Source organism: Streptomyces sp. NPDC007971, assembly GCF_042958635.1.
GTDB lineage: Bacteria > Actinomycetota > Actinomycetes > Streptomycetales > Streptomycetaceae > Streptomyces.
The window spans coordinates 408,204-465,066 of the sequence record NZ_JBIBJK010000003.1 but is presented as its reverse complement, the minus strand read 5'-3'; the positions used below and the strand labels follow the sequence as shown (position 1 = coordinate 465,066).

Genomic DNA, 56,863 nt, shown 5'->3' with positions numbered 1-56,863 from the left:
AGCAGCTTGAGGGCGACGATGCGGTCCAGGCGCAGATCGCGGGCGCGGTAGACGACGGCCATGCCGCCGCGGCCGATCTCGCTCTCGACCCGGTAGTTGGCCACCTGGCATCCGATCAGTTCCGCGGGACTGGTCAGGGACAGGCCGCCCGGGCGCACCATCAGGGCTCACCCTGGGAGGCGACGTACCGGGTGGGGGTGTGCCCGGCGTCCTCGCCGGACGCCGTCCGGTCGGTGGCATAGGTGTCCAGGTGCCGCCCGTCTCCGTACAGCCAGCGGCCCTCGTCCGGGTCGTACAGCCACATGCACTCGCCGTCGACCACGATCCCGATGCGCAGTGCGCGGGTACGGTCCTGGAACGTCTGGCCGTCCAGGCCGCCCTTCGCCAGATCCTCCACCGCCGACCGGTAGCCGGCCAGGGCCTTGGCGGCGGCCAGCAGGGGCCGCGGGTCGGCGGTCGCGGTGGTCGCGCCTCGGTGGCGGGTGGGTCCTGGGGTACGGCGACCAGGTGCCGGCCGTCGACCCAGGCGGCCCAGCCGTTGGCGCAGCGGATGTGCCCTCAGTCACCGCTGCGTTCCACCAGTTCCACGGGCAGCAGCGGGTCGAGCGGAACCGTGGGCCGCTCGGGGTCCGGGGCCTCCCAGACGGGCAGGCCGTGGGGCGGGACGACGTGCGTGGGCCGGAACGCGTCGGTCTCCGGGTTCGTCGGGTTCGACATCGCAGCGCCTACTTCCGCATCACGGCGGGCTCCTGCCGGCGCAGCAGCCGGGCGACCAGCAGGCCGTAGACGGCGGACAGCACCGGCAGCATGGCCAGGCTGAGCAGCCAGACGCCGGCCGAGTGCCGGAACAGGGGGTCGGAGGTCAGGTCGCCCGGCACGATCCGGGGCAGCCCGACCGTGGCCGCCATGGCGCCGAGCGCCCAGCGGGAGGGCACCAGCCAGGAGACCTCTTCGAGGACGGGCACGCCGTGCAGCGGGAGCAGCGCGCCGCAGAAGACGACCTGGACGACAGCGAGCAGCACGAGCAGCGGCATCGTCACCTCCTCCTTGCGCACCAGGGCCGACACCAGCAGGCCGAGCATCATGGCCGTGAACGCCAGCAGGGCGACGGCGAGGGTGATCTCGGCCAGGGCGGGCAGCACGACGCCGCTGCCGCCGGGCGCGGCGAGGTCGACGCCGGCCAGCGCGACCAGGGTGAGCACGACGGCCTGGGCGACCGTGACCGTGCCGAGCACCACGACCTTGGACATCAGGTAGGCCGCTCTGGACAGGCCGACGGCGCGTTCGCGCCGGTAGACGGCGCGTTCCTTGACGAGTTCGCGCACCGCGTTGGCCGCGCCGGTGAGGACGCCGCCGACACAGAGGATGAGCAGTGCGTTCATGGCGCTGGCCTGGGTCAGTTTGCTGCCCGCCAGGGCCCGGGCCATGGCGCCCATCACGAACGGCAGGGCGACCATGACGACGAGGAAGGTGCGGTCGGCGGCGAGGACGGCCGTGTAGCGGCGGATCAGGGTGCCGAGCTGGGCTCCCGGGCTGCGGGGGCGGGGCAGGGGCGCCGGGGCGGGGGCGGCCGGGGCGGAGTCCGGGCGTCGGGGCTGGGTGGTGGCCTCGGTGACGTAGTACCGGTGGAACGGCGAGTCGCGGTACTCCCCCGCCCAGTCCCGGTCCTGGTCCTGGTCGAAGGCCTCGAAGGCCTCCGGCCACTGCTCGAAGCCGAAGAAGGCGAGGGCGTCGTCGGGCCGGCCGTAGAAGGCGATCCGGCCGCCGGGGGCGAGGACGAGAAGGCGGTCGCAGACGCCGAGGCTGAGGACATTGTGCGTGACCACGATGACGGTGCGTCCGTCGTCGGCGAGGTCGCGCAGCATGTGCATCACGGAGCGTTCCATGCCGGGGTCGAGGCCGGAGGTCGGCTCGTCGAGGAAGAGCAGTGACGGCTTGGTGAGAAGTTCCATGGCGACGCTGACCCGTTTGCGCTGGCCTCCGGAGAGCACGTGCACGGGCTGTCCGGCCCGTTGTCCGAGACCCAGTTCCCGGATCACCTCCTCCACCCGGGCCTGCCGTTCGGTCTTCTCCGTGTCCTCGGGGAAGCGCAGTTCGGCGGCGTAGGAGAGGGCGGCGCGCACGGTGAGCTGGGGGTGCAGGATGTCGTCCTGCGGGACCAGGCCGATGCGCCGACGCAGTTCGGCGTAGTCGCGGTACAGGTCGCGGCCGTCGTACAGGACGCTGCCTTGGTCGGCGGGCCGCTGTCCGGTCAGGGCGTTCAGCAGCGTGGACTTGCCGGCTCCGCTCGGTCCGACGACGGCGAGCAGGCACTTCTCCCCCACCGGGAAGGAGACGTGGTCGAGCAGGATCTTCTCGCCGCGCTCGACGGCGACCGTGAGGTCCTGGACGTCGAGGGAGATCTCGCCGGTGTCCACGTACTCCTGGAGTTCGTCGCCGACCAGGCAGTACGTGACGTGGCCGATGCCGATCACGTCTCCGGGGCCCACCGGGGCGCGGGTGACGGGTCGGCCGTTGAGGTAGGTGCCGTTGTGGCTGCCGAGGTCGATGATCTCGTGGCCGCCGTCCGCGTCGGCGTGCAGTTCGGCATGGTGGCGGGAGACGGTCAGGTCGTCGACGACGAGGTCGCTCTCGGCGGCCCGGCCGATGCGGACGGTGCGCATGGGCAGCGGCCGTACCCGGGTCGGTCGGCGGTAGGTGCCGGTCAGCTCGGGATGCGAGACGGTCGAGGGGAGGCCGGGGGCGGGGGCGGCAAGCCCGGTGAGGACGGCGCGGGGTCCGTCGGCGGGGTTGCCGAAGCGGATGACGCTGCCCGGACCCACGTCCCACGCCTCGACGCGACGGCCGTCGGCGTAGGTGCCGTTGGTGCTCTGTGCGTCTTCGAGGGTCCAGCGGTCGTGGTCGCAGCGCAGCACCGCGTGGTGCCACGAGACCCGGGCGTCGTCGAGGACGATGTCGCTCAGCGGGTCACGCCCGACGTGGTAGTCGTGGCCCGGGCTCATCACCGTGGAGCCCGTGTCGGTCTCCAGGACGAGTTCGGGCGCCGCCGGGGCGACCGGTCGCTCCGCCATGGCCAGAATTCTACCAATTCGCTCACCCATGCGCCCGCTTGAGCGGAACGGCCGGGAGCACACGAGGTGCCCGTTCCGGCGCGTGTCAGGCGACGGGTACGACCAGCGCCGGGAGGGTGCGCTGCATGCGCAGCGCGTCGACGGACTCGGCGAGCAGTTCGTACTCGGTGGTGTCGTCGCTGGCGGCGACCCGTACCAGCCGCCCGCCGGCCAGTTCCTCCGCGACCAGTTCCTGCCCGCCGTCGTCGGCGCACCAGGCGCGCAGCAGTGCGGGGACGTCGGCCACCGAGTCCGCGACCGGGACGAGCGCGCCCGCCGGAAAGGCGGCGTCCTGCGGGCTCGGGTCGAGCCGCTCGGCGATCCAGGACGCCCGGTCCCGCAACCACCACAGGGCGAGCGCCAGGGTCGGCGCGCGATAGGTGCCGAGCGGTACGCCGATACGCTGCCCGCCGCATGTGCCGTACGCGGTGACATGGCACAGGAATTCGTCGTGCACGATCACTCCCCCGAACGCATCGCTGACGTGCCGGCCGGGCCCTCGCTCTCCGTGCGGGTCCTGTGCGGTGAAGTGCCCCTGGCGTTCGAGTATCGCCACTCCCGAAACACTGTCACCATGTCTTTCCGGCCAGTCTCTTGGCATATTCAGCACCCGTTCTGGCCAAAAATGCGCGGGAGCGCGGGGCCCTGGCATTACCCGGGAGGTAATCGACCCGCTTCGCCTTCGACGGGCATGGTGGTCACACCGGAACGGCGAACACCCGGATCCGGTTCCCGACCAGCAGATACGACCTCGATGGAGGCTGATTCGCCATGACCGTGAACACCGAAGGTTACGAGAGCTCCGTCGCCCGCTACTTCGAGGCCTGGAACGCCACCGAGCCGGAGGCCCTGGCGAAGGCGGTGGCCGCGGCCTGGACCGCGGACGGCAGCTACACCGACCCGCTCGCCGACGTCCGCGGGCACGAGCAGATCGCGGCCGTGATCGCCGCGGCCCACGAGCAGTTCCCGGGGTTCGCGTTCCGCCTCTCGGGCGCGGTGGACGGGCACCACGACATCGCGCGGTTCTCCTGGGAGCTGGTGAACGAGGCGGACCACTCGGCTCCGGTCGCCGGGTCCGACGTGATCACGCTGGACGGCGAGGGCCGCATCCGGCAGGTGCTGGGCTTCCTGGACCGCCTGCCGGGGGCCTGAGGCCGGATGGCGATGACTCTTCCCGCTCGCGGCGCTCAGGCGGGGGAAAGGCCCGGGACACGGATCCACGGGCGGCCCGCAGAAGGATCACCGCGAGCGGAGACCGTCATGAAAGCCGCAGGCACGGGCCGTAATCCGAAGCCGAATCCGAATCCGAAGACGAACATGAACACGAACACCGGGAAAGCGGGACGGGCACCGCGCGGAAAGCGGACGAGGAATTCGCCGCAGCCCTGCACAAATACCCGGGGAAAGGCGGCTGGACGCAGGGGATCCGGCCGCGGTTCGCGGAATTCTTCGGCGGCCGCGGACCGGTGAAGATCCGGGGCACCGTCGAGGGCCGTTCTTTCCGCAGGTCGTTCATGGCGCCGGCCGACGGCGCGCACGAGCTGCCCGTGAAGGCCGAGGTGCGCACGGCCAGCGGCAGGGGCGAGGGCGACACGGTGACGGTGCGCCTCGAGGAGCGGCTCAGCTCGTGACCGTCTCCCGGTAGCGGCGGGGCCCGACGCCGACGGTGCGTTTGAAGGCGTTGCTGAAGGCGCTCTCGGAGGTGTAGCCGACCGAGCGGGCCAGGGCCGCCACCGGGGTGGAGTCCTGCCTGAGCGCGCGGGCGGCCAGGCTCATGCGCCAGTGGTGCAGGTAGGTGAGGGGCGGCACCCCGGCGGCCTCCTTGAAGCGCACGGCGAACGTGGTCCGGGACATCGCGGCGGCCCGCGCGAGTTCCTCCAGCTGCCAGGGGTGTGCCGGGGCGGCGTGCATCAGGCGCAGGGCGGGGGCCAGCCGCTCGTCCGCCAGCGCCCGCAGCCAGCCGGCCGGCAATCCTCCGGCCTCGCCGAGGCAGGCCCGCAGCACCTGGACGAACATCAACTGGGCCAGATGGTCCGAGGAGAACGCGGAACCGGCCCGGCCGGCGGCCATCTCCCGCATCAGCTGCGAGGTGAGCCAGCGCAGCACGGGAGCCTCGGCCGCGGAGGACCGCACGTGCATCAGCCCGGGCAGGGCCCGGCGCAGCAGGTCACCGCTGTCCCGGCTGAGGTCGATGTGCCCGGAGACGCACACCACCTCCTCTCCCCGGCCGATCGCCCCCATCCGGGTGCGCGGGTCCACGGCGACCTGCGCCGGTTCGATCGGCTCCAGCCCGGTCTCGCTGCACAGGACGTAGGGCCGCTGCCCGTCGGAGACGACGATGTCCCCCTCGGACAGGGCGACGGGTTCGGCGCGGCCCTCGGCGACGAGCAGGCAGCCGCCCCGCGCCAGGACGTTCACCTTGAGCTTGTCGCGCCCCCGCAGACGGATCGCCCAGCGCCCGCCGGCCGTGAAACCGCCGGAGAAGACCCCGCGCGCGTCGGCGACGGCGAGGGCGTCGGAGAGAGGATCGGTGGACATGCTCGGACTATCGCGCAAGTAGTGCGCATCCTCAAGCATTCATCGTCCGGAACGGCGTCTCTACGGTGGTCTCATGGCTCAGAGCGAGGAGACACCCACCATGACCACCCCCCACCGGCCCCTGCACTCCGGCTTCGGCGCCGCGTCCACCGCCGAGGACGTGATCGAGGGCATCGACCTGACCGGCAGGGTCGCGATCGTCACCGGCGGCTACTCGGGCATCGGCCTGGAGACGAGCCGCGTCCTGCGGGCCGCGGGCGCCGAGGTCGTCGTACCGGCCAGGGACCCGGAGCGGGCCCGCGGTGCTCTGAAGAAGATCGACGGCGTCCGGGTCGAGCCGATGGACCTGATGGACCCGGCGTCCGTCGACGCCTTCGCGCAGAGGTTCCTGGCCTCCGGGCGGCCGCTGCACATCCTGGTGAACAGCGCCGGGATCATGGCGACGCCCCTGACCCGGGACGCCCGCGGTCATGAGGCGCAGTTCGCCACGAACCACCTCGGCCACTTCCGGCTCGTGGAGCGGCTGTGGCCCGCCCTGGTCGCGGCCCACGGTGCGCGCGTGGTCGCGTTGTCCTCGCGGGGCATCCGCTTCTCCCCCGTCGTCTTCGACGACCTGCACTTCGAGCGCCGGGCCTACGAGCCCTTCCTCGCCTACGGCCAGTCGAAGACCGCCAACGCGCTCTTCGCCGTCGAACTGGACCGGCGCGGCCGGGCGGAGGGGGTACGGGCCTTCGCCGTGCATCCCGGCCAGATCATCGACACCGGTCTCTCCAAGCACCTCTCCGAGGAAGCCCTGCGGGCGGCCGGTGCCCTCGACGAGCAGGGCCGCCCGCTGCGCGACCCCGCCCGGCAGCAGAAGACCGTCGGGCAGGGAGCGGCCACCGGCGTGTGGTGCGCCACCAGTCCACAGCTCGACGGGCTCGGCGGCGTCTACTGCGAGAACTGCGACATCAGCCCGGTGGTGGCCGCCGAGGACGAGGCCGGGTGGCGGGCGGACCCGGGGCTTGCGGGCGTGCTGCCGTATGCCGTCGACCCCAAGGCGGCGGCCCGCCTCTGGGAGGTCAGCGAACGACTCACGGCGTGACCGGGGTCCGCGCACGGCTCACGGCCCGACCGAGATCAGCGCACGGCACACGGCCTGACCGACGGCGAACGGCTCACTGCCTGACCCACGGCGCACCGCCCGGCACCCACCCCGGAGGGGACCGGCGCGCTCAGCCCTTCACGATCGCGTCGATCCGCGCCAGCTCCTCGTCCTCGAAGTCCAGGTTACGGATGGCGCCGACGCTGTCCTCGATCTGCCGCGGGCTGCTGGCGCCGACGAGGGCGGAGGTGACCCGGCCGCCGCGCAGCACCCAGGCCAGGGCCAGCTGGGCCAGGGTCTGGCCGCGGGACGTGGCGATCTCGTCCAGGGCGCGCAGCCGGCCGACCAGGTCCGCGGTGACCGCGTCCGAGTTCAGGAAGGGGCTGTCGCTCGCGGCCCGGGAGTCCTCCGGGATGCCGTCGAGGTAGCGGCCGGTGAGCAGGCCCTGCTCCAGCGGGGAGTACACGATCGAGCCGGCCTGCAGTTCGTCCAGGGCATCGAGCAGGCCCTCGTCCTCGGGGCGCCGGTCGAGCATCGAGTAGCGCGGCTGGTGGATGAGGAGCGGGGTGCCCAGCTCACCGAGAATGCGGGCGGCCTCACGGGTCTGCTGCGCCGAGTAGTTGGAGACGCCGACGTAGAGCGCCTTGCCCTGCTGGACCGCGGTGTGCAGGGCGCCCATCGTCTCCTCCAGCGGAGTGTCCGGGTCGGGGCGGTGCGAGTAGAAGATGTCGACGTGGTCCAGGCCCATCCGCTTCAGGCTCTGGTCGAGCGAGGACAGCAGGTACTTGCGCGAGCCCCATTCGCCGTACGGGCCGGGCCACATCAGGTAGCCGGCCTTCGTCGAGATGACCAGCTCGTCGCGGTACGGCGCGAGGTCGGCCCTCAGGGCCTCGCCGAGCGCGGACTCGGCGGCGCCGGGCGGCGGGCCGTAGTTGTTGGCCAGGTCGAAGTGGGTGATGCCGAGGTCGAAGGCGCGGCGCAGGATGGCGCGCTGGGTCTCGACGGGCCGGTCGGGCCCGAAGTTGTGCCAGAGGCCGAGCGACAGTGCGGGGAGCTTGAGGCCGCTGCGTCCGGTGCGCCGGTAGGGCATGTCGGCGTAGCGGTCGGGGTGTGCGGTGTACAACGCGACTCCAGAGGGGTTGGCACACGATCTACCGGTGCCACTCTCGCGCGCGCCGCACGCAGCGGTCCAACAGGAGAATCCGATGGAATTGTGCGGCTAGGCTTCTCAATCATGGAACTGCGTCACCTTCAGCACTTCGTCGCGGTCGCCGAGGACCAGCACTTCACCCGGGCGGCCGAGCGCCTGATGGTGTCCCAGTCCGGCCTGTCGGCGTCGATCCGGGCCCTGGAGCGGGAGCTGCGGGCGCCGCTCTTCGTGCGCACGACCCGTCGGGTGACGCTCACCGAGGCGGGGCGCGCGCTGCTGGTGGAGGCCGAGCGGATCCTCGCGCAGGTGCGCTCGGCGCACGAGGCGGTGGCCGCGGTGCAGGGCGTGCTGCGCGGCACGCTGGCGCTCGGCACCGAGCAGTGCATCGCCGGGGTGCACGTGGCCCGTCTGCTGGCCGCGTTCCGGCGGTGCCATCCGGACGTGGAGATCCGGCTGCGCCAGGCGGGTTCGGGCGCCCTGGCCGAGGAGGTCGCGGCCGGGCGGCTGGACCTGGCCTTCGCCTACCGCACCCGGGAGGACAGCGACCAGCTGCGCTCGGTCCCGCTGACCAGCGAGCCGATGACCGTCCTGTGCCACCCGGGCCACCGGCTGGCGTCGGCGGACGCGGTGCTCTCGCCGCCGGACCTGGCCGGGGAGATCTTCGTGGACTTCCACCCGGACTGGGGTCCGCGCCGCGCCACCGACGCCGCCTTCGCCGCCGTCGGCGTCCGGCGCACGGTCTCCCTGGAGGTCAACGACGTCCACAGCCTGCTCGACCTCGTCGACGAGAACCTCGGTGTCGCCGTCGTACCCCGGCACTTCCGGCACAAGCGGCCCTCGCTCACGACGCTCCCGCTGAAGGGCACGGGCGAGGCGGAGTACGAGACCGTGGCCCTGCTGCCGCCGGAGCGGGCCACCAGCCCCGCCGCCCGCGCGCTGGTGACACTCCTCGAAACAGGGGGGTTGGCACCACCCCAGGACGGGCCTCAGGCCTCCTGATTCCGGCCCTCGTCCGCCGCAGACTCATGACCGTCAGTCACCGCGACGGCGATCAGGAGTACGGACGATGGCAGAGCACACACGGCGGACGGTACTGCGGGGCGCGGCCGGGCTCGCCGCGGCGGGCGCGCTCGCCGGCACGGCGGGACAGCAGGCCTCGGCCCTGCCGGCAGGAGCCGGGGCGGAACGTCGCTTTCCCTTTCTGGAGGGGGCGTTCGCTCCGGTGACCGAGGAGCTGACGGCCTTCGACCTGCCGGTCACCGGCCGCATCCCGCGCGAGCTGAACGGACGCTTCCTGCGCAACGGCCCCAACGTCCTCGGCCTGGAGGACCCCCGAGCACACCACTGGATGCTCGGGGACGGCATGGTGCACGGGGTACGGCTGCGCGACGGGAGGGCGGAGTGGTACCGCAACCGGTGGGTGCGGTCCTCCCAGGTGGCGAAGAAGCTCGGCGAACCCCGCCCGGGGCCGGTGCCGCCGGACGACTTCGCCTGCAACACGCACGTGATCCCCTACCGGGGGCGGATCCTCGCCCTGCAGGAGAGCGGTCCGCTGCCGTACGAACTGGACGGCGAGCTGAACACGGTGGGCACCCACGACTTCCGGGGCACTCTGGAGGGGGCGTTCACCGCCCACACCAAGTACGACGCGCACGCCGGGGAGCTCCATGCGATCGCCTACTACCCGGCCTGGGACCACGTCCGGCACCTGGTCGTGGACCCCGCCGGACGCGTGTGCCGCACGACCCGGATCCCGGTGGCGGACGCGCCGATGATGCACGACTTCGCGCTCACCGAGAAGCACGTCGTCGTCTTCGACCTCCCGGTCACCTTCGACCCGGCGGCCGCCGGACGCGGCGCGCCGGTGCCGTACGTCTGGAACCGCGAACACCCCACCCGGGTGGGAGTCATGCGGCGGACCGGCGGACCGGTGCGCTGGTTCGGCATCGACCCGGTCTTCTACTCGCACACCCTCAACGCCTACGACGAGGGCTCGTCCGTGGTCGTCGACCTGACGACCTATCCGGCGCCGTTCCAGGTAGCCGGGCCCGGCTCCGACGGCCCCTACGACGCAGGCACGGCGAAGCTCGAACGCTGGACGGTCGACCTGCGCCACGGGCACGTACGGCAGCGGGTCCTGGACGACCGGCCGCAGGAGTTCCCGCGGGTCAACGAGGCGTTGGTCTCCCGCCGCCACCGGTACGGCTACTCGGCCGCGGCCGCCGACATGGTGCTCGCGTACCTGACCCCCGCCGGCGGCAACCCGCCGGACCGGGCCTTCTCCGACGCGCTCTTCAAGCACGACCTGCTCCGCGGCACGACCGAGGTGCACCGGCTGCCCCGTCACGCGGCGGCAGGCGAGGCGGTGTTCGTACCGCGCGATCCGCACGGCGGGAAGGTGGCCGAGGGCGGCGGGAAGGCGGCCGAGGACGACGGATACACGCTCGCCTACGTCCACGACCCCGACCGGGGCGCCGCCGACCTCGTGATCCTTGCCGCACAGGACTTCGGCGGCGAGCCGGTGGCGCGGGTTCACCTGCCGGGGCGGGTGCCGCTCGGCTTCCACGGGAGCTGGGTCGCGGACGCATGAGATCCGGACTGCGGACGCACGGGAGCCGGATTGCGGACGCATGACCGCACACGATGCGCGATGGTGGACGCATGCATGCAAAGGACATCCTCATCGACGGCTACGGCCGCATCCAGGAAGAAGTCCATGCCGCCCTCGACGGCCTCGGACCGGACGGGCTGTACTTCCGCGCGGACCCCGACGCCAACTCCATCGCCTGGCTGGTCTGGCACCTCACCCGGGTGCAGGACGACCACATCGCCGACGCCTTCGACCTCGACCAGGTGTGGCTGTCCCAGGGCTGGGAGAAGCGCTTCGGCCTCGACCTGCCCCGCCACGACACCGGCTACGGACACACTCCCGCGAAGGTCGCCAAGGTCCGGCCCGAGTCCGCCGAGCTGCTGACCGGGTACTACGACGCCGTGCACGAGCAGACCCTCGGCGCCCTGCGCTCCCTCGCCGCCAAGGATCTCGAACGGACCGTGGACGAGCGCTGGGATCCCCCGGTCACGCTCGGCGTCCGCCTGGTGAGCGTCCTGTCCGACGACCTTCAGCACGTCGGACAGGCCGCCTACCTCAGGGGGCTGCTTCAGAGCGCGGCCGCGTAACCCGGCAGGACCACGTCCTCGATGAGGGCCTTGCGCTCGTCGAACGGGATGAACGCGCTCTTGACGGCGTTCACCGTGACCGTGCGCAGGTCCTCGACGGTCCAGCCCGCCTCCTCGACCAGCAGGGACATCTCCCGGGTCATCGTCGTCCCGGAGACCAGACGGTTGTCGGTGTTGAGGGTGACCCGGAAGCCCATGTCCTTCAGGGCGGTGATGGGGTGCTCGGCGATGGAGGTGGCGCAGCCCGTCTGGAGGTTGGACGTCGGGCACATCTCCAGGGCGATGCGGCGGTCGCGCACCCAGCCGGCCAGGCGGCCGAGCTTGCCGTCGACGATGTCCTCGGTCAGGCGCACGCCGTGGCCGATGCGCTGGGCGCCGCACACCTGCAGGGCCTGGTGGATGCTGGGCAGGCCGTGCGCCTCGCCGGCGTGGATGGTGAAGGGCACGCTCTCGCGGCGCAGGTGCTCGAAGGCGTCGAGGTGGTCGGCGGGCGGGAAGCCGTCCTCGGCACCGGCGATGTCGAAGCCGACGACACCGGCGTCGCGGTAGGCGACCGCCAGGTCGGCGGCCTCGCGGACCCGGTCGAACATGCGCATCCCGCACAGCAGGGTGCCGACCCGGAGGGGGGTGCCCGCGGCGGCGGCCTTGGCCATGCCGGCGGCGAGGCCCTCCTGGACGGTCTCCACGACCTCGTTCAGCGTGAGCCCGCCCCGGGTGTTCAGCTCGGGGGCGTAGCGCACCTCGGCGTAGACGACGCCGTCGGCGGCGAGGTCCAGGACGTACTCCTCGGCGACGCGCAGCAGGCCCTCGCGGTTCTGCATGACGGCGAGGGTGTGCTCGAAGGTGGCTATGTAGCGGACCAGGTCGCCGGAGTTGGCGGCCTCGTAGTACCAGGCGGCCAGCTCGTCGGGGTCGGTGGTGGGCAGGGTGTGGCCGACCGCGGCCGCGAGCTCGACGACCGTGGCGGGACGCAGACCGCCGTCCAGGTGGTCGTGCAGGACGGCCTTGGGCAGGCGGCGGATCACTTCGGCGTCTACGCGCGTAGCAGTCATGGCGGGGTCTTTCCTTGAGCAGGTGGTTCGAAGCGGCGGGAGAAGCGTGGAGCGGGAGGAAGCTCAGCCGGCGGGCTGGAGCAGGTCCCAGCGGTTGCCGTAGAGGTCCTGGAAGACGGCCACTGTGCCGTACGGCTCGTGGCGCGGCTCCTCCAGGAAGGTCACGCCGGCGGCCGTCATACGGGCGTGGTCGCGGGCGAAGTCGTCGGTGTGCAGGAAGAACCCGACCCGCCCGCCGGTCTGGTCCCCGATCCGGGTGCGCTGGTCCTCGCCCTTGGCGCGGGCGAGCAGCAGGCCGGTGCCCCGGGCCTCGGCGTCCGGCTCCACGACGACCCAGCGGGAGCCGTCCGGCCGGGACTCGTCCTCGGCCAGCCGGAATCCGAGGGCCTCGGTGTAGAAGCGGATGGCCTCGTCGTAGTCGTCCACGACGAGGGTGACCAGGGCAACGCGTCGCATCGGGGCCTTCCGGTGGGGGTGGTTAGCGGGTGAGGTTATACGTAAAACTTCGCGGACGCCAGTCACTTGTGGCATGGACGGGTCCGGCCGTGCCGCAAGCCCCGTTGATCAGGGCTTTTCGTCGCCCTGGGCGACCTCGACCCGGTGGTGGAAGTCGGCCATCCCGGTCACGGAGGCGACGCAGGAGACGGCGGTGCAGGCGAGCAGGAGAGCGGCGACGCGCCTGCCGGTGCGGTGCGCGCACCGGGGCGCCGCCAGAAGGGCCTGGACGCGCTGCGGGACGGGGCCCGTCGTCGCGGCGGCGGCGAAGTCGGGACGCTCGGCTCGCACGGCCTGGCCGGCGAGGGCGGCCCTGGCTATGGCGCGGGCGGTCAGGCGACGGTCGCCGACGCTCGCGGCCGCGGCCTCGTCGGCGGCGCGCTCGGCGGCGAGGCGGATGGTCTCGCGGACCGGACGCAGGGCGGGGTGGCAGTGTGCCGCGAGTTCGGCCGCGGCGAGGAAGTAGTGGTGACCGCCCTCGTTGTGCGCCCGCTCGTGCGCGAACAGCGCCTCGCGCTCCGGGCCGTCGAGGCTGCGCAGCATCGCGGTGGTGACGACGATGCGGTGCGGGCGGCCCGGCAATGCGTACGCGTCGGGGCGCGGCGAGTCCACGACACACAGGTCGCCCGCTGCGGGTCCGCGCCCGGCTTCGGTGCGGGCGACCCGGAACGCGCGGGTCTGACGCAGGACCGAGCGGACGAGGGTCCAGCCGCACACGGCGAGGGCGCCGACGGAGGTCGCGGCGGCCGGGAGGACGACGAGGTCGGAGGCGGTGTGCAGGGGGTGGATCAGTTCACCGAGGGCGGCGAACACGGGCACCTTGAGCAGGCCGGTCAGGACGAACGAGCCGAGCGCGGCCAGGGAGCAGCCCGCGAGGACGACCGCACTGACGGTGATCGCCCACAGCGCTGCGGCCGGGACGAGCCGGTCCAGGGCGCGCCGGGCCAGTGCCGGGAGGGCGAACGGCAGCAGCAGCGGCAGCAGGAGCAGTGCGGTCATCACTCGTCGGATTCGAGGAGGTCTCGCAGGATGCGCTCGTCGTCCGGGCTGAGCTGGGCGACGAAGCGGGCGAGGACGGTTTCGCGGTCGCTGTCCCGGTCGAGTTCGCTGTGCATCCGGCGGGCGGTGAGGCCCTGGGCGTCCTGGAGCGGGAAGTAGGCGTAGCCGCGGCCCTGGCGCTGCCGCTCGACCATGCCCTTGTCGTGCAGGCGGGTGAGGATCGTCGTCACCGTGGTGCGTGCGAGGTCCGCGCCGAGGCTCTGCTGGACCTGGCCGGCCGTCCGGGGCGCCGCGGCGGCCCAGAGGGCGGCCATGACGCTCGCTTCGAGTTCACCGGCCGGCCGGCGTTCGTCCTTGGCCTCGGTCATGGGAAGGTTCCTCACCCCGTCTTCGTGGCAGTCCTGCAGACTGCCTACACGATTGTAGTCAGCCGGGCGCCGGGCGGGGCGCGGGCCCCGCCCCGCGAGCCGTCAGCCGGTCGTGGTGTGCAGCGCGTCCAGTCGGGACAGTTCCTCCCGGGTCAGCCGCAGGGCGCCGGCGGCGACGTTCTCGGCCAGGTGGTCCGGGTTGCCGGTGCCGGGGATGGAGAGGACGTGCGGGCCCTGGTGGAGGGTCCAGGCGATACGGATCTGTGCGGGGCTCACGCCGTGCGCGCGGGCGATGGCGAGCACCTCGTCGTCATGGGTGTCGGCCGCGGCCTGTGGCCCGGCCTCGCCGGCGACGGCGTAGAAGGGCGTGAACGCGATGCCGCGTTCACCGCAGATGCGCAGCATCTCGTCGTCGACGGCATCGGCGCGGTCGAGTGCGAACCGATTCTGCACACACACGACCGGGGCGATGTCCAGCGCCTCGGCGAGGTGGCGCGGCTGGACGCCGGAGACGCCGAGATGCCGGATCAGCCCCGCCTCCCGCAGCTCGGCGAGGGCCCCGAAGTGCTCGGCGATGGAGTCCTGGTTCTGCCGCCGGAAGTTGACGACGTCCAGGTGGTCCCGGCCGAGCTGGCGCAGATTCTCCTCGACGTGGCCCCGCAGCTGGTCGGGGCGGGCCGAGGAGCCCCACTCGCCGTAGTAGTCGCGGAAGGGGCCGACCTTGGTGACGATGACCAGGTCGTCGGCGTACGGCGCGAGGGCGGTGTTGATGAGTTCGTTGGCGGAACGCAGGGAGGAGAAGTAGAAGGCGGCCGTGTCGATGTGGTTCACACCGAGTTCCATGGCCCGGCGCAGGACGGCGATCGAGCGTGCACGGTCGCTGGCGGTGCCCAGATGGAAGGCGGCGCTGCCCGTCAGCCGCATGGCACCGAAGCCGATGCGGCGGACGGGCAGGTCGCCCAGCCTGAAGGTGCCGGAGGCGTGCGCGGTGATCGTTTCAGCGGTCATCGGCGGAGTCTCGCACGCCTGCCCCGGAACCGTCTCCTCAGCCGAGCGGCTTGGCCAGCACGGCCTTGCGGTGGCTGAACGTCTCGATCGAGTAGCGCCCGTGGTAGCTGCCCGTGCCGCTCTCCCCCACGCCGCCGAAGGGCAGGTCGGAGACGGTGAGGTGGGCGAGTGGGAGGCCGTGGCCGAGGCCGCCGGAGGAGGTCTCGGCGGCGAAGCGCCCGCGGATCTGCTCGGACTCGCTGAAGACGTACAGCGCAAGCGGCTTGTCGCGGTCGTTGATGAAGCCGATCGCCTCGTCCGCACCGGGCACGGTGACGATGGGCAGGACGGGGCCGAAGATCTCCTCCTGCATCACGGGCGAGGCCGGGTCGACGTCCGCGAGCACGGTCGGCGCGATGTACCTGGACCCGCGTTCGCTGCCGCCGCCGACCGCCACCCGGCCCGAGCCGAGCAGAGCAAGGAGCCGGTCGAAGTGACGCTCGTTGACGATCCGGCCGTACTCGGGCGAGGTCGCCGGGTCGGGGCCGAAGAGGGCTTCGACGGCGCGGACCAGCGCGGACTCCAGGGCGGCGGCGGTCTCCGGGTCGGTGAGGACGTAGTCGGGTGCGACACAGGTCTGGCCCGCGTTGAGGAACTTGCCGCGCGCCAGCCGGTCGGCGACCACGTCGAGGTCGGTGCCCCGGTCGACGAACACCGGGGACTTGCCGCCCAGTTCGAGGGCGACCGGGGTGAGGTGCTCGGCCGCGGCGCGCATCACGATGCGGCCGACGGTGCCGTTGCCGGTGTAGAAGATGTGGTCGAAGCGCTCGGCGAGCAGGGCCGTGGTCTCCGGGACGCCGCCCTCGACGACGGCGACCGCGTCGGTGTCCAGGTAGGCGGGGATGAGCCGGGCCAGGGCGGCCGAGGTGGCCGGGGCCAGTTCGCTCGGCTTGGCCACGACCGCGTTGCCCGAGGCCAGCGCGCCGACCATGGGAGCGAGCAGGAGCTGGGCGGGATAGTTCCAGGGGGCGATGACGAGGACGACGCCCAGGGGGTCGTACTGCGTCCAGGCCGTGGCGTCGCTGCCGAGGTGCGCCGGGACGGGCGCGGGCTCCGGGCGCAGCCACTCGTGCAGGTGGTCGAGGGTGTGGTCGATCTCCCGGACGGTGAAGTCGATCTCCGTGCGGTAGGCCTCGGTGCTGCTCTTGCCCAGGTCGGCGTGGAGGGCGGCGGCGAGGTCGGCGCCCTTCTCCGTGAGCATGGCGCGCAGGCGCCGCAGCTGGCCGGTGCGCCACTCGACCGGCTTGGTGCGGCCGGTGCGGAAGGTGGCGCGCAGCCGGGCGACGACGTCGGCGGGCTGCTCGGGGGTGGGGTGGGTCACGGGTGCCTCGCTGGTGGGGCACGGGCGGGTCGGCCCGGGCGTAGGTTCTCGAACAGTCAGATGTAAATGCCAACCTTCCACGTGCCCTCATGCATTCCGCCGGCGCGCGCCGGTGACGAGGGTCACGTCGCCCGGTGTTCGAGTTCCCGTCGGCGCCGGTCCAGCCAGGCCCGCTCGGCCGCGCTCTCGGCGTGTTCGGCGGCCTTGCCGTACTCCCCCGTCGCCTCCTCGAACCGGCCCAGGCGGCGCAGCAGGTCGGCGCGTACGGCGTGCAGGACGTGGTAGCGGGTCAGGTCGAGGGCGTCCACCAGGCCCAGTGCCTTCGCGGGACCTTCGACCTCCGCGACGGCGACCGCCCGGTTGAGCGCGACGACCGGCGTCGGGGCGAGAGCCATCAGCTGGTCGTACAGGCGCAGGATCTGCCCCCAGTCGGTGGCGGCAGCGGTCGGTGCGTCGCTGTGCACGGCGTTGATCGCGGCCTGGATCTGGTACGGCCCCGGCCGGCCGCGGCGCAGGAGGCGGCGGACCAGGTCCTGGCCCTCGGCGATCAGCTCGCGGTCCCACCGGGCGCGGTTCTGCTCGGGCAGCGGCACCAGGGTGCCCCCGACGTCCAGCCGGGCCGGCCGGCGGGCCTCGATCAGCAGCATCAGGGCGAGCAGGCCGACGGCCTCGGGTTCGTCCGGCATCAGCTCGGCCAGCAGCCGGCCGAGCCGTACCGCCTCCGTGCACAGGGCGGGATCGCCGGTGTAGCCCTCGTTGAAGATCAGGTAGATCACGGCGAGGACACCGCCGAGCCGGTCGGGCAGGTCCGCGTCGCGGGGTACGCGGTACGGGATGCCCGCGTCGCGGATCTTGGCCTTGGCCCGTACCAGGCGCTGGGCGAGGGTGGGCTCGGGGACCAGGAAGGCGCGGGCGATCCGGGCGGTGCTCAGACCGCCGAGCAGACGCAGGGTGAGGGCGACCCGGGACTGCGGGGCGAGCGCCGGGTGACAGCAGGTGAAGATCAGGCGGAGCCGGTCGTCGCGCACGGGGCCCTCCTCGGGCGGTGCGTCGGGCGCATGCAGCAGGGCGGCCTCGGCGTGTCGGGCGTCACGGGTGGACTCGCGGCGCAGCCGGTCGACGGCCCGGTTGCGCGCAGTGGTGATGATCCAGCCGGCCGGGCTCGGCGGCACGCCGGCCTCCGGCCAGGTGCGTACGGCGGTGGCGAAGGCGTCCTGCACCGCTTCCTCGGCGAGGTCGATGTCGCCGAGGAAGCGGGTGAGGACGGAGACCGCGCGCCCGTACTCGGCGCGGAAGACGGCCTCGGTGTCCGGGGCATCGGCCATCAGTGCTGGTCCACGAAGGGCCGAACCTCGATGGGCAGGGTGGTCGCCAGGGCCGCCTTGCGGCCCCACTCCAGGGCCTCGTCCAGGTCGGCGGCCCGGATCAGGCAGAGTCCGCCCAGGTACTCCTTGCCCTCGGCGAAGGGCCCGTCGGTGACGAGGACGTCGCCCTTGTCGGGGCGGAGCACGGTGGCGGTCTCCGGGCCGTGCAGTCCGCCGGCGAAGACCCAGGCGCCGGCCGCGCGCAGTTCGTCGTTGAAGGCCTCGACGTCGCGCATGATCGCGGCGAGCGCGTCGGGGGCGGGCGGCTGTCCGTCGGCCGGCTGGACCACGCTGAGCAGGTAGTGCTTCATGACGTTCTCCTCGGTGTCTGCCCGGTGTCCTGCCGGGCGTCTTCCCCGGGTCCGGGGTGCCTGTCACCTCCTACACGAACGGCGGGGGGCGGAATCGACACCGCGCGCCGCGCTTCCGGAAGAAATATCCGGCGGCGGACTTCGCAAGAATCGCCGGCATGACCGACACCGCACATCCGCTTGTCGCCCGTGCCCGGCGGCTCGCCGACGAACTGCTCCTCCCGCAGGCCGGTCGGGTGGACCAGGAGGGCGTCCCCGCGAGCCATGTCGAGGCGGTGAAGCGGTCCGGGCTGCTGGGCGTGGTCGCCCCCGTCGCGTACGGCGGCTCCGGTGCGCCGCCCGCCGTGCTGCGGGAGACCGCGGAGATCCTGGCAGGGGCCTGCTGCTCGACATGGTTCGTGCAGACGCAGCACCACACGCCGGTGCAGACGCTGGCCCAGAGTGAACTGCCCGTGCGGGAGCGGCTGCTGGGGCCGCTGTCGCGCGGGGAACTGCTGTCCGGGGTGGCGTACGCGCACCTGCGCTCGTACCCGCGCGTGCCGGTGCGGGTCCGGCGGGAGGGCGACGGATGGCGCTTCGACGGGACCGTCCCCTGGTACACCGGGTGGGGCCTGAACGACGTGATGCTGCTGGCCGGGGTGACCGACGCGGGCGAGGTGCTGTTCGCCTTCACCGAGGCACGGGACCAGCCGGGGCTGCGGGCCTCGCCGCCGATGCGCCTCACGGCGCTCACGGCCTCCCGTACGGTCTCGCTGGAGCTGGACGGCCTGCGGGTGCCCGAGGAGGCGGTGGCCCGGCGGCTGCCGTACGAGCAGTGGGCACCCGGCGACCGGGCCAGGACGCTGAACGTCGGCCCGGCGGTCTTCGGCATCGCTCAGGCGGCTCTGTCCCTGCTCGACGAGGAGTTCGCCGACCCGCTGCGTGCCCGCCTCCGCGACGTGCGCCGCCGGGCCTACGCACTGGCCGACACGCCGCAGTCGCCGGCGCGGACCGAGGAGCGGCTGGCCGTACGGGCGCAGGCGTACGAGGTGCTCGGTCAGGCGACCACCGCCGCGGTGGTGGCCGGCGGCGGCCGCGCGATGACCCTGACCGGCCGCGCCCAACGGCTCGCCCGCGAGGGACTCTTCCTGTTGGTCCAGGGACAGACGGCCCAGACGCGGCGGGCGCATCTGCGGGCGCTGGCCGGGCAGCCGGCACCCCGCACGTGAACGATGCCGGGGCTCGGCCGGCGAACGGAACCGGGCTCACTCGGCGAACGGAACCTGAGACTGGTGAACAGCACCCGGGCTCAGCCGGTGAACGGCACCTGCCATCACTCGGTGAGCGGCGTGGCTCAGTCAGTGAGCGGCGCCTGAGATCGGCCGGCGGACGGCACCTGGGCAGGGGGCGCGGCCGTTCGGCCGACCGGGTGCCACCACGGGCCCTGCGCGGCCGGCCGGGACAGTACGCCCTCACCGAACCGGTACGTCGCCTGCCCCAACCCCTCCTGGCCGAGGCCGTGCGCCCGGGCCCGGCTCGGGCGGACGACGCCGGCAGGGGGCACGGCCCACGGCAGCCTCGGTCGCCCTCGACGTGCGCGGCCGCTCGGCGCGGTCAGCCCTCTTCCGGGACCGGCACCACGACCAGGAAGGCGTCCGCCTTCAGGTCCATGACCACGGTCGCGGGTTCCCCCTCGGCGCGGCGCGCGGCCGCGTACTCCTCCGCGGGCCACGACCCGCGCGGCGCCCCGGCGGGGAACCGCTCCAACACCTTCGCGCTCATGACAGCAGACACCTCCTGCGTCGAGGGCCGAGCGGACCGCGGGCGGCCCGTACGTCCCGTCTGCCCCGGACTCGTGCACTCATGTCCAACCGGTTCGCCCAGGCCCGGAACGGCGGGGCGGGCGCGCCACAGGCCGCCCCGCCGTTCCGGGCAGGGCTCGCCTGCGGCCACGCGTGGAGCGGCCTCGTCGGCAGGGGTTCCGAAGCGGCCGGCACGGGCCGCCGGGGTACCGGAGCAGCCGGCACGGGCCCGGGTGCCGGGGCGATCGCCGTGGGTCGCCGCGGTGCCGGAGCGGCCGACATCGGCAGCCGGAGTGCCGGAGCGACCGCCGTGGGCCGCCGGGGTGCCGGAGCGGCCGGCATCGGCAGCCGGGGTGGTGGAGCGACCGCCGTGGGCCGCCGGGGTGCGGAGCGGCCGGCATCGGCAGCAGGGGTGGTGGAGCGACCGACGGTGGCTGCCGCATCCGGACGGGGCGTTCGTGTGGAAGAGATCCACAAGGGGAACACGGCACGTGCTCCCCTCCGGCGACACGAAGGAACCGATCCGATGCGCGACGACGACACCACGGGCGGCCCGCTCTGCCTGGTGACGGGCGGCACGGGGTACATCGGCGGCAGGCTCGTCCCCGAGCTTCTCGACGCGGGACACCGGGTGCGCTGCCTCGCCCGCTCCCCGGGCAAGCTGCGCGACCACCCCTGGGCGCGCCACGTGGAGGTGGTGCGCGGGGATGTCACCGACCCGGACTCGGTCGCCGAGGCCCTGCGCGACGTCGAGGTGGCCTATTACCTGGTGCACGCGCTGGGCACGGGCGACGACTTCGAGGAGACGGACCGCAGGGCGGCCCGGATCTTCGGCGCGCGGGCCCGCGCGGCCGGCGTACGCCGCATCGTCTACCTGGGCGGACTCACTCCCGACGGGGTGCCCGAGCGGGAACTGTCCCCGCATCTGCGGTCCCGCGCGGAGGTCGGCCGCATCCTGCGGGACTCGGGCGTGCCCACCACCGTGCTCCGGGCAGCGGTGATCATCGGATCCGGCTCGGCCTCCTTCGAGATGCTGCGCTATCTCACGGAGCGGCTGCCCGTGATGGTCACCCCGAGCTGGGTCCACACCCGCATCCAGCCCATCGCCGTACGGGACGTGCTGCGGATCCTGGTCGGCAGCGCGGACATGCCGGCGGACGTGAGCCGCGCCTTCGACATCGGGGGGCCTGACGTCCTGACGTACCGGGAGATGATGGTCCGGTACGCGGCGGTGGCGGGTCTGCCCCGCCGGTTGATCCTGTCCGTGCCGGTTCTCACCCCCGGACTGTCCAGCCACTGGGTGGGCCTGGTGACGCCCGTGCCCGCGTCCATCGCCCGGCCGCTGACGGAGTCGCTGCGCCACGAGGTGGTCTGCCACGAGCACGGCATCGAGGCGTATGTGCCGAGCACGCCCGGACACCCCCTGTCGTTCGACGAAGCGGTACGGCTCGCCCTCCAGCGCGTCCGGGAGGCCCAGGTCGCCACCCGCTGGTCGTCGGCTGCGGTGCCGGGCGCACCCAGCGACCCGCTGCCCACCGACCCGGACTGGGCGGGCGGCAGCCTGTACACGGACGTGCGGGAGACCGAGGTCGACGCCCCGCCCGAGACGCTGTGGCGGGTCATCGAGGGCATCGGAGGCGAGCGGGGCTGGTACTCCTTCCCGCTCGCCTGGGCGGTGCGTGGGCAGCTGGACCGGCTGGCGGGCGGGGTCGGGCTGCGCCGTGGCCGCCGGGACGCCGACCGGCTCCGGGTCGGCGACAGCCTGGACTTCTGGCGGGTGGAGGAGGTCGAGCCGGGCCGTCTGCTGCGGCTGCGGGCCGAGATGCGGCTTCCCGGGCTCGCCTGGCTGGAGATGTGTGCGGAGCGGGACGGTGCCGGGCGCAGCCGGTACCGGCAGCGTGCGCTGTTCCATCCGCGCGGACTGCTCGGACAGGCCTACTGGTGGGGCGTCTCCCCGTTCCATGCGGTGGTGTTCGGCGGGATGGCGCGCAACATCGCCGACGCGGCCGCGGGGGCCGCGCTCACCCAGGAGAGGGAACGCGCACCCTCACGCTGAAGTCCCGCATCCGCCACGCCCCGTGGGCCGGAAGCAGCACACCGTCCGCCCCACAGCACACAGTGCGCCCCGCAGCACACCGACCGACCCGCAGCACACCGTCCGCCCGCCTCGCAGCACACCGTCCCCGTCGTCTTGTCCCGGAGCCGCGCCATGAACGTCTCGGTCGTCCTGTTCACCGCCGACCTGCGTCTGCACGACCACCCGCCGCTGCGGGCGGCGCTGGACGGCGCGCGACAGGTGGTGCCGCTCTTCGTGCGCGACCGCGCGGTGGAGGCGGCCGGGTTCGCGGCGCCCAACCGGCTGGCGTTCCTCGCCGACTGTCTGCGCGATCTCGATGCGGGACTGCGCCGGCACGGCGGACGGCTCGTGGTCCGCTCGGGCGACCTGGTCGAGGAGGTGTGCAAGGCGGTCACGGAGGCGGACGCCGACGAGGTGCACATGGCCGCCGACGTCAGCGCCCACGCGCACCGCCGGGAGGAGCGCCTGCGCCGGGCACTGGAGGCCGACGGGCGTCGGCTGCACGTGCACGACACGGTGACCACGGCGCTCGCTCCGGGCGCGGTGACACCCGCCTCCTCGGACCACTTCGCGGTGTTCACGCCGTACTTCCGGCAGTGGTCGCAGCAGCGGCTGCGCGACCCGTTCGGCGCGCCGCGCACGATCCGGGTGCCGGAGGGCGTCGGGTCCGAGGAGCTCCCTTCCCGGGCGGCGGTGACGGGCGTGTCCGAGGGGCTGGCCGAGGGCGGGGAGGCGGCGGGCCGCAGACTGTTCGGCGCCTGGCTGCGCCGTGGCATCGAGGCCTACGAGGACCGGCACGACGACCTGGCGGGCGACGCGACCTCCCGGCTCTCCCCGCACCTGCACTTCGGGACGCTCTCCCCCGTCGATCTGGTCCACCGGTCCCGTGCGGTGGGCGGCCCGGGCGCCGAGGCCTTCGTACGGCAGCTCGCCTGGCGCGACTTCCACCGCCAGGTCCTGGCTGCGCGGCCGGCCGTGGCGAGCGCCGACTACCGCACCAGGCACGACCGCTGGCGCACCGAGCGGACGGCGCGGGACGACATCGAGGCCTGGCGGGAAGGCCGTACGGGCTATCCGATCGTCGACGCCGCGATGCGCCAGCTGCACCACGAGGGCTGGATGCACAACCGCGGCCGGCTGCTGGCCGCGAGCTTCCTGGCCAAGACGCTCTACGTGGACTGGCGGGTGGGGGCCCGGCACTTCCTGGACCTGCTGGTCGACGGGGACATCGCCAGCAACCAGCTCAACTGGCAGTGGATGGCCGGGACCGGCACGGACACCCGCCCCAACCGCGTTCTCAACCCGCTCACCCAGGCCAAGCGCTACGACCCCGACGGCACGTACGTGCGCCGCTGGGTGCCCGAACTGGAACAGCTGGACGGTCCGTCGGTGCACGAGCCGTGGAAGCTGCGGGGCCGTGAACGGGCCGCGGTGGACTACCCGGACCCGCTCATCGGTCTGCCCGAGGGCCTGGAACGCTTCAGGAGGGCACGCGGGCGCGACAGCTGACGAAGGCGGCCTCCGCGGCCATCCGCACGCGGTCGTGACCGTCCGCGAAGCACGCCGTCCACGACGTGCACCGCCGACGCGCCACGCCCGCTCGGGTCAGCGCGACTCGCTCTGCGTGGCGACCCGGTGGATGCCGTCCAGTGTGTCCAGCGCCTCGCGCAGGCTCGTCGGGCGTGCCATGCCCCGGGTCGGGCGACCGGCCCAGCCCGGGCCGCCCAGCAGCACCAGCGGCTGGCTCCGCGCCCCCCTGACGCCCCACTCGGTGGCGGCGATGTGCTGGGCCAGCGGCGGGCTGGCCGAGGAGCGGGCCTGGGCCCACAGGACCACCGCGGCGGGACCCAGCCGGCGCACCGCGGAGGTGAGCGCCTCGGCGGGCACCGCTGCACCGAACATCCGGGTGGGCACCCGCAGTTCGCTCAGCCCGGCGTGCAGCGCCTCCAGCGGCAGGGTGTGCTGTTCGCCGGGCACGCAGGCCAGCACCACGGGGCCGACTCCGGTGGCGTCGTCCGCCGCGGCGGGCGGCCGGGTGCACCGGCGCAGGGTGGTCGAGACGTGCCAGGAGAGCAGGTGCTCCACCTCCACGTAACGGTCCCCCGACGACGCCCACTTGCGTCCCACGGCGTGCAGGGTCGGCACCATCACCTCGTGCCAGGCCACCGCCAGGCCGTGCTCGGCGACCGCGGCCTCCAACTGCTCGTGCAGGGCGGCCGAGTCGAGCCGCACGGCGGCGCGGGCCAGTCCCCGGCACTCCTGACGCACATCGCCCAGCGGCAGCGTGCCGGCCGCGCGGGAGGGCACCCCGGCAGCGGGCTGCCGCCCGTCCGGCTGCACTGCGGGCGTGCCCTCGGGGACGCCCGCGCCCCCCTTGGCAGCGCGGGCCGCTTCGGCGGGCGGCACACCGGCCGAGGTGAGGCGGCACATCATCTCCAGCATCGCCACGTCCTGGGGCGTCCAGCGCCGGTGCCGGCCGTCCGCACGCACGGCCGGCCCGATGCCGTACCGGCGGTCCCAGGAGCGCAGGGTGGTGGGCGAGACGCCGAGCCGGCGGGCGAGGGCCCCGGTGGTCAACCCGGCCTCGGGGGCGGGCGGTCCCGGTTCCGCACGTCCTGCGGGGCCCTCTTCGGCTTCGTACGCACCCATGGACGGGACTATACGACGCAGAATCGATGCAAGTTGATGGCTTTGTCCTCGGACGCCCACGATGACGGAACCGGGAGACACCTCGCGCGGGGCCCGGGACCCCGCGAACTCCCGGTGCCGCCGCCCGGGCCGGGCTGGGCCGGGCGGATTCCGCCGCACGTGAGGAGCCGTGGTCATGACGTCGTATCCGGTTGCCGCCGTCGCTCCCCGCACGGGCCCGTGGAACCGGTGCGCACAGACGTCCCCGTGGGCATCCACGGAGGAGTCGTTCGGGGACGACCGGCTCGGACGCGGCCTGGTCGCGGGCGACGACACCTGCCTCGCGGTGGCCTACCGCCGCTGGTCCGCCCTGGTGTACACGCTGGCCTGGCGCTCACTGGGGGATGCGGGAGAGGCCGAGGACGTGACCCAGCAGGTGTTTCTCGGCGTGTGGCACGGGCGGCACGGGTACCGGCCCGAGCGCGGCCCGCTGGCCGGCTGGATCGTCGGCATCACCCGGCGCAAGATCGCCGACGCGCTCTCCGCCCGCACCCGGCGCTGCGCCCTGGTCACGGCCGTCGGCTCGGCGCTGCCGCTCGTCGAGGCCCGGACCGGGCAGCCCGAGGCCGCGCTCGACCGGGTGCTCGTCCGGCACGAACTGGACAGGCTCCCGGAGGCGCAGCGGCGCGTGCTGCGGCTGGCCTTCTTCGAGGATCTGACCCAGACCCAGATCGCGGCGCGCACGGGGTGGCCGCTCGGCACGGTCAAGAGCCACGCCCGCCGGGGACTGCTCCGGTTGCGGAGCCGGCTGGAACGGGAGATGCCGGACGACCGAACAGACACCTGAACCACGCACCGGTTTTCGATGCGAAAACGATGCAGACACGGAGACCGGCCCACGCCGCACCGCGACATCCCCTCGCCGGACGACGACTCGGCATGGGCCGGGCGCGGGGCACAGGCGCGACCGGCACCCTCACGGAACAGGCCGCGCGCCCGTCCGTACCCGCAGATCCGGCTGCATCCGTCCGGACGCAGGCACCGGAAAAGGGTGACGCAGCAGGGGCAGACTGCAAGCTACCGAGCCCTACACATAAGGGGGAAATAAGAGCAGAATGCGTACAAGCGGCGCTTACCGCATACCGCATCAGACGCGGTCAGGCCTGGATGTCACAAAGGAGACGAAACATGGCCAACGTCTCGCACAGGGGTGACATGGCAACCCACCCCGATGTCTCCGAGATGCGGGAACGCTACGCCCGCATGCTCGGCGGTCGTGATGTGGCGCTCGTCGACGGGCCGGTGTTCCTGCTCGGCCTGTACTGCGCGGCGTCACCCTGGATCCTGCACTACACGACGAGTCAGCCGGCACTGGTGACGCACAACCTGATCGTGGGCATCGCGATCAGTGTCCTGGCACTGGGATTCACCACGGCCCCCGACCGGATGTACGGCCTCAGCTGGGCCATGTGCGCCCTGGGTGTCTGGATGATCATTGCGCCATGGGTGGTGGGCAGCAGCCCGGACACCGGCGTGATCCTCAACAACGTCATCATCGGCGCCCTGGCCATCATCCTCGGGCTGATGTGCGCCGGTACTGCGGCGAAGAGCGTCCCCAGGCCATAGAGACAGGAGACGACGGAAGGAGGACCACTGAAGAAAGTGAAGGCCACGAAGAATGCGGGGCCGGTCCGCCCGGGCGGACCGGCCTTGCTCGTGCCCGCACCGGACGCCCGAGACATGGGCACGGCCGACCTCGGAAACCTGGGCCGAGCGGCGAAAGCACCGTCCATTCAAAGGTTGAGAGGCGAATAATTCGGTGATTCGTGCGGAACGCTACAAATATCTGTTACACAACGGATGGGTGACCTTGATCCTCGGTCCGTAGCGTCGAAGACACCGCCGAACGCAACCGACCGAAGGACAGTTCACCGATGCGTGCACTTCGCACCCTGCGCACCACCCTCGTCGCCACCGGCGTCGCCGCCGCCCTCGGCGCGTCGGCCACCGGCGCCTTCGCCGCCACCACCGCGCAGCAGGCTCCCGCCGCCCACGCCTCGCCCCAGAGCAAGGCCGAGCGTGCTGCGCTCAAGACGGTGCGGCTCGCGGACAAGGTCTCCGTGGCGAAGGTCTACAAGACCGGCAAGCACCGCTACGAGGCGGACGTCTGGGGCAGGGGCACGAAGTTCGGCACCCTCATCACCGAGGGCAGGCCCTCGTACGGCCAGAACAACGGTCTGCACGTCACCCTGCACCCGAACGGCCAGGTCACCTCGTGGGTCGAGCAGGCCAAGCCGAAGCCCCAGCCCAGGCCCGCGGTCAAGCCCGTCCTCGTCGCCTCGGCGACACTGGCCGACGGCGTCTCCCAGGCGAAGGTCTACCGGATCACCGCCGACCACTACGTCGCGGACATCTCCGCGCACGGCGTCTGGCTCGACACCCTGGTGGCCAACGGCCGTGCCGCCCACGGCCAGAACAACGGCCTGCACCTCGTCCTGCAGCCGGACGGGCAGCTGTCGTCCTGGGTGGGCTGAGCCCCGCCGACGGGCCGGCCGGGCCCGGCGGGCGTCAGGCCGGGGCCGGTACCGTGAACGAGATCCACACGTCCGGGGGCAGCTCCGGCCGGTCGGGCGCAGGCCGGACCTCGCGCGTCCAGCCCTCCTCGGCCAGTTCCCGCGCCACCCTCGGCCAGAACCGCACGGCGGCCGGGTTGTCATGCTGGAACGCGATCTCCCAGGGCCCGGGGTGCCGGAGCAGCACCTTTCGAACGGCCCGCAGGCCGACGCCCTGCCGACGCGCGCCACGCACGACGAAGAAGCTGTTGAGCACCCGCACCGGCCCGTCGAGACCGCGCACGAACGCGAAGCCGGCCGGGCGCTCACCCCAGGTCATCAGGTACGGCGCCCAGCCGGGCGCGGTGAAGGCGGACACCAGCCACTCGCTGCGGAAGGTGCCGTCGACTCCGGGCAGTACGCCCCGGAACTCGGACAGGTCGTGGCGGAACATCGGCCACAGCCGTTCCACGGTGGGCCGGTCCTCGGGGGTCGCGGGACGGACGATCAGGTCCGCCGGAAGAGTGTCGGTCATACACAAAGCCTCCCCGGCGGACTTCGGGGTCCGGACCGGGGAGGCCTGCACAACTGTCCCTGATCCTAGCTCATTTCAAGTGCCTGGTACTCCTCGGCGATCTCCTTCTCCCCGAACGGCCACACCTTCTCCAGCCGTGCCCAGACCCAGAAGGCCGCACAGCCGAGGGCGACCCAGGCCAGGGACCATTCGATGGGGTACCGGCCCGGGGAGTTCTTGTCGGCGTACGCATAGATCACGCACCAGCCGACGAAGGCGACGATGCTGGGCAGCGGGTAGAGCCACATGCGGTACGGCCGTCGCAGGTTCGGCTGCCGCTTGCGCAGGACCGTGAGCGCAAGGATCTGGGCGAGTGCCTGGACGATCACCATCACCGTGGTGAGCAGCTGGATCAGGGTGGCGAGATCGGTGTGCCGGCCGATCAGGAAGCCGACCGCCGTGATGACGCCCATGGTGGCCAGACCCAGCATCGGGAAGCGGTGTCTGGGGTGCAGTTTCTCGTAGGGGCGGAAGAAGACCCGGTCGCGGGCGGCGTCGTAGGGGACGCGGGAGCCGCCGAGCAGGCCGGTGAAGACCGAGGCGAAGGCCGTGACCAGGATGAGCACGGTGACCGTGTCGGCGGCGCCCTTGCCCCAGGTCTTCTCCAGCACGGCGGAAGCCACGGAGGTGGAGGCGATGTCGTGGGGATCGGTCATGCGGCGCCAGTCGACGACGCCGAGGGTGCCGATCTGGAGCAGCAGGTAGATCGCCATGATGCCGAGGATCGAGAAGAGGATGGAGCGCGGCAGGATCCGGCCGGGCTCCTTGATCTCGGCGCCCATGTAGGCGGTGGTGTTGTACCCGAGGTAGTCGTAGATGCCGATGGTCAGGCCCGCTGCGAAGCCGAGCCAGAAGTGGTCGCTGGTCAGGTCGAAGGCGCGGGCGGGGTAGGTGAACGCCATGTGGGGGCTGAAGTCGGAGGCCGCGGCGGCGATCACCAGGACCACCGAGGCGATCATCACGGCCCACATCACGGTGGTGATGCGGGCGATGTGCTCGATGCCGCGCCACAGCAGCAGCACGACCAGCGCGATGACGCCGAGGCCGATCAGGTCGCCCGAGGTCTGTCCGAGGCCGGGGGCGAGGTAGCCGAGGTACTGGACGAAGCCGACCACACCGGTGGACATGATCAGCGGGATGAAGAGCATCGCCGTCCACACGAACAGGAACGGCATGAGACGGCCGGACCGGTACTGGAAGGCCTGGCGGAGATAGACGTAGCTGCCGCCGGAACCGGGCATGGCGGCTCCCAGTTCGGCCCACACCAGCCCGTCGCAGAGTGCCAGTACGGCCCCCGCGACGAATCCGATGACCGCCTGGGGGCCGCCGAACGCCGCGACCATCAGCGGGATCGTCACGAACGGACCGATGCCGCACATCTGGCTCATGTTGATGGCCGTGGCCTGGAACAGGCCGACACGACGGACGAAGCCACCCGCGGGTGGCGGACTACCGGACATGGAGGACTCCTGACGCGACGGGTGCATGGACCGCGTCCAAGGCGGCTGTTCGCCCGGCCGGGCTGACTGGGCGATAAAGTTAAGGAGCCTTACTAGATGCGTCAAGTATCCGCCAGGAATGGATGAGAATGGTGCGATGACCGCCAGTGACGTCGCAGCGCAGCAGGATCAGCCCTGGAGCCGCCGACGCCTGCGCAGCACCAACGAGCGGCTGCTCCTGGACCGGCTGCGCGGCCTCGGCTCCGCCTCGCGCGCCCAACTGGCCCGTGAGACGGGCCTGTCGAAGCCGACGGTGTCCAGCGCGCTGGCTTCGCTGGAGACGGCCGGACTGGTGCACGAGGTCGGCACCCAGGCTCCCGAGCGGGGGCGCACCGCCGTGCTGTACGCGCCGGACCCGGCCGCCGGTCACGCCCTGGGGGTGGACATCGGCCGCGGCTGGCTGCGCGTGGCGGTCGTCGACCTGGACGGCACGGTGGTCGCGCGGGCCGACGTGCGCAACCGCGCCCGCACCTCGGCCGCGCTCGCCGATCTGGTCGTGGGCACGGCCCGCCAGGTGATCGGCAACTCGGGCGTGGACCCGGCCGAGGTGGTGCACGGGGTGGTGGGCACGCCCGGGGTCTACGACGAGAAGCAGCGGCGGGTGCGGTACGCGATGCACCTGCCGGGGTGGGGCCGCGCGGGGCTCTTCGACCGGATGCGCGAGGAGCTGGGCGTCCCGCTGGAGGTGCACAACGACGCCAATCTGGCAGCGCTCGGCGAGTACACGTACGGCGTCGGAGCGGGCAGCCGGCTCTTCACGTACATCCTCATCGGCACCGGCCTCGGCATGGGGGTCGTGAGCGAGGGACGGCTGTTCACGGGGGCGCACGGGCTGGCCGGGGAGATAGGTTTCCTGCCCTTCCCGGGGCGGCAGAAGCCCGAGCGGCTGGAGGACGCGGTGTCGGGGGTTGCCGTGGTCGAGGCCGCCCGGCGGTTCGGGATGAGCGGGCAGCTCACCGCGAAGGCCGTGTTCGACGCGGCCCGGCTGGGCAATCCGGCCGCGGTGCAGGCGGTGGAGCTGGAGGGCGAGCGGATCGCGCACACCGTGGCGGCCGCGGCCGCGGTGCTCGACCCGGATCTCGTGGTGCTGGGGGGCGGGGTGGGTCACAGCGTGGACCTGCTACTGGGGCCGGTCGGCGAGCGGCTGCGCGCGCTGACCCCCCTGCGGCCGCGGATAGCCCCGAGCCGGCTCGGCGAGGACGCGGTGCTGCTGGGCGCGGTGGCCACCGCGCTGGGCACGGCGCGTGACCTGGTGTTCGAGCGCAGGACGGGCGAGGGCTGACCTCCTCGCGCCGGACGCCGGGATCCGGCGGCGACGGTCGTTGACACGACCCACGGAGCCCCCTACCTTGTGGCAGGTTAGTAAAGTTTCCTAACTTTACGAGGCTGGAGACCATCGTGTTCCCTCGCCCCGCCTCCGGACGCCGGCTCGTCACGGCCGCCGCCCTTCTGAGCCTGCTCGGCACGCTCTCCACCAGCGCCTGGGCCGGTCCCCGGGACCGGGACCCGGCGCCGCACGCACGGGCCGCGGTCACCCGCGTGGCATCCGCCGCGGGATCCACGACCCCCCTCGACGGGTACGCGATCCAGTCCACGGCGAAGGTGACCGACTCCGCCGCGGAGGTCTCCTCCCCCGGCTATCCGGCGGCCGGCTGGTATCCGGCGGGCCCCCGCTCCACGGTCCTGGCCGCCCTCCTGGCCGACGGCCGCTACCCCGATCCGTTCCACTCCACCGACCAGCAGAAGATCCCGAAGGCGGACTTCGAGGTCCCCTGGTGGTACCGCTCCGACTTCACCGTCGCGGACACCTCGCGCCGTACCCTGCTGGACTTCAGCGGTGTCGTCTCGGCGGCCGACGTCTACGTCAACGGCCGGCAGGCGGCGAAGGCCGCGGACGTCACCGGCGCCTACACCCGCCACGAGCTGGACATCACGACGCTGGTGAAGTCCGGCACCAACACCGTCGCCTTCCGCGTCCAGCCCAACGACCCGAACAAGAACCTGACCATGGGCTGGATCGACTGGCTCCAGCCGCCGCCCGACCGGAACATGGGCATCGTCCGTGACGTCCTGGTCCGCCGGGGCGGCCCGGTGGCGCTGCGGGACGCGCACGTGGTGACGAAGCTGGCGGTGCCCTCGCTCGCCACCGCCGACCTGACGGTCAAGGCGCAGGCCCGCAACGACAGCGGGGCGCCGGTCACGGCGGAGATCACCGGCAGCGTCGCCGGGACGAACTTCACCGCCTCCGTGCCGCTCGCCGCGCACGAGACGAAGACCGTCACCCTCTCCCCCGCCGACGTCCCCGGCCTGCACCTCACCTCCCCGAAGGTGTGGTGGCCGGCCGGCATGGGCGGACAGCCGCTGTACGACCTCGACCTCACCGCGTCCGTGTCCGGCACGGTCTCGGACACCGCCCACGAGAGCTTCGGCCTCCGCGACGTGCAGGCGCCCCTGAACTCCGACGGCGCCCGCCAGTACCGGATCAACGGACGCCCGCTGCTGATCAAGGGCGGCGGCTGGTCCCCGGACGAGTTCCTGCGCTGGGACCCCGGCTATGTGGCGGACCGGCTGAAGTACGCCCTCGACCTCGGGCTGAACACCATCCGCCTGGAGGGCCACATCGAGCCGGACGAGTTCTTCGACCTCGCCGACCGCTACGGCGTGCTCACCCTGCCGGGCTGGGAGTGCTGCGACAAGTGGGAGGGCCAGGTCAACGGGGACGGCGAGTCCGGTGACAAGTGGACCGCCGCCGACTATCCGGTCGCCAAGGCGTCGATGGCCGCCGAGGCCGCCCGGCTGCGCGACCACCCCAGCGTGATCTCCTTCCTCATCGGCAGCGACTTCGCACCCGACGCGACGATCGAGAAGAACTACCTGGACGCCCTGAAGGCCGCCGACTGGCCGACCCCCGTGGTCTCCGCGGCCTCCGACAAGTCCTCGCCCCAGCTGGGCCGTTCGGGCATGAAGATGACCGGGCCCTACGACTGGGTCCCGCCGGACTACTGGTACGCCAAGCGCGAGGGCGGGGCCACCGGGTTCAACTCCGAGACCAGCGCGGGCCCCGACATCCCGACGCTCGACACCCTGCGCCGCATGATGACACCCGCCGAGCTGGACACGCTGTGGAAGAACCCGGACGCCAAGCAGTACCACCGTTCGCCCTCGCCCGTCTTCGGCACGCTCAAGATCTACGACAACGCCCTCACCGGCCGCTACGGCGCCCCGACAGGCCTCGCCGACTACGTGCGCAAGGCGCAGCTGGCCCAGTACGAGAACGTCCGCGCCCAGTACGAGGCCTACGGGCGCAACGCCACGGACGCCGACAAGCCCGCCACCGGGGTGGTCTACTGGATGTTCAACAGCGGCTGGACCTCTCTGCACTGGCAGCTGGCGGACCGCTTCCTGGACCAGGGCGGCGCCTACTTCGGCGCCAAGAAGGCGAACGAGTCCCTGCACATCCAGTACTCCTACGACAACCGCTCGGTCGTCGTCGTGAACAACCGGCACGCCGACTCCGGCGGACTCACCGCGCGGGCCACGCTGTTCAACCCCGACGGCACGCAGAAGTACGACAAGGCCGTCACCGGGGTGACGGTGAACGGGGACGGCGCGCACGGCACCGCGCTCACCCTGCCGTCGTCGGTGAGCGGACTGTCGGCCACGCATCTGCTGCGGCTGACCCTGACCGATGCGGACGGCAAGGAGGTGAGCCGGAACGTGTACTGGCTCTCCACGAAGCCCGACACGCTCGACTGGGCGAAGACCGACTGGTACTACACGCCGACGACCGCCTACGCCGACCTCAAGGGGCTCTCCTCGATGGCGCAGGTGCCGGTGTCGGCGACGGCCTCGACCGAGTCGTCCGGCGACCTGTCGACCACGACCGTGACCGTGCGCACCACGGGCGCCGGCCGGACGCCGTCCCTGTTCACGGACGTCCATCTGGTCGACGCGCAGGGCAGGCCGGTCCTGCCGGTGCGGTGGTCGGACAACGAGATCGGGCTGTGGCCGGGCGAGTCGGTGACGCTGACCGCCACCTACCGGACCGCCGATCTGCACGGCTCGGCACCGCACGTGCGGGTCTCCGGCTGGAACACGCCGGAGCAGACGGTCCCGGCCTCCTGAGACCGACGGGGGTGGGCCGGGCGGCCCACCCCCGCACGGTTCAGCTCACGTTGAGCGCGGTGTCGTCGACGACGAACGACGTCTGGAGGGTGGAGCCCTCGGTACCGGTGAACTTGACCGTGACCGTCTGGCCCGCGTAGCCCGCGAGGCTGAAGCTGCGCTGGGTGTAACCGCTCGCCGCGTTCAGGTTCGAGTAGGTCGCGAGGGTCGACAGCACCGTTCCGCTGCTGTCGAGGACCTGGGCCTTCAGGGTGTCGTAGGCCGTCGACGTGGTCGTCTCGTCGGTGTCGACATGGAGGTAGAAGCTGAGGGTGGCGCTCGCGCATCCGGCGGGGATGGTCACCGACTGCTGGAGCGTGTCGGTGTGGGCGGAGCCGTAGCCGTTCAGCCAGGCCTTGTAGGAGCCGGTGCGGGCGGCCTCGCCGGCGTCGCTCGTGATCACACCGCTGGAGGCCGTCCAGGAGCCGGCGCCGGACTCGAAGCCGGGGTTGGCCAGCAGCTGCGCGGCGGTGCAGGTGCCGCCACCGCCACCTCCGCCGCCCCCTCCCGTGGTGCCGGAACCGGCCAGCCAGGCGGTGGCGTTGAGGGCGAGGGCCGCGTTGGTGGCACCGGAGTCGTTCCAGCCGTCGTACAGGGTGTTGCCCGTCTGGCCGGTGCCGTCGTCGATCGGCGAGCTGTCGCCCCAGAAGGCGACGCGGCCGCTGCCGAAGGCGGAGGTCAGGAAGAAGGCGCCGGTGTTGCCGGAGTAACCGCTGCGGTAGACCAGTCCCTTGACGGCGGAGTTGTCGGCCGGCTTGAGGGTGGCGGTCGTGCCGTCGGCGATCAGGCTCTTGGTGACCGTGCCGAAGGAGCCGTGCAGCACGGGATCGCTGCTGTCGCTGATCGCGGCCGGGTACCCGGATTTGACGTCCAGCGAGTCGATGGAGAAACCGAACGGGTCGGTCGAGTCGACGCTGTTGTTCGTCATCAGGTCGTTCAGGATCTCGACCGCGTCCTGGCCGTCGTTGTTGCGGTCGGCGCCGGTGTGGTCGGAGATCATGAACAGGCCGCCGCCGTTCTTCACGAAGTTCATGATCGCCGTCTTCTCGGCGGTCGTGAACAGCGTATTCGGTTCGGGCAGGACCAGCGTGTCGAAGTTCGACAGGTCGGTGGCGGACGACCCGCCGTAGCTGAGGCTGGAGCCCGACGGCAGCGTCTTCAGGCTGTAGCCGCCGGTCTTCTGCAGGGCCACGCCCCAGGACGAGAGGGCACCGGTCCAGTCGGTCTCGGCGGACGGGGAGGAGTCCTGACCGAGCGGGTCGGGCTGGCTGGTGGAGATGATCCAGTCCGCGTTGCCGGCCGTCTCGGCGTGGGCGTTGTCGAACAGGATCCGGTGGGTGGTGGCCGCGTGGGCGGGGGCGGCACTGGTAGCGACCTGCAGGGCTGCCGAGGTGACGAGCAGTCCGAGACCGGCCAGCACTGTGGTGAATCTGTGGCGGGATCTCCTCGATCCGAGCATCCGGCAAACCTCCATGAGGGGTGGGGAGAGGGGCGGTGCGGGCGCCAAGTCTGCGCGCGTAGAGCCCGCTTGAGGGTTCTACACGCGTTGATTGGTTGAAAGGTACATGGCATTACAGCCCGGTGAACAGAAAGTCCCGGCAATAACCGGGACGGCCTGGAACCGGCCACAGCGGGCACATGCCACAGCAGCGGGGACCACGACGAAGAGGGGTGGACATGGAGATCTCAGGCATCGTCAGTGCCGTCGTCATCGGACTCGTCATCGGCGTACTGGGCCGGCTGGTCGTGCCCGGTCGGCAGCACATCGGCGTCCTGTGGACGATCGTCGTCGGGATCGTGGCCGCGCTGCTGGGCTCGGCGGTCGCCGCCGGGTTCGGGGTCGCGGACACCAAGGGGCCCGACTGGATCGAGTGGTTCATCCAGATCGCCCTCGCGGCCGTGGGGATCGCCGCGCTGGACCGGGCACTGGCCCGGCGGTGAGGACGCGTCAGCTCCCGTACAGGCAGGGGGTCGTGGTGGTGAGGGCATGGAAGCCGAGGCGCTCCAGGATGGGGCGGCTCATGGGTGAGGCGTCGACCTGGAGGTAGCGGTACCCGTGGGCGGCGGCGACGCGGGCGCGGTGCGCGACCAGGGCGCGGTAGATGCCCCGGCCCCGCCAGGCCTCGACGGTGCCGCCGCCCCACAGTCCGGCGAAGCTCGTGCCGGGCACCAGTTCCATACGGGCGGCGCTGACGGGCTCGTCGCCGGCGAGCGCCACCACGGCGACGACCGTGCCGGGATCGGCGGCCAGCCGCGCGAGCAGCCGGTGGCGCAGCCGGGTGCCGTCGGTACCGAAGGCCTTCTCGTGCACGTCCACGACCAGGTCGACACCGGCCGGATCAGTGGCCTGGACGAAGTGGATCCCGGCGGGGGGTCCTGCGTCCGGGACCTGTCCGGCGGTCTCGGCGACCATGAGCGTCTCCTCGGGCTCGGCCCGGAATCCGGCGGCGGCGAGCCGGGCGGCGAGGTCCACCGGCCGGTCGTGACCGTACAGCTTCCACTCGAAGTCGCGGCCCGCGCCCGTGAAGTACGCGATCTGCTCGCTGATCACCCGGTCCGCGGTCGCCGCGTCCAGGGCGGACCACAGGACGCCGTTCCAGCCCTGCGCATCGGCGATCTGGCGGACGACGGCACCGCTCCGCTCGATGCGGGCTCCGGGCCCGTCGGGACGGGCGCCTCGGCGCATGTCCTGGTCGTAGCGGGCGAGCACCGCGGCGTGATCCATGATCCCATCCCAGCACCCGCGCCCGGGCCTGGCAAAGGGATTCGGGACCGGTCCGAGGAGGTGCCGACCTCTCGGCCGGAGTCCGGCGGGCCGTGCCTCCGTCGTGCGCGGCACGACGATCAGGTGGCCGTCGGGCCGAGCAGCGAGCCGGGCCGCGAGTCCGGGATCGCTTCGGCCTGGTCGCTGATCGCGCGAACGACAGGGCGGCGGCCTCGCACCGCGCCGCACGGCCGGGACCACCTGCGTCGCTCAGCCGAGTTCCAGCGTGGTGACGCCGAACACCCGCTCCGTGGCGTGGTCGCGGACCGGGCCCGTGTACATGCGGGCCGTCTCGAACGAGGCGCTCAGTCCTGCCTCTTCGGCCAGGGCGACGCCGGCCGTGTTCGGCTCGGGGACGTCGATCGCCACCTCGCGGCCGGCGGCCTCGGCGGTGAGTGCGGCGAAGAGGGCCCGGGCGTCGTCGGCACTGTCCGCGAAGAGCGGGCCGATGCGCAGGCTGTCGCGGCCCGGGCGGATCACGCCGTAGCCGGTGAGCCGGTCGCCGTCGTGGCGGGCGAAGGCGCGGTGGCCGGGGGCGGTGAGCCACTCGGCGAGGAAGCGCGGGCGGTCGGCCGGGGTGCAGGCACCGTCGTAGGCGGTGAGGGCGGCAAGGTCGGCGGGCCCGGCGGGGCGGACGCCTGCGGGTGCCAGGGCCCGGGGCGCCGTGCCGGTGAACCGGGTGGTGCGGTGGGCGAGTTCGAAGCCGGAGCGGCGGTAGTTGTCCTGCTGGGCGACGACGCCGTCCAGCCCGACCACGCGGTCTCCGGCGTGGGCCAGGGCGGTCTTCCAGGTGGTGAGGCCGTGGCCATGGCCGCGCAGATCGGGGCGGACGAGGTAGAAGCCGAGGAAGGCGTAATCGGAGCCGTAGTTGACGACGGAGACGGCCGACACGGGCTCCCCGTCGATCCGGCCGATGAAGAACCCCTCGGGGTCCTGCGCGAAGAAAGCCGTACCGTCGGACAGCCCGGGGTTCCAGCCCTCCTGAGCCGCCCACCCGCTCACCACCGCCCAGTCGGCGAGGGTGGCCTGGGTGACGACGAGGTCCTGGGGGGCCGGTGCGGTCATCGGTGCGCTCCATTCCATGGGGGGGGCGGATCTGCCGGACGGCGCGATGCGCCGGCCGCCACCGCAGCATCCTTTCGGATCACGCCCTTCCCGCGCCACGTCCGGATCAGCCGTTGCCTGCCTCGAACCGCGTGGGGAGTCGCCGGATCCGGGGCGTTCTCGGGCCCCACCGGGCCGGCGTCCGGTGGGGCCCGCCGGATGGGGTCAGCGGTCCCGGCCGGGGCGGAAGCGGCGGTAGAGGACCGCTCCGGTGAGGAGGAGGGCGGCGCTGCCGGCGACCGCGGGGGCGGTCAGGTCCGCTCCGGTGTGGGCCAGGGTGGCCGCGGGCGGCCGCGGGGCGGGGTGCACGGTGCGCGGGCCGGGGTGCGACTTGACGGGGGCCGGCGCCTTGGGGGTGGTGGTGGGCGCGGGTGTGGCGCCGTTGGCGGAGTGGTTGCCCACGGCCGGGTTGCCCACCCCGACCACGTTGACGCTGTTGCCGGTGATGTTCACCGGCACGTGCACCGGCAGTTGGACGGTGTTGCCGGAGAGCACACCGCCCGAGTCCTGCGTGCCGCCCTTCGCCGAGGTGCCGCCGGAGGTGTCCGAGCCGTCCTTGCCCGAGCCGCCGTTCTCGCATGCGTTGCCGACGGCGGGGTTGAGCAGCCCCACCACGTCGACGGTGTTGCCGCACACGTTCACCGGGACGTGCACCGGCACCTGGATGGTGTTGCCGGACAGCACACCGGGCGAGTCGGCCGCCGAGCCGTCGGCCGCGGCCCCGTCGGCCGCGAAGGCGGCGCACACCGGCATCGCCACAGCCATCGCGCCGGAGGCGGCGACGACGGCGATCCCACCGTTTCGGGTTGCCCGTCTCATAGGTTTCCCTGCCTTCCAGACATCGTCGCGGGCGTTCACCCGCGTCGGATAAAACGCGGGCGCCTCGTTCGGGTTATGGCTTTTCGGCTTTTCACCCCACCGGGTGACATGATCACTCGAATCGCACGTAAAGTCATCGAATGACCACCAATAGCGACGGAGGTCGCGAACGCTAGATCACCGGGCACCGTCCCGCTCGCCCGGAGGCGGCCCTTCCCGGGCCCGCATATGGTGAGCGAGGGTGCCGTCCCGGTCCGCAGCGGGTGCGCCCCGGGAGGCGATCGATGCTGGTCAAGCTGTCCACACGGCCCGCCGTTCGGCGCTGCGCGGGCTCCGGAGTGCTCGCCCTGGCGCTGCTCGGGGCCGGGCTGCCCACGGCCTCGGCCGCCCAGCCGCAGCCCGACCTGACCCGCTTCTACCGGCAGAAGGCCGTATGGGCCGCCTGCAAGGGCGCGGACCGCGCCGAGGATCTCCAGTGCGCGAAGGTGACCGTCCCGCTGGACTACGCCCGTCCCGGCGAGGGCACGCTCGACCTGGCCCTGGCCCGCTACCGGGCGACCGGCCCGTCGCGGGGCTCGGTCCTGCTGAACTTCGGCGGGCCCGGCGGCGCGGGCATCAACGAACTCGCCTCGGGCGGCAAGCAGTACATGGATCTGACCAACGCCTACGACGTGGTCACCTTCGATCCGCGCGGCGTCGGCCGGTCCTCCCCCGTCAGCTGCGGCGACGGCCGGGACGGGGTGGCCACGGCACCGGAGGGGAATGCCGACATCGGCCGCCCGCAGGTGCTCCTGCAGCAGCTGCGGCAGTCCGCCACCCTGTGCGCCGGACACTCCGGCCCGGTCCTCGCGCACATAGGCACCGTGAACGCCGCCCGGGACATGGACGTCATCCGGCAGGCGCTCGGCGACAAGAAGCTGAACTACCTCGGCTTCTCCTACGGCACACGGCTCGGCGCCGTGTACGCGTCGCTGTTCCCGCACACGGTGGGCCGGATGGCGCTGGACGGCGTGGACACCCTGACCGAGCCGCTGTCCGAGCAGGGGCTGGCGGGCGCGGAAGGCCAGCAGACGGCGCTCGACGACTTCCTCGACTGGTGCTCGACGGACATCGCCTGTCCGTTCGGACAGGACACGCGGACGGCCGGGCAGCGGGTCGTACGGCTGATCCGCTCGCTCGACGCGAACCCGGTGCCCACGGACTTCGGGGGCTCCTTCTCCGGGCAGGACCTGGTGGGCGCCATCGGGCAGGCCCTCTACAGCAAGGATCTGTGGCCGTCCCTGGAGCGTGCGCTGGCCTACCTGATCGAGGACGGCGACACCCGGCGCGTGCTCGGCTTCTCCTCCGGCGGCGCGTTCGTCGCGCCCGTGCGGCAGGACGGCCGGGGCAAGGGCCATGACCGCAAGCAACGCGAGGGTGGGCTCGTGGACGCCCAGGACGTCCCCGCGGACAACCTGCCGGCCGCGCTGATGGCCATCAACTGCGCCGACGACCCCGACCGGCCCACCGCCGCGCGGATCACCAAGGACCTGAAGGACCTGCAGGCGGCCTACGACCGGGCGTCCCCGGTCTTCGGACGCTTCCGGCTCACCCAGCTGCTGATGTGCTACGGCCGCCCGAAGGGCACGGACTTCGTCCGCGACCGGGTCAAGGACGTCCCCTCGGACAAGATGCTGCTGGTGGGCACGCGCGGCGACCCGGCCACGCCGTACCGCTGGACCGAGGAGACGGCCAGGCGGCTCGGGCCGTCGGCCGTGGTGCTCGACAACAAGGGCGACGGGCACACCGGCTACTCGTCGTCCACGTGCGTGCACCGCACGATCGACGACTTCCTGCTGTACGGATCCCTGCCCTCCAGCGGCAGCTCCTGCCCGGCGGACGGGAAGGCCTGGAGTTCCCTCGCGAAGAACACCAAGTGATGACAGGAATGGTGCAACCGGGTATCAGGGCCGATTCCGGCACAACCTCCCGGTCGTCCCCGACGTCACACCGGGCAGGCGTGCCCCGGCCCGCCGCACCCGTACCCGACCACGACAGGGGGACTCCCGTCATGCGCATCCGCGCCGCCATCGCCGTACCCGCCGTCTCCGCCGCTGCCGCGGCCCTGCTGCTGGCCGCACCGCAGAGCCAGGCGGCCCCCGAGCACGCCGCGCCCACCCGCTGCGCGGAGAAGTCGCTCACCCTGCGGGCGAAGGCCGACGCCCACGATCCGACCCTGGTTCGTGTCGGAGTGACCAACCGGAGCACCCACACGTGTGTCGTCGACCGCGTGCCCACGGTGACCTTCGGCGGCCTGGACGGGGCCGCGCTGCCGGTGCCGCAGGGCGGCACCGGCACCTACCGGCTCGGGGCGGGCAAGACCGGCCATGCGGCCCTGCGCACCATCGTCGACCCGGCGGATCCGGAGGTCCGCCGGGCGGACTCGGTCACGGTGGCCGCGTCGGCGTCCCAGTGGGGCCGCACCTTCACCGCCGTGCAGCTCGGCACCGGACGGGACGTGCGGGTGTGGGAGCCCGTGACGACCTGGTGGCAGCCGACGGCGGCGGCCGCGGACCGGGCGCTCGGCGTCAGCTGAGGTTCAGCTCCGGGGAGTAGAGGTCCAGCCACTGGGCGAGGTCCAGGGCGCGCTCCAGGCCACGGCGGGGCGCCTGGGTGCTGACGGGGGTGTCGCGTTCGACGGCCTCCCGGATGCGCTCCCGGTCGACCAGGTCGAAGACGGGGTGGGAGGAGCGGGTCAGGAGTTCCGCCGCCTGGTCCTGGAGGGCGCGGGCGTAGCGCGGGTCCTGGGTGGACGGGTAGGGGCTCTTGACCCTGTCGTACACCGACCGCGGCAGCAGGTCCGCGGTGGCCTCCCTGAGCAGGCTCTTCTCCCGGCCGTCGAAGGACTTGAGCGACCAGGGGGTGTTGTAGACGTACTCGACGAGCCGGTGGTCGCAGTACGGCACCCGGACCTCCAGGCCGACGGCCATGCTCATCCGGTCCTTGCGGTCGAGCAGGATCCGGACGAAGCGGGTCAGGTGCAGATGGCAGATCTGCCGCATCCGGTACTCGAAGTCGCTCTCGCCGTCGAGGCGGTGGATGTCGGCGACGGCGCTGCGGTAGCCGTCGGCGATGTATCCGTCCAGGTCCAGCGTCTTGGCCACGTCGGCGCGCAGGACGCCGGCGTCGTCGCCGAAGTCGCGCCCGAAGCGCACCAGCCAGGGGAAGGTGTCGGCGCGGCGGGCCTCCTCGTCGAAGAACTGGAGGTAGCCGCCGAAGACCTCGTCGGCGGACTCGCCGGACAGGGCGACCGTGGACTGGTCGCGGATGGCCCGGAAGAGCAGCAGGAGCGAGGCGTCCATGTCACCCATGCCGACCGGCAGGTCGCGGGCGCGGATCACCTTCTCGCGCACGGCCGGGTCGGCGAGGGACTGGGCGTCGAGGACGATGTCCTGGTGGTCGGTGCGGGCGAGCCGGGCCACGTCGTGCACGAAGGGCGTGTCCGGGGTGCCGCGCAGTTCGTCGGCGACGAAGTTGTCGGTCTGGCCGACGAAGTCGACGGCGAAGCTGCGGACCTTCTCCCCGTGCTCGGCGAGCTGCCGGGCGGCGAGGGCGGTCATCGCGGAGGAGTCGAGGCCGCCGGAGAGCAGGGTGCAGCGCGGGACGTCGGCGACCAGCTGGCGGCGCACGATGTCGTCGAGGAGCGAGCGCACGGTGGTGATGGTGGTGTCGCGGTCGTCGGTGTGCGGGCGGGTCTCCAGGCGCCAGTAGACACGGGTGCGCAGGCCGTCGCGGTCGACGGTGACGACGGTGCCGGGTTCGACCTCGCGCATGCCGTCCCACACGGCGTGTCCGGGGGTCTTGACCATGGTGAACATCTCGCGCAGGCCGTCCAGGGCGACGCGCGGCCGGACGAGCGGGTTGGCGAGGATCGCCTTGGGCTCGGAGCCGAAGAGGACGCCGTCCGGGGTCGGGTGGTAGTAGAACGGCTTGATGCCCATGCGGTCGCGGATCATCACGAGCTGATGGCGGCGGCCGTCCCAGACGGCGAACGCGTACATGCCGTTCAGCCGCTCGGCGACGGCGTCGCCCCACTCCAGGTAGGCGTGCAGGACGACCTCGGTGTCGGAGTCGGTGGTGAACCGGTGGCCGCGATCGGTGAGTTGCCGGCGCAGTTCGGTGAAGTTGTACGCCTCACCGGAGTAGACGAGGGCGACGGTGCCCTCGGGGGTGTCGACGGACATCGGCTGGCGGCCGCCGGGGAGGTCGATGATGGCGAGCCGGCGGTGCCCCAGGGCGGCGGGCCCCTGGGCCCAGGCGCCGCGGTCGTCCGGACCGCGGCAGGCCATCGTCTCGGTCATCGCGTCCAGTGCGGTGAACTCGGTGGTCAGGTCACGGTCGAAGGAGACCCATCCGGTAATGCCGCACATGCGCTACCTCCTGCCTCCGGCCCGCGGCCGACCCCCCGCTCACCTGTGGTTTCCGGGGCGGGCGGAGGGCGGTCACAGAACCAGTTGTAACGAGCACCTATATGACGAGCGTCCGTCAGGCAGGCGCGGCAGGCAAGGCGGGCGATTCCCGCTCCCCGGTCTTTTCAGCCGGGTTTTGCCCGCGTGAGACCCGGGGAGTGCCGTGCGTCCGGGCCGGGGGTGGCAGGAACCGGCCATGGGTAAAAACTTCACCAACCGCCTCGTACGTCACGACCTCGCGGTCAGGAACGAGTCGAGTGCCGCGGTCAGCTCGGCAGGCTTCTCCACGGGCAGCTCATGGCCCGCGTCGAGGATGCGGACGACCGCGTCCGGGTACCCCTTGGCCATCCGCAGCATCTGGTGCACCGGCAGCTGGACGTCGTGGTAGCCGTGCACCATCAGGGTGGGCGTGCGGATCTCGCCGACCCGGTCGAGGACGTCGAAGGCGCGCATGGCGCCGTACAGCGTCATGACGACCTCGCGCGGGGTGCCGGCGGAGTCGCGGATGTACTTGCGGATCTCCTCCCGCGGGTGGCCGGGGGCGAAGGCCCGCTGGATGTTGGTGGCGACGAACAGCTTGTACGGCACCAGGGTGGAGGCCGACATCAGCAGGCCCCGGCCGCGGCTGTAGGTCATCCGGCCGATGGAGTTGACCAGCACCATGCGCTCCACCCTCTCGGGGTGGGAGAGGGCGATGGTCTGCGAGATCATCCCGCCCATGGAGTGACCGACCAGCACGAACCGCTCGACCTCCAGATGATCGAGGAGGGCGAGGACGTCCCTCGCCAGCTCCGCGATCGTCCGCACACCGGCCCCCGTGCTCTCGCCGTGCCCGCGCAGGTCCAGCCGGATCACCCGCCGACCGGTGGAGAAGTGCGCCAGCTGGTGGTCCCAGCGGTGCCGGTTCGCCGTCCAGCCGTGGACGAAGACCAGGGGCACGTCCTCGGCGTCGCGGGGGCCCTCGTCGTCGTACGTCAGGGCCGCTCCGTCGACTTCGAGCTGCGGCATGGGGCCTCCTGGGGTGCGTTCGGTTACTGCCCGGTACGGTAACCGGCCGCGCGGGCCTCCGTCACCGCCGTCGGGCCCTGAATTCTCACCGGTGTCCGCCGAGGAATTCGAGGATGTGCCCGAACACGTCGAGGGCGGCGCCCCGGCCGAGGAAGGTGTCCAGGTGACCGTAGCCGGGGATCTCGGCGTAGGAGACGTCCAGCTGCGGCTGCCGGCGGGCCAGCACCTCGTGGCACAGCCGCTGCGAGTCCAGCCACAGCCCGTTCTCACTGCCCGCGAGCAGCAGCACCGGGGTGTCGATGCGGTCCGCGGCGTCCAGCGCGTTGGGCGGCAGCGCCCGGTAGCGGTGGTCGGTGTCGTGCCAGCGCACCACGCTGCGGGCCAGTTCGATCCGGCGCAGGTGGGGCAGGATCCACAGCGGTGCGGGACCGAGGAGTTCGGCGAGCCGGTCGTGGGTGGTGTCGGCCAGGTTCTCGTGCACGAACAGCGAGGCGCCGGTGCCCCACGCCGAGTTGTGCAGGATCTGGCAGGTCGGGTCCGGGCAGCTCGCCCCGCGCGAGGCCAGGGCGAACAGCGGGGTGTACCTCGACCACAGGCCCACCTTGCGGAAGTCGACCGGGATGTGGTCGATCCGGGTCTTCAGCAGCTCCCCCGCCACGGACATCCTGAGCGAGGTCCGGCCCGCCAGCTTCGGCGTGAGGAACACCCCCTGCGAGACCACTGCGGCCAGGCCCGGGACCAGCCCGGCCGCCAGGCTCATGGACAGGGTGAGCGAGCCGATGCAGTGGGCGACCACGGACAGCGGCCGCTCTCCGATGCGCCCGCGGATGTGGGCGACGGCCTCGGGGATGTCGTGGAGCGCCACGTCGTCGTAGGTGTACCGGCGGCCGGTCTCGTTGTACGGCAGCCGGCAGCTGCCGCGCCAGTCCAGCAGCCAGGGCTCGTAGCCCTCGTCGAGCAGGACGTCGACGAGGTTGCGGGTCTCGGGCAGCAGGAACATGTCGGCGGAGGCGGTGTGCCCGTGCAGGAGCAGGACGGCAGGGCGCGTCGGGTCGCCGGTGTCCACGCGGGTCAGGCCGAGGCGGACGCCGTCGCTGGTGCGGAACGGGATCTCCTCGATGCGGGCCGGGTCCAGGCGGTGGCGCAGGGGACGCAGGGCCGCCGTGGTGCGGACCCTGCGCAGCGCCGGCCGGGCCGTCCGGGAGGGGGTGGTCCTGAAGATCATCGGTGGCGCTCCGTGAGGGTGGGGGTGCGACGCAGGTCGAGCAGGTCCGCAGCGGCCCGGGCGAACGGCGCGACCAGGCCCCGGCCCATCTCGAGGCCGAACCAGGCGAGCCAGGTCAGTTTGGCGGCGCGCTTCTCCTGGCCGGTCAGACGCGGGTCGACCCGGATGCCGTCGATCTGGTCGCGGACGTAGGAGTCGGCGGGCACGACGACCTCGCCCAGCAGGCTCGCGGCCTCGCCCTCCCGGCCGATCTCCACGGTGAGGGCGCGGGTCTGCCGCCACAGGTCACGGCGGGCCCGGGCGTACTTGCGGCCCTCCAGCCACCACAGGCCGCCGTCCGCGTCGCGCAGCGTCAGCCGGTAGCGCAGGAGCTGGTGCCTGAGGCCGTGCTGCTGCGGGATGCCCTCGTCGGGGCGTACCCACACGTCACCGCGCTCCACGGTCAGCGGACCGGGGTGGATCGCGGTGCAGGTCACCTCGCCGGTGACGTCCACCCGGCGCTCCTTGACCAGCTGGTACATGCTCGCGATCGACAGGGTCAGCGCCATCGAGCAGGGGGTGTCCGCGGCGGTGCCGACCGGGCCCACGGAGCCCTCGGTCGTCTCGGCGAACCACAGGTAGGGCTGGTCGTCCTTGTGCGGGAGGCGGGCCAGGCCGTCGTCGGCGAGCTTTTCGAAGGTCTTCATCTGGGCCTGGGCGTCGTAGCGGGCGGCGGGCGCGAGGCCGAGGGCGGCGACCAGCGCGTCGGTGCGCTCGGCACCCGCGGCGGGGCCCTTGAGGGTCGCCTCGCACAGCTTCAGGGCGGCGGGGCTCTGCAACACCCGGGAGAGGAAGGCGAGTTCGGGCACCGGCTCGGCCTCCAGGCGGGCGAGGGTGTCGGTGCGCCACTCGTCCCAGTCCTGGACGCGCACGTGCATGCCGCCGAAGGCCATGTCCCGTACGACGTCGTCCAGGGTGTTGGGGACGCCGGTGAGGTTGTAGTCGAAGCCCCAGGCGTCGGGTTCGCAGATCGCCGCGACGGCGACCCGGCTGACCCAGTCCACCGGGGCCGCGTTGAGGTAGCTGAACGCCGGTACGGTGCGGAAGCGGCCGAAGGCGGAGATCAGGCCACTGCTGAGGTCCTGCGGGTTGTAGGCGCCGGTCCGGGTGTGGCCGCCGATCCCGCCGGGGCGCAGCGCGGTGACGACGAGTCCGTGGTCGCGGGCGCGGCGCAGGGCCACCTCGGCGGCCCACTTGGACTGGTCGTAGCCGGCGATGAGCCGGTCCGCATGGGCGAGGGGGTCGTCCTCGCCCATCGAGGTGATGCCGACCTCGTTGAACACCGCGATGGACGAGATGTGGTGCAGCGGCTTGGGGCGGCCGGTCGCGGCGAGTTCGGCGAGGGTGAGCGCGCCGAGGACGTTGCTGGTGCGCAGCGACTGGTAGCCGCGCAGGAAGTCCACGGCGGCCGCCACGCCGACCACGCTGTCGAGTTCGTGCGCGAGGGTGTGCCACTGCTCGTCGGTGAGGCCGAGGCGGGGGCGGCGGATGTCACCGGGCAGCACGGTGACGCGGCGGCGCACCTCCGGGGACCACGGCAGCCGGTAGCTGCGCAGCTGTGCGCCGAGCCGTTCGGTCGCGGCCGCTTCGTCGGCCGCGCGGACCAGGCAGTACACGTGGGCGTCGCTGTGCCGCAGCAGGTCGAGCAGCATGTGGCTGCCGAGGAAGCCGGTGGCGCCGGTGAGCAGGACGCGACGGGGCGGCAGCGGTTCGGGGACGTCCGTGAACGGCAGCCGGTCGGCGAGCGCGAGGTCGGCCAGGATCTGGTCGAGGTCCTCCTGCCGGGCCCGGGAGTGGGGGCCGCCGTCCCGGTACGCGCTGCTCGGCAGGGCGGGCGGGGTACGGGGCGGCGCGAGGGGCAGCGTGGCGGGGGCTGCCGGGGCTGCGAGGGCCGCCGACGGGGCCGGGGCGACCACGGCCGGCGGGGTCGCGGCGGAGGCGGGCGCCGGGGCGGCGAGAGGTCCCGGAACGACGGCGTGCGGCGGTGCCGCCGGGGTGGCGAGGGCTGCCGGGGCGGCGGGCGCCCGTGGTGTCGTGCCGCCGAGCAGCGGCAGCCAGCGCCGGGCGAGGCTGACCGGCCGGGCGTCCGCGAAGACCTCGTCGAGGCCGACCCCGGTGCCCAGCTCGCTCTCCAGCTCGGCAAGCAGCTCCACCGCGCCGACGGAGGTGCCACCGGCGTCGAAGAAGTCGGCGTCGGGCGCCAGCCGGCCGGAGGGCAGATGCCGGCCGGCCGCGGCGGCGATGGCCGCCGCGAGGCCGTCCAGATCCGGGGCCGGAGCCGGGGTGTGGGCAGGGTCGGAGGCGGAATCCGATGCCGAGGCAGAGCCCGCAGCCCAGGCGGAATCCGGAGCCGAGGCGGAACCCGGAGCCGGGGCGGAATCCGGAGCCAGGGCGGGGGCCGGGACCGGAGCGGAATCCGGGGCGGGGGCGGAAACCGGGGCGGAGTCCGGAGCCGGGGCAGGAGCCGGGGCGGGCTCGGACGACGCGCCCGCCGCCCGCACCTTGGCCAGCAGGCCTGCCACGCCGAGTCCGCCGTCGCCCCGTTCGATCGACTCGGCGATCGCCCGGCGGCCGGCGTACGCCGGATCCTCGTTCACGTCACGCATGAGAACCCTTCGGGTTGTGCTTGGTCGTGTTCCTCACTGCTGCTCCCAGGAGCGGAACGCGCGCAGGTGATCGGGCGTGGCGACGACGTCCAGCCGCTCGTCGTCCGGGTCGGTGCCGCCGAGCGCCGCCACCAGGCGGCGGGCGGGTGCGTTGCGCGGGGTGCGCTCCGCGGTGAGCCGGACCTTGGCGCAGCCCAGTTCCTCGGCCCGGTCGGCGAGGTGGGCGAGCAGCCGTTCCTCGACGCCCCGGCCGAGGGCCCGGCAGCTCATCAGCCAGGCGAGGACGTCGAGCCGGTCGCCCTCGGCGCGGACCGCGAGCAGCGCGATCTGGCCGTAGTCGCCGAACCGGTCCCGGGCCGCGGCCGTCCACACCTCGCCCTGCTCGCGCCACCGGGCGAGGTCACCGCCGTCGGCGGACCGGGCGCGCAGGGTGAACTGGTTGGTGCGGCGCACGAGTTGCTCGCCTCGTTCGACGTCCTGCTCGTCCAGCTTCCTGAGGTCGACTGCGAGGTTCAGCCGGGCCAGGAACTCCTCGAAGCCGGCGCCCGCGCGGGCGGCGTCGCGCTCCTGTTCCTCGGCGTAGAACCGGGCCCGCAGGGAGTCCTCGGCGGTCGCCGCGGCCGGGACCAGGGGCCACAACCGGCCCAGGAACGGCTCCAGTTCGGCGGCGGGCGGGCAGGTCACGGACAGCACCTGCGGCAGCGCCGCACGCATCTTGGCGATCTCGGCCGGGTTGTCGTCCAGGAACAGGAAGCTGTCCAGGCCGAGGTTGAGGGTGCGGGCGGCCTCGTCGAGCCGGCCCGGCTTGGGCCCCCAGGCCGCGGACAGCACGCTGAAGTGCTCGGCCTTCAGCAGACTGTCGGGGCGGTCCAGGACGGCGCGGACCGTGGCCTCGTCGTTGTTGCTGACCAGCATGAGCAGGGCGCCCGCGTCCCGCCACCCGAGGAGCCTGCGGGCCAGCAGGGCGCGCGGACCGGTGAGGTCGACCGCCTCGGGGCCGGCCTCGCCCGCCACTCCTCCCCACAGGGTCTCGTCCCCGTCGACGGCGATCACCTTGGGCGCGGGGCGCCGCACCGCACGGACGGCCTCGGCCAGGCGCAGCGCGACCGCCGCCTGGAAGGCCGGAGTGAAGGGCAGATGGGCGAGGCGTTCGGTGCGCTCGTCGAAGCGGTCCTCGACGGGGTGGTGCCGGGTCCACTCGTCGGGGCCGAGCACCGCGATGCCGGGCAGTTCGGCGAGGTCTGCGGCGATCCGGCGCTCCCAGTCCAGGAAGCGTTCCCCGGCCCCGGCGGTGGGCAGGACGCCGACGACCAGCGGCCTGCGGGTGCGCTCGGCGAGGGACTTCAGCGCGGCCGGGTAGGCGGTGCGCAGTTCGGCGAGGACGGTGTCGTCCACCGGTCCGAAGCGCTCCAGGTCGGCGGCCCGCAGCAGGACGACGCCCACCGTGGTGTCCGGGGCGGCGAGGACGCCGGACGGATCCTGCAGGGCGGCGAGGACCTGGTGGTACGGCGCCTCGGTGACGCTCGCCCGGTCCTCCTCCAGGGCCGCCTCGCACATCAGGGGCAGGTTGCCGAGCGCGAAGGTGGCGGCGAGGGCGAGACGCGGTCCCCCGGCCGTGGCCTGCCGCGCCGGCGGCGGGGTGTCCCCCACGGTCCCGGTCGCGTCCTCGGCGGTCTCGGCGAGCAGGTGCAGGAACTCCCGGCCGAGTCCGGTCGCGGTGTCCGCGTCCAGGATGTCGAGGTTGTGGTCGAGGCGGACGGTGCCCGCGTCCGGAGTCATGGTGATCATCAGGTCGAGGTCGGTGTGGCCGACCCCGGCGGGCAGCACCTGGAGGTTCTGCAGCCGGCCGGAGAAGCGGACGTAGTTGAAGTACACCTCGACCAGGGGCGCGTTGCGGCGGTGCAGGCCCTGCCGGGCGAGGGTGGCCAGGACGTCGGAGAACATGGCGCCCTTGGCGAGGATCTGCTGCAGCCGCCCGTCGGTGCGGAGCAGCACGTCGGAGACCCGCTCGCCCGCCGCCGCCTGGGCGGGGAAGGGCACGGGGACGCCGAAGAAGCCCACCGCGCCGTGGGCGTCGGCGTGGATGCGGGTGTCCACGGGGACGGCGAGCACGAACCGCTCCCGCTCCCGCTTCCTGGCCAGCAGCACGGTGAGGGCGCCGAGGCAGAAGGCGGCGGGGGTGACGGCCAGGCTGCTCGCCGCCGCCGAGATGCGCTCCACGAGCCCGTCGGGAACGGTCACGGTGACGCTCCCGGCCCGGTAGGAACGGGTCTCGGGGCGGGGCCGGGCCAGGGTCAGGTCGAGCCGTTCACTGCCCTGGAAGGCCGCACGCCAGTCGTCGCCGGGGGTGTCGCCGCCGCCCTGCTGGGCCTCGATCAGCAGGTCGATGTCCCGGTTGGTGACGGTGCCGTCCAGCGGGGTGCCGGACAGTTCGGCGTCGATCTCCGCCGCCACCAGGAGCAGGGACTGCAGGTCGCTGACCGCGTGGTGGGCGCCGAAGAGCAGGATCTGGCCCTGCGGGCCGCCGTCGACGAGTTCGAAGCGCCACAGCGGCGCGGCGGCCAGGTCGAACGACGGCTCCAGGAGCAGGCGCAGGCGCTCGGCGGCGTCCAGGTCCACGCTGTCCAGGTCCACGGCGTCCAGGTCCACGGTGTCGGACCTGGCGTCGGTCCACCGCAGCAGCGGCGCGGGCAGCGCGCGGTCCACGCGCAGGAGTCGTCCGCCCTCGGCGCCGGTGACGACGGCGGTGCGCAGCGCCGCGTGCCGGGCGGCGAGCCGGGCGAGGATGCCGGTGAGGGTGTCCCGGGTGACCGGGGTGGTCAGCCGCACGGCCAGGCCGACGCCGTGGGCCGCGTCGGGCATGTCCGGCGGCGCGCTGCGCAGGAGTCGTACGACGTCCCGTGTCGCGGGGCGCAGTTCGGTCTCGGGCACGTCCTTCGCGACTGCGCCCTTCGCCCGCCCGGCCGGTGCGGCGCGCTCGGGTAGGGCCTCGCCCAGGGCGCGGGCGAGGCCGCGGATGTCGGCCGCGGAGAACACGTCGGCGGCCGGGAGTTCGACGCCCAGTTCGCGGGCGAAGGCGTTGCGCAGCCGGACCAGCATGAGCGAGTCCAGGCCGAGTTCCTTCAGGGCCGTGGTGGCGAACACGTCCACCGCACCGCCGGAGACCTCGCCGACGCGGGCCCGCACATAGGTTTCGAGCCATTCGGTGCGCTCCTGCGCGGTGGCGGCCGCGAACACCTTCTTCACGAGGTCGTCGCTGTGGGCACCGCCGGCCGGAACGGTCACCAGGTCGGCCAGGAGGGGGCGGCTGCGGGCCGCGTCCGGGTCCAGGGCGAGCAGGTCCCAGTCCAGGGCGATGGGGGCGAGCTGGCGGCGGGCGGTGCCCAGCACCCGCTCGAACAGCTCGCCGCCGTCCTGCGGGGAGAAGGCGACCAGGCCCGAGCGGCCGGTCTCGGCGGCCCGGGTGCCGGACTCGGCGACCATGCCGACGCCGGCCCAGGCGCCCCAGTCCAGGCTCAGGGCCGGCCGGCCGGTCCGGGAGAGGTGGTGCGCCCAGGCGTCGAGGAAGGCGTTCGCCGCCGAGTACGGGCTCTGTCCCGCCGAGCCGAGCAGCCCGGCCGCCGAGGCGAACAGGACCAGGTTCCGGGCCTCCGGGACCAGTTCGGTGAGCAGGGCGGTGCCGAGCACCTTGGGCGCGAGGACGCGCCGGACGCGCTCGTCGGTGAGGTTGGCCAGGGTGGCGTCGTCGAGCACACCGGCGGCGTGGACCACGGTGGCGACGGGACCGGCCGCACGGCGTACGGCGTCCAGGGCGGCGGCGAGTCCGGGGCGGTCGGCGACGTCGGCGCGGGCCAGGTGCACGGTGACCCCGCGCTGTTCGAGACCCCGGATCCAGGCGGTGGCGGCCGCGTCGGGCGTGCCGCGGCTCAGCAGCGCGAGGCGCCGGGCGCCCCGGCGCACCAGCCTTTCGGCGACGATCCGGCCGAGGCCGCCGAGGCCGCCGGTGATCAGGTGGACGCCGTCCGGCAGTTCGGCCCGGCCGCCGTCGTCGGGGCGGGTGCGGGCCAGCCGCGGGACGAGACGGCCGGCGTCGCGCAGGGCGACGAGGCGCTCCTCGTCGGCGTGCCACAGCTGCGTCCACAGCTCTTCGGTGCCGCCGTCGCCGGGCAGGTCGATCAGCGTGGTGGAAAGTTCCGGGTGCTCCTGGGCCACGGCGAGTCCGAAGCCCCAGGCGAGGGCCTGCTGCGGATGGGTCACCGCGGTGCTGTCGCCGGCGGCCTGGCTGCCTCGTACGACGACGAACAGGCGCGTCGCCCTGCCCTGCGGCCGCTCGCGGCCGGCGAGGGCGCGGACCAGGTGCAGGGTGGTCAGGCAGCACAGCCGGGCCGCCTCCTCGGCGCTGTGGCCGTCGCCGACCGGCGGGGCGTCGAGCGCGGACAGCTGGACCACCCGGGCGGGCGGCGCGTCCGTGAACGCGTCGTCGAGGAGCCGGGCCAGCTGGGCCGGGTCGGCCGGGTCGAGGACGTAGCGGCCGGGGCCCTCGGCGCGGTACGCGGTACCGCGGCGGGCGACGACGAGGGGTGCCGAGTCGCCGAGGCGGTCGGCCAGTTCGCCGGCGACCCCCGTCTCGTCGGCGAGGATGAGCCAGCTGCCCTCGGCGGGCTGTTCCTGCGCTGACGGGCGGGGCTGCCAGCGGGTCTCGAAGAGGGAACCGTCCAGCGGGGAGAGCGCGGCGAGCCGGAACTCGTCGGCCGCGAGGACCAGTTGCCCGTTCTCGTCCCACAGGCGCAGGTCGAGAAGGGCGGTGTCGCCGTCCACCGAGCGCAGGTCGCAGCTCACGAAGGCCGGCCGGGTGCGCAGACCGGTGAACCGGACGTGTCCGGCGCCGGCCGGCACGAAGGCCCTGCCGTCCGGTGCGTCGGCGGGCAGCGCCGCCGAGTGGAAGGAGGCGTCGAGCGTGGCGGGGTGCAGGAGGTGACCGGCGGCGGGCCGGGCGGCGAGGCGGGCGACCGCGCTCGTGCCGCCGTCCCGCCGACCCTCCTCAAGACCCCGGAAGGCGGGGCCGTAGTCGATGCCGAGGGCGGCGAGGCCGGCGTAGACGGCGGGCAGGTCGACGGGCTCGGTGCAGCGCTCGCGCAGCGCGGCGAGCGCCGGTCCCGCGTCCGGGCCGGCCCCCGGCGTGGTGGCGATGCGCCCGGTCACGTGCTGGTGCCACTGCCGCTCACCGGCCGGGGCGGAGGCGATCGTGAAGTCGCGCATGCCGTCCTGGTCGGGCCGCAGCACCAGTTGGAGCCGTACGGGCCCGCCGCCGTCCAGGCGCAGGGGCCGGACGAAGCGGACGTCGGCCAGGTGCACCTCGTCGGTGTCCGAGAGGGTGGCCGCGGCCTCCAGCGCCATGTCGAGGAATGCGGCGCCCGGCAGCCAGACCTCACCGGTGACCCGGTGGTCGGTCAGATAGGCGAAGCGGCTGTCGTTCAGGTCGATGTCGCTCTGGAAGAGGTCCCGGCCGGGTTCGTCGCTGGCCTGGACGTGGGTGCCGAGCAGGGGTGAGCCGGCCATGGGGCCGGCCTGGACGGGGGCGAGCCAGTGGCGTTCGCGGGCGAAGGCGTAGGTGGGCAGGTCGGCGCGGCGGTCCTGCGGGAACAGCGCCGTCCAGTCGGGCGTGTGCCCGGACGTGTACAGCTCTCCCAGCCGGCCGAGGAGGACGTCGTGGCCGTCCCGGCCGCGCTGCAGTGAGCCGATCCCGGCCGCGGGGATCTCGGCTTCGGCCGCGACCGCCTCGATCGCCGAGGTGAGCGAGGGGTGCGGGCTGAGTTCCACGAAGTGGCGGTAGCCGTCGTCCAGCATCCGGCGGATCGTCTCGGCGAAGCGGACCGGCTGCCGGAGGTTCGCGAACCAGTACGCGGCGTCCAGGCTCTCGCCGGAGACGGGCTCGGCCTGCACGGACGAGTAGAGCGGGGTTGCGGTGCGGGTGCCGCGGATGCCGGAGAGGCGGTCCAGGAGTTCGGCGCGGAGGGGTTCCATCAGCGGGGTGTGCGAGGCGAACGGTGTCGACAGGACGCGCGCGGGGATGCCGCGCTCCTCCAGGTCGCGGCGGAGCGCCCCGAGCGCGTCGGTCTCGCCGGAGACGGCGGTGGCTCCGGGGCTGTTGACGGCCCCGACGAAGAGCCGGCCGGCGTAGGGGGCGAGGAGGTCCTCGACGTCCGCGGGCGGCAGTTCCACGGCGAGCATGCCGCCGTGCCCGACGTGCGGGACCACCGCCGCGGCCCGCGCGGTGACGGCCGTCACGGCCTCGTCCAGGGTGAGGGCTCCCGCGCTGTAGGCGGCTGCGATCTCGCCGAGGCTGTGGCCGACGACCGCGTCCGGGGTGATGCCCAGTTCCCGCCAGGCTGCGGCCAGGGCCGCGTTGACGGCGAAGAGCACCGGCTGGAGGTATTCGGTGCGGTCGAGCGGGGAGAACTCCTCGGGTGCGCGCAGCACGTTGAGCACCGACCAGCCGACGTGCCGTTCGACGGCCGCGTCGATCCGGGTCAGCTCCGTGCGGAAGGCCTCGCTCTGGGCCAGCAGTCCCAGGCCCATGCCGGTCCACTGGCCGCCGTGCCCGGCGAACACGAAGGCCACCTTGCCGCTCTCGCCCTCGCGGGGTGCGGGCAGCGGCTTGCGTCCGCCGCCCACCGCCCTGAGGGAGGAGAGCAGTTCGTCCCTCTCGCCCGCGACGACCGCGGTGCGCCACTCGAAGTGGCTGCGGTGGCGGGCCAGGGCGTGGGCGACGTCGGGGAGCGCGGTGCCGGCGGTGACGTGCCGGGCGAGCCGGGCTGCCTGGCCGCGCAGTCCGGCCTCGCTGCGTCCGGAGAGCACGAACAGCCGCTTGCCGTCCGGGAGTTCCGCGTCCTGCGCGGGCCTGGCCGGGGCCTCCTCGACGACGACGTGGGCGTTGGTCCCGCTGATGCCGAAGGCGCTGACACCGGCGCGCCGTACCCGCCCTGCCGTCACCGGCCAGGCCACCGGCTCCTGGAGCAGCCGCAGCCCGCTGTTCTCCCATGCGACGTGGCGGCTCGGTGTGCCGGCGTGCAGGGTGCGCGGCAGGGTCTGGTGGCGCAGCGACTGTACGACCTTGATCAGTCCGGCGACGCCGGAGGCGGCCTGCACATGCCCGATGTTGGACTTCAGCGAGCCCAGGTGGAGCGGCCGGTCCTCGGGACGGGAGTCCGCGAAGACTGCAGCCAGGGCGCCCGCCTCGATCGGGTCGCCGAGGGTGGTCCCGGTGCCGTGCGCCTCGATGTGGTCGATGTCGGCGGGCGCGAGCCCGGACAGCTCCAGCGCGCGGCGGATCACGTCCTCCTGGGCCGGGCCGTTGGGCGCGGACAGGCCCTGGCTGCGGCCGTCCTGGTTGACGGCGGTGCCGCGCAGCACGGCCAGCACCTCGTCGCCGTCCCGCTCGGCGTCGCCGAGCCGCTTGAGGACGAGCATGCCCGCACCCTCGGCCCAGATCGCGCCGTCGGCGTCGTCGGAGAAGGAGCGGCAGCGGCCGGTCGGCGAGAGGCCGCGCAGGCGGCTGAACTCCACGAAGGTCTGGGGTGTCACCATCAGGGTCACCCCGCCGGCCAGGGCGAGGTCGCACTCCCCCAGGCGCAGCGCCTGGGCGGCCAGATGGGTCGCGACCAGGGAGGACGAACAGGCCGTGTCGACCGTCAGCGCCGGTCCCTGCAGGCCGAGTGCGTAGGCCAGGCGTCCGGAGGCGACGCTGAGCGCCGAGCCGGTGCCGACGTAGCCGTCGAGCTGGTCGAGCCGGGAGCCCGCCAGGTAGTCACTGCCGAACATGCCGACGTAGACGCCGGTGGTGCTGCCCGCGAGGCGTGCGGGCACGATTCCGGCGCGCTCCAGCGCCTCCCAGGACGTCTCCAGGAGCAGCCGCTGCTGCGGGTCCATGGCGGCGGCCTCCTTCGGGGTGATGCCGAAGAAGCCCGCGTCGAAGGACTCGATGTCGTCCAGGAAGCCGCCCTCGCGGGCGTACGTCTTGCCGAGGGCGTCCGGGTCGGGGTCGTACAGCGCGTCCACGTCCCAGCGATCGGCGGGGAACGGCCCGACCGCGTCCCGGCCTTCGGACACCAGCTGCCACAGGCCGTCCGGGTCGGTCACCCGGCCGGGCAGCCGGCAGGCCATGGCCACGATGGCGATCGGCTCGTCGGTGGCGGCCTTCCGGACGCGCTGCTGCTGGGCGGGGGCGGGGCGTGCGGCGCGGCCGAGGACGTGGCCGAGGAGGTACTCGGCGAGGCGGTCCGCGGTGGGGTGGTCGAACAGGAGGGTGGCGGGCAGGCGGGTGCCGAGCCGGGCGCCGATGCGGTTGCGCAGTTCGACGGCGGTGACGGAGTCCATGCCGAGGTCGCGCAGCGGCTGGTCCGGGCGCACGGACTCGGCCGAGCGCAGTCCGAGGGCGCGCGAGGTCTCGTCGCGGACGAGGGCCAGGACGCGCTCGGCCCGCTCGGCCCCGGGCAGCCGGGCCAGCCGGTCGGCGAGCGCCTCGCCGGTGGGCCCGTCGGTGGGCGGCGCGGGCAGCAGCGAGCGCCACAGGGCGGTGCCCGCGGCGTCAGACGTGCGCAGCCGGGGCAGGTCGAGGGCCCAGGCGACCAGGTGCGGTGAGCCGTGCCGCACGGTCAGTTCCACGAGGTCGCGGCCCTGGTCGGGGGTGAGGGCGCGGTGGCCGAGCCGGGCCATGCGGTCCAGGTCCGCGTGGGCGGCGGCGAGGCCCTCGCCGGCCCAGGCGCCGAAGGAGACCGAGGCGCCGGGCAGGCCCAGGGAGCGCCGGTGATGGGCCAGTTGGTCGAGGAAGACGTTGGCGGCCGCGTAGTTGCCCTGGCCGGCGTTGCCGACCACGCCGGCGGCCGACGACACGAGCAGGAAAAGGTCCAGCGGAGTCCGGGCGGTGAGCCTGTGCAGATGGGCGGCCCCGTCGACCTTGGGCCGCAGCACCCGCGCCAGCCGCTCGGGCGTCAGCTCGGCGACCACCCCGTCGTCAAGGATTCCGGCGCAGTGCACGACACCCCCCAGGGGCAGCTCCTCCCCCACACGGGCGAGCACCGCGGCGACGGCGGCCGGGTCGGTCACGTCGCAGGCGACGACCTCGGTCTCGGTGCCGAGCGCGGTCAGCTCGGCGACCGTCTCGGCCGCGCGCGGGTCGTCGGCACCCTTGCGGGCCGTCAGCACGAGCCGGGGAACACCGCGTCGGGCGAGAACGCCCGCGATGTTCCGGCCGACGGCTCCGAGGCCCCCGGTGATCAGGACGGTTCCTTCGGTGGGGACGTGGCCGGTCCTGCGCGGCTCGTCCCGGTTCTCCGCCTCCGGGCCGCGCGCGGCGTTCGCGGGCCGTGCGCGCACCAGTCGTGGCGCGAACAACTTCCCTTCCCTCAGGGCGAGTTCTGGTTCGTCCGCGAGGGTGACGGCTGTCCGGAGAGCCGGTACGGGGCCGCCGTCGTCGAGGTCGAGGTCGAGCAGCATGAGCCCGAGGTCCGGGTGCTCGGCGCGGGCACTGCGCGCGAGCCCCCACAGCACCGACTGCGCG

General features: G+C 73.2%; 44 protein-coding genes and 1 pseudogene (2 of these 45 only partly in view). 17 read left to right on the top strand and 28 right to left on the bottom strand.

What is annotated here, in order from left to right; all coding sequences use genetic code 11:
- The 5 genes and pseudogenes from ACFZCP_RS08875 to ACFZCP_RS08855 all read right to left on the bottom strand — a co-directional run.
- Positions 1 to 161: pseudogene (locus tag ACFZCP_RS08875) on the bottom strand (serine/threonine-protein kinase); it reaches 815 nt to the left of the window's first position.
- Complete coding sequence (locus ACFZCP_RS08870) at positions 161 to 397, bottom strand: hypothetical protein (protein ID WP_391425386.1); 237 nt, start codon at positions 395 to 397, stop codon at positions 161 to 163. The pseudogene ACFZCP_RS08875 and the gene ACFZCP_RS08870 overlap by 1 nt, the downstream one beginning before the upstream one ends.
- Positions 398 to 558: 161 nt before the next feature.
- Entirely contained in the window at positions 559 to 717 is a 159-nt protein-coding gene (locus ACFZCP_RS08865; protein WP_391425384.1) for a hypothetical protein, read from the bottom strand.
- An 8-nt stretch (positions 718 to 725) separates the two neighbouring features.
- Positions 726 to 3,071, bottom strand: a complete 2,346-nt coding sequence (locus ACFZCP_RS08860; RefSeq protein WP_391425383.1) for an FHA domain-containing protein — start codon at positions 3,069 to 3,071, stop codon at positions 726 to 728.
- Between the two features lie 85 nt (positions 3,072 to 3,156).
- The gene (locus tag ACFZCP_RS08855; protein ID WP_362695859.1) at positions 3,157 to 3,567 is read right to left on the bottom strand and encodes a hypothetical protein; all 411 of its coding nucleotides are present in this window, start codon (positions 3,565 to 3,567) and stop codon (positions 3,157 to 3,159) included.
- A 314-nt stretch (positions 3,568 to 3,881) separates the two neighbouring features.
- On the opposite strand from ACFZCP_RS08855, the gene ACFZCP_RS08850 reads away from it, so the two are divergent.
- Both ACFZCP_RS08850 and ACFZCP_RS08845 read left to right on the top strand, forming a co-directional pair.
- Positions 3,882 to 4,262 (top strand): nuclear transport factor 2 family protein, encoded by a 381-nt coding sequence (locus ACFZCP_RS08850; RefSeq protein WP_391425381.1) that lies wholly within the window; start codon positions 3,882 to 3,884, stop codon positions 4,260 to 4,262.
- 233 nt (positions 4,263 to 4,495) lie between these two features.
- Entirely contained in the window at positions 4,496 to 4,741 is a 246-nt protein-coding gene (locus tag ACFZCP_RS08845; protein ID WP_391425518.1) for a DUF1905 domain-containing protein, read from the top strand.
- Here the strand turns inward: ACFZCP_RS08845 and ACFZCP_RS08840 are convergent.
- Positions 4,731 to 5,648 carry a cupin domain-containing protein gene (locus ACFZCP_RS08840; RefSeq protein WP_391425379.1) on the bottom strand — a complete coding sequence of 306 codons (918 nt, stop codon included), beginning with the start codon at positions 5,646 to 5,648 and terminating at the stop codon, positions 4,731 to 4,733. The two genes, ACFZCP_RS08845 and ACFZCP_RS08840, sit on opposite strands and share 11 nt — an antisense overlap.
- Before the next feature lie 73 nt (positions 5,649 to 5,721).
- Between ACFZCP_RS08840 and ACFZCP_RS08835 the strand changes: the two genes are divergently transcribed.
- Positions 5,722 to 6,732 carry an oxidoreductase gene (locus tag ACFZCP_RS08835; RefSeq protein ID WP_391425377.1) on the top strand — a complete coding sequence of 337 codons (1,011 nt, stop codon included), beginning with the start codon at positions 5,722 to 5,724 and terminating at the stop codon, positions 6,730 to 6,732.
- Between the two features lie 130 nt (positions 6,733 to 6,862).
- On the opposite strand, the gene mgrA is transcribed toward ACFZCP_RS08835, so the two are convergent.
- On the bottom strand, positions 6,863 to 7,855 hold the full coding sequence (gene mgrA / locus ACFZCP_RS08830) for an L-glyceraldehyde 3-phosphate reductase (RefSeq protein ID WP_391425375.1): 993 nt from the start codon (positions 7,853 to 7,855) through the stop codon (positions 6,863 to 6,865).
- A gap of 111 nt (positions 7,856 to 7,966) precedes the next feature.
- Between mgrA and ACFZCP_RS08825 the strand changes: the two genes are divergently transcribed.
- The 3 genes from ACFZCP_RS08825 (at position 7,967) to ACFZCP_RS08815 (ending at position 11,059) form a co-directional block, all read left to right on the top strand.
- Positions 7,967 to 8,881 carry a LysR substrate-binding domain-containing protein gene (locus ACFZCP_RS08825; RefSeq protein ID WP_391425374.1) on the top strand — a complete coding sequence of 305 codons (915 nt, stop codon included), beginning with the start codon at positions 7,967 to 7,969 and terminating at the stop codon, positions 8,879 to 8,881.
- A gap of 67 nt (positions 8,882 to 8,948) precedes the next feature.
- A complete protein-coding gene (locus tag ACFZCP_RS08820) occupies positions 8,949 to 10,472 on the top strand; it encodes a carotenoid oxygenase family protein (protein WP_391425372.1) in 1,524 nt (507 codons plus the stop codon).
- A 71-nt stretch (positions 10,473 to 10,543) separates the two neighbouring features.
- Positions 10,544 to 11,059 (top strand): DUF664 domain-containing protein, encoded by a 516-nt coding sequence (locus ACFZCP_RS08815; protein WP_362695715.1) that lies wholly within the window; start codon positions 10,544 to 10,546, stop codon positions 11,057 to 11,059.
- On the opposite strand, the gene ACFZCP_RS08810 is transcribed toward ACFZCP_RS08815, so the two are convergent.
- From ACFZCP_RS08810 to ACFZCP_RS08775, 8 genes are all read right to left on the bottom strand, one after another.
- Positions 11,041 to 12,111: an adenosine deaminase gene (locus tag ACFZCP_RS08810; protein ID WP_391425370.1), complete on the bottom strand. Its 1,071-nt coding sequence runs from the start codon at positions 12,109 to 12,111 to the stop codon at positions 11,041 to 11,043. The genes ACFZCP_RS08815 and ACFZCP_RS08810 overlap by 19 nt on opposite strands.
- Positions 12,112 to 12,174: 63 nt before the next feature.
- Positions 12,175 to 12,567 (bottom strand): VOC family protein, encoded by a 393-nt coding sequence (locus tag ACFZCP_RS08805; protein ID WP_362695711.1) that lies wholly within the window; start codon positions 12,565 to 12,567, stop codon positions 12,175 to 12,177.
- A gap of 108 nt (positions 12,568 to 12,675) precedes the next feature.
- Positions 12,676 to 13,605 carry a M48 family metalloprotease gene (locus ACFZCP_RS08800; protein WP_362695709.1) on the bottom strand — a complete coding sequence of 310 codons (930 nt, stop codon included), beginning with the start codon at positions 13,603 to 13,605 and terminating at the stop codon, positions 12,676 to 12,678.
- Positions 13,605 to 13,973, bottom strand: a complete 369-nt coding sequence (locus ACFZCP_RS08795; RefSeq protein ID WP_391425368.1) for a BlaI/MecI/CopY family transcriptional regulator — start codon at positions 13,971 to 13,973, stop codon at positions 13,605 to 13,607. The genes ACFZCP_RS08800 and ACFZCP_RS08795 overlap by 1 nt, the downstream gene beginning before the upstream one ends.
- Positions 13,974 to 14,075: 102 nt before the next feature.
- Entirely contained in the window at positions 14,076 to 14,981 is a 906-nt protein-coding gene (locus ACFZCP_RS08790; protein WP_391425366.1) for an aldo/keto reductase, read from the bottom strand.
- 37 nt (positions 14,982 to 15,018) lie between these two features.
- Positions 15,019 to 16,341, bottom strand: coding sequence for an aldehyde dehydrogenase family protein (locus tag ACFZCP_RS08785; RefSeq protein ID WP_391425363.1), 1,323 nt, complete (start codon positions 16,339 to 16,341; stop codon positions 15,019 to 15,021).
- Positions 16,342 to 16,463: 122 nt separating this feature from the next.
- On the bottom strand, positions 16,464 to 17,666 hold the full coding sequence (locus tag ACFZCP_RS08780; protein ID WP_391425361.1) for a sigma-70 family RNA polymerase sigma factor: 1,203 nt from the start codon (positions 17,664 to 17,666) through the stop codon (positions 16,464 to 16,466).
- A complete protein-coding gene (locus ACFZCP_RS08775; RefSeq protein ID WP_391425359.1) occupies positions 17,666 to 18,016 on the bottom strand; it encodes a YciI family protein in 351 nt (116 codons plus the stop codon). The genes ACFZCP_RS08780 and ACFZCP_RS08775 overlap by 1 nt, the downstream gene beginning before the upstream one ends.
- A gap of 158 nt (positions 18,017 to 18,174) precedes the next feature.
- Between ACFZCP_RS08775 and ACFZCP_RS08770 the strand changes: the two genes are divergently transcribed.
- Positions 18,175 to 19,224 carry an acyl-CoA dehydrogenase family protein gene (locus tag ACFZCP_RS08770; RefSeq protein WP_391425358.1) on the top strand — a complete coding sequence of 350 codons (1,050 nt, stop codon included), beginning with the start codon at positions 18,175 to 18,177 and terminating at the stop codon, positions 19,222 to 19,224.
- Between the two features lie 385 nt (positions 19,225 to 19,609).
- Here the strand turns inward: ACFZCP_RS08770 and ACFZCP_RS08765 are convergent, their stop codons facing one another.
- A complete protein-coding gene (locus ACFZCP_RS08765; RefSeq protein ID WP_391425357.1) occupies positions 19,610 to 19,777 on the bottom strand; it encodes a hypothetical protein in 168 nt (55 codons plus the stop codon).
- A 546-nt stretch (positions 19,778 to 20,323) separates the two neighbouring features.
- Between ACFZCP_RS08765 and ACFZCP_RS08760 the strand changes: the two genes are divergently transcribed.
- Both ACFZCP_RS08760 and ACFZCP_RS08755 read left to right on the top strand, forming a co-directional pair.
- Positions 20,324 to 21,853 carry a DUF2867 domain-containing protein gene (locus ACFZCP_RS08760; protein ID WP_391425356.1) on the top strand — a complete coding sequence of 510 codons (1,530 nt, stop codon included), beginning with the start codon at positions 20,324 to 20,326 and terminating at the stop codon, positions 21,851 to 21,853.
- A gap of 153 nt (positions 21,854 to 22,006) precedes the next feature.
- Positions 22,007 to 23,383 (top strand): FAD-binding domain-containing protein, encoded by a 1,377-nt coding sequence (locus ACFZCP_RS08755; RefSeq protein WP_391425354.1) that lies wholly within the window; start codon positions 22,007 to 22,009, stop codon positions 23,381 to 23,383.
- Between the two features lie 96 nt (positions 23,384 to 23,479).
- Here ACFZCP_RS08755 and ACFZCP_RS08750 read toward each other — a convergent pair whose 3' ends face one another.
- Entirely contained in the window at positions 23,480 to 24,523 is a 1,044-nt protein-coding gene (locus ACFZCP_RS08750; RefSeq protein ID WP_391425352.1) for a MerR family transcriptional regulator, read from the bottom strand.
- 175 nt (positions 24,524 to 24,698) lie between these two features.
- Here ACFZCP_RS08750 and ACFZCP_RS08745 point away from each other — a divergent pair, with 175 nt between their 5' ends.
- The 3 genes from ACFZCP_RS08745 to ACFZCP_RS08735 all read left to right on the top strand — a co-directional run bounded on the left by ACFZCP_RS08745 (position 24,699) and on the right by ACFZCP_RS08735 (position 27,036).
- The gene (locus ACFZCP_RS08745) at positions 24,699 to 25,349 is read left to right on the top strand and encodes a sigma-70 family RNA polymerase sigma factor (protein ID WP_391425350.1); all 651 of its coding nucleotides are present in this window, start codon (positions 24,699 to 24,701) and stop codon (positions 25,347 to 25,349) included.
- Between the two features lie 341 nt (positions 25,350 to 25,690).
- Entirely contained in the window at positions 25,691 to 26,128 is a 438-nt protein-coding gene (locus tag ACFZCP_RS08740; protein ID WP_391425348.1) for an SPW repeat protein, read from the top strand.
- Between the two features lie 308 nt (positions 26,129 to 26,436).
- Complete coding sequence (locus tag ACFZCP_RS08735) at positions 26,437 to 27,036, top strand: hypothetical protein (protein WP_391425346.1); 600 nt, start codon at positions 26,437 to 26,439, stop codon at positions 27,034 to 27,036.
- A gap of 34 nt (positions 27,037 to 27,070) precedes the next feature.
- On the opposite strand, the gene ACFZCP_RS08730 is transcribed toward ACFZCP_RS08735, so the two are convergent.
- The gene (locus ACFZCP_RS08730) at positions 27,071 to 27,589 is read right to left on the bottom strand and encodes a GNAT family N-acetyltransferase (protein WP_391425344.1); all 519 of its coding nucleotides are present in this window, start codon (positions 27,587 to 27,589) and stop codon (positions 27,071 to 27,073) included.
- Positions 27,590 to 27,654: 65 nt separating this feature from the next.
- Positions 27,655 to 29,088, bottom strand: coding sequence for an amino acid permease (locus tag ACFZCP_RS08725; RefSeq protein WP_391425342.1), 1,434 nt, complete (start codon positions 29,086 to 29,088; stop codon positions 27,655 to 27,657).
- Between the two features lie 136 nt (positions 29,089 to 29,224).
- Here ACFZCP_RS08725 and ACFZCP_RS08720 point away from each other — a divergent pair, with 136 nt between their 5' ends.
- Complete coding sequence (locus tag ACFZCP_RS08720) at positions 29,225 to 30,409, top strand: ROK family transcriptional regulator (protein ID WP_362695677.1); 1,185 nt, start codon at positions 29,225 to 29,227, stop codon at positions 30,407 to 30,409.
- A 116-nt stretch (positions 30,410 to 30,525) separates the two neighbouring features.
- Complete coding sequence (locus ACFZCP_RS08715) at positions 30,526 to 33,252, top strand: exo-beta-D-glucosaminidase (protein ID WP_391425339.1); 2,727 nt, start codon at positions 30,526 to 30,528, stop codon at positions 33,250 to 33,252.
- A 40-nt stretch (positions 33,253 to 33,292) separates the two neighbouring features.
- On the opposite strand, the gene ACFZCP_RS08710 is transcribed toward ACFZCP_RS08715, so the two are convergent.
- Complete coding sequence (locus tag ACFZCP_RS08710) at positions 33,293 to 34,750, bottom strand: hydrolase (protein WP_391425337.1); 1,458 nt, start codon at positions 34,748 to 34,750, stop codon at positions 33,293 to 33,295.
- Positions 34,751 to 34,968: 218 nt separating this feature from the next.
- Here ACFZCP_RS08710 and ACFZCP_RS08705 point away from each other — a divergent pair, with 218 nt between their 5' ends.
- Positions 34,969 to 35,232: a GlsB/YeaQ/YmgE family stress response membrane protein gene (locus ACFZCP_RS08705; protein ID WP_391425335.1), complete on the top strand. Its 264-nt coding sequence runs from the start codon at positions 34,969 to 34,971 to the stop codon at positions 35,230 to 35,232.
- Positions 35,233 to 35,239: 7 nt separating this feature from the next.
- Here the strand turns inward: ACFZCP_RS08705 and ACFZCP_RS08700 are convergent, their stop codons facing one another.
- The 3 genes from ACFZCP_RS08700 to ACFZCP_RS08690 form a co-directional block, all read right to left on the bottom strand.
- Complete coding sequence (locus tag ACFZCP_RS08700; RefSeq protein ID WP_391425333.1) at positions 35,240 to 36,016, bottom strand: GNAT family N-acetyltransferase; 777 nt, start codon at positions 36,014 to 36,016, stop codon at positions 35,240 to 35,242.
- A 249-nt stretch (positions 36,017 to 36,265) separates the two neighbouring features.
- Complete coding sequence (locus ACFZCP_RS08695; protein WP_391425332.1) at positions 36,266 to 37,120, bottom strand: GNAT family N-acetyltransferase; 855 nt, start codon at positions 37,118 to 37,120, stop codon at positions 36,266 to 36,268.
- Positions 37,121 to 37,324: 204 nt separating this feature from the next.
- On the bottom strand, positions 37,325 to 37,978 hold the full coding sequence (locus ACFZCP_RS08690) for a chaplin family protein (RefSeq protein ID WP_391425330.1): 654 nt from the start codon (positions 37,976 to 37,978) through the stop codon (positions 37,325 to 37,327).
- Between the two features lie 284 nt (positions 37,979 to 38,262).
- On the opposite strand from ACFZCP_RS08690, the gene ACFZCP_RS08685 reads away from it, so the two are divergent.
- Both ACFZCP_RS08685 and ACFZCP_RS08680 read left to right on the top strand, forming a co-directional pair.
- Positions 38,263 to 39,897, top strand: a complete 1,635-nt coding sequence (locus tag ACFZCP_RS08685; protein WP_391425328.1) for an alpha/beta fold hydrolase — start codon at positions 38,263 to 38,265, stop codon at positions 39,895 to 39,897.
- A gap of 131 nt (positions 39,898 to 40,028) precedes the next feature.
- Positions 40,029 to 40,553 (top strand): DUF4232 domain-containing protein, encoded by a 525-nt coding sequence (locus ACFZCP_RS08680; protein WP_391425326.1) that lies wholly within the window; start codon positions 40,029 to 40,031, stop codon positions 40,551 to 40,553.
- On the opposite strand, the gene asnB is transcribed toward ACFZCP_RS08680, so the two are convergent.
- From asnB to ACFZCP_RS08655, 5 genes are all read right to left on the bottom strand, one after another.
- Positions 40,546 to 42,387 carry an asparagine synthase (glutamine-hydrolyzing) gene (asnB, locus tag ACFZCP_RS08675; RefSeq protein WP_391425324.1) on the bottom strand — a complete coding sequence of 614 codons (1,842 nt, stop codon included), beginning with the start codon at positions 42,385 to 42,387 and terminating at the stop codon, positions 40,546 to 40,548. The genes ACFZCP_RS08680 and asnB overlap by 8 nt on opposite strands.
- A gap of 267 nt (positions 42,388 to 42,654) precedes the next feature.
- Positions 42,655 to 43,434, bottom strand: a complete 780-nt coding sequence (locus tag ACFZCP_RS08670) for an alpha/beta fold hydrolase (protein ID WP_391425323.1) — start codon at positions 43,432 to 43,434, stop codon at positions 42,655 to 42,657.
- Positions 43,435 to 43,519: 85 nt separating this feature from the next.
- On the bottom strand, positions 43,520 to 44,659 hold the full coding sequence (locus tag ACFZCP_RS08665) for an alpha/beta fold hydrolase (RefSeq protein WP_391425321.1): 1,140 nt from the start codon (positions 44,657 to 44,659) through the stop codon (positions 43,520 to 43,522).
- A complete protein-coding gene (locus ACFZCP_RS08660; RefSeq protein ID WP_391425319.1) occupies positions 44,656 to 47,304 on the bottom strand; it encodes a thioester reductase domain-containing protein in 2,649 nt (882 codons plus the stop codon). The genes ACFZCP_RS08665 and ACFZCP_RS08660 overlap by 4 nt, the downstream gene beginning before the upstream one ends.
- A gap of 33 nt (positions 47,305 to 47,337) precedes the next feature.
- A protein-coding gene (locus tag ACFZCP_RS08655; protein ID WP_391425318.1) for an SDR family NAD(P)-dependent oxidoreductase crosses the window boundary here: on the bottom strand, positions 47,338 to 56,863 show its 3' portion. The gene runs 4,466 nt beyond the window's last position; only the last 9,526 of its 13,992 coding nucleotides appear in the window; its start codon lies beyond the right edge, outside the window; the stop codon is at positions 47,338 to 47,340.

Excerpts from the sequence above, each read along its gene's own strand:
- ACFZCP_RS08865 (WP_391425384.1), bottom strand. The coding sequence starts at position 717 with ATGTCGAACCCGACGAACCCGGAGACCGACGCGTTCCGGCCCACGCAC.
- ACFZCP_RS08860 (WP_391425383.1), bottom strand. The coding sequence starts at position 3,071 with ATGGCGGAGCGACCGGTCGCCCCGGCGGCGCCCGAACTCGTCCTGGAG.
- ACFZCP_RS08850 (WP_391425381.1), top strand. The coding sequence starts at position 3,882 with ATGACCGTGAACACCGAAGGTTACGAGAGCTCCGTCGCCCGCTACTTC.
- ACFZCP_RS08840 (WP_391425379.1), bottom strand. The coding sequence starts at position 5,648 with ATGTCCACCGATCCTCTCTCCGACGCCCTCGCCGTCGCCGACGCGCGC.
- ACFZCP_RS08835 (WP_391425377.1), top strand. The coding sequence starts at position 5,722 with ATGGCTCAGAGCGAGGAGACACCCACCATGACCACCCCCCACCGGCCC.
- ACFZCP_RS08825 (WP_391425374.1), top strand. The coding sequence starts at position 7,967 with ATGGAACTGCGTCACCTTCAGCACTTCGTCGCGGTCGCCGAGGACCAG.
- ACFZCP_RS08820 (WP_391425372.1), top strand. The coding sequence starts at position 8,949 with ATGGCAGAGCACACACGGCGGACGGTACTGCGGGGCGCGGCCGGGCTC.
- ACFZCP_RS08815 (WP_362695715.1), top strand. The coding sequence starts at position 10,544 with ATGCATGCAAAGGACATCCTCATCGACGGCTACGGCCGCATCCAGGAA.
- ACFZCP_RS08810 (WP_391425370.1), bottom strand. The coding sequence starts at position 12,111 with ATGACTGCTACGCGCGTAGACGCCGAAGTGATCCGCCGCCTGCCCAAG.
- ACFZCP_RS08805 (WP_362695711.1), bottom strand. The coding sequence starts at position 12,567 with ATGCGACGCGTTGCCCTGGTCACCCTCGTCGTGGACGACTACGACGAG.
- ACFZCP_RS08800 (WP_362695709.1), bottom strand. The coding sequence starts at position 13,605 with ATGACCGCACTGCTCCTGCTGCCGCTGCTGCTGCCGTTCGCCCTCCCG.
- ACFZCP_RS08795 (WP_391425368.1), bottom strand. The coding sequence starts at position 13,973 with ATGACCGAGGCCAAGGACGAACGCCGGCCGGCCGGTGAACTCGAAGCG.
- ACFZCP_RS08790 (WP_391425366.1), bottom strand. The coding sequence starts at position 14,981 with ATGACCGCTGAAACGATCACCGCGCACGCCTCCGGCACCTTCAGGCTG.
- ACFZCP_RS08780 (WP_391425361.1), bottom strand. The coding sequence starts at position 17,666 with ATGGCCGATGCCCCGGACACCGAGGCCGTCTTCCGCGCCGAGTACGGG.
- ACFZCP_RS08775 (WP_391425359.1), bottom strand. The coding sequence starts at position 18,016 with ATGAAGCACTACCTGCTCAGCGTGGTCCAGCCGGCCGACGGACAGCCG.
- ACFZCP_RS08770 (WP_391425358.1), top strand. The coding sequence starts at position 18,175 with ATGACCGACACCGCACATCCGCTTGTCGCCCGTGCCCGGCGGCTCGCC.
- ACFZCP_RS08765 (WP_391425357.1), bottom strand. The coding sequence starts at position 19,777 with ATGAGCGCGAAGGTGTTGGAGCGGTTCCCCGCCGGGGCGCCGCGCGGG.
- ACFZCP_RS08760 (WP_391425356.1), top strand. The coding sequence starts at position 20,324 with ATGCGCGACGACGACACCACGGGCGGCCCGCTCTGCCTGGTGACGGGC.
- ACFZCP_RS08755 (WP_391425354.1), top strand. The coding sequence starts at position 22,007 with ATGAACGTCTCGGTCGTCCTGTTCACCGCCGACCTGCGTCTGCACGAC.
- ACFZCP_RS08750 (WP_391425352.1), bottom strand. The coding sequence starts at position 24,523 with ATGGGTGCGTACGAAGCCGAAGAGGGCCCCGCAGGACGTGCGGAACCG.
- ACFZCP_RS08745 (WP_391425350.1), top strand. The coding sequence starts at position 24,699 with ATGACGTCGTATCCGGTTGCCGCCGTCGCTCCCCGCACGGGCCCGTGG.
- ACFZCP_RS08740 (WP_391425348.1), top strand. The coding sequence starts at position 25,691 with ATGGCCAACGTCTCGCACAGGGGTGACATGGCAACCCACCCCGATGTC.
- ACFZCP_RS08735 (WP_391425346.1), top strand. The coding sequence starts at position 26,437 with ATGCGTGCACTTCGCACCCTGCGCACCACCCTCGTCGCCACCGGCGTC.
- ACFZCP_RS08730 (WP_391425344.1), bottom strand. The coding sequence starts at position 27,589 with ATGACCGACACTCTTCCGGCGGACCTGATCGTCCGTCCCGCGACCCCC.
- ACFZCP_RS08725 (WP_391425342.1), bottom strand. The coding sequence starts at position 29,088 with ATGTCCGGTAGTCCGCCACCCGCGGGTGGCTTCGTCCGTCGTGTCGGC.
- ACFZCP_RS08720 (WP_362695677.1), top strand. The coding sequence starts at position 29,225 with ATGACCGCCAGTGACGTCGCAGCGCAGCAGGATCAGCCCTGGAGCCGC.
- ACFZCP_RS08710 (WP_391425337.1), bottom strand. The coding sequence starts at position 34,750 with ATGCTCGGATCGAGGAGATCCCGCCACAGATTCACCACAGTGCTGGCC.
- ACFZCP_RS08705 (WP_391425335.1), top strand. The coding sequence starts at position 34,969 with ATGGAGATCTCAGGCATCGTCAGTGCCGTCGTCATCGGACTCGTCATC.
- ACFZCP_RS08700 (WP_391425333.1), bottom strand. The coding sequence starts at position 36,016 with ATGGATCACGCCGCGGTGCTCGCCCGCTACGACCAGGACATGCGCCGA.
- ACFZCP_RS08695 (WP_391425332.1), bottom strand. The coding sequence starts at position 37,120 with ATGACCGCACCGGCCCCCCAGGACCTCGTCGTCACCCAGGCCACCCTC.
- ACFZCP_RS08690 (WP_391425330.1), bottom strand. The coding sequence starts at position 37,978 with ATGAGACGGGCAACCCGAAACGGTGGGATCGCCGTCGTCGCCGCCTCC.
- ACFZCP_RS08685 (WP_391425328.1), top strand. The coding sequence starts at position 38,263 with ATGCTGGTCAAGCTGTCCACACGGCCCGCCGTTCGGCGCTGCGCGGGC.
- ACFZCP_RS08680 (WP_391425326.1), top strand. The coding sequence starts at position 40,029 with ATGCGCATCCGCGCCGCCATCGCCGTACCCGCCGTCTCCGCCGCTGCC.
- asnB (WP_391425324.1), bottom strand. The coding sequence starts at position 42,387 with ATGTGCGGCATTACCGGATGGGTCTCCTTCGACCGTGACCTGACCACC.
- ACFZCP_RS08670 (WP_391425323.1), bottom strand. The coding sequence starts at position 43,434 with ATGCCGCAGCTCGAAGTCGACGGAGCGGCCCTGACGTACGACGACGAG.
- ACFZCP_RS08665 (WP_391425321.1), bottom strand. The coding sequence starts at position 44,659 with ATGATCTTCAGGACCACCCCCTCCCGGACGGCCCGGCCGGCGCTGCGC.
- ACFZCP_RS08660 (WP_391425319.1), bottom strand. The coding sequence starts at position 47,304 with ATGCGTGACGTGAACGAGGATCCGGCGTACGCCGGCCGCCGGGCGATC.